Source organism: Serratia sp. HNCC26DJ244, assembly GCF_057180565.1.
Genome location: NZ_JBXUGO010000004.1, coordinates 1 through 57,671 on the forward strand (window position 1 = coordinate 1; position 57,671 = coordinate 57,671).

The 57,671-nt window shown below is 50.1% G+C and carries 48 protein-coding genes (1 of these 48 running past the window's edge); 21 read left to right on the forward strand and 27 right to left on the reverse strand.

Translation table 11 applies throughout. From position 1 onward, the window contains the following. The 5 genes from AC2A06_RS04445 to AC2A06_RS04465 form a co-directional block, all read left to right on the forward strand. Positions 1 to 417, forward strand: a 417-nt coding sequence (locus AC2A06_RS04445) for a type VI secretion system baseplate subunit TssG (RefSeq protein ID WP_484379492.1), incomplete at its 5' end; no start/stop codon positions are given. Beyond that, the gene (gene tssJ / locus AC2A06_RS04450) at positions 395 to 940 is read left to right on the forward strand and encodes a type VI secretion system lipoprotein TssJ (RefSeq protein ID WP_484379493.1); all 546 of its coding nucleotides are present in this window, start codon (positions 395 to 397) and stop codon (positions 938 to 940) included. The genes AC2A06_RS04445 and tssJ, both read left to right, overlap by 23 nt. Before the next feature lie 3 nt (positions 941 to 943). After that, positions 944 to 1,387 carry a type VI secretion system baseplate subunit TssE gene (gene tssE, locus AC2A06_RS04455; protein WP_023489266.1) on the forward strand — a complete coding sequence of 148 codons (444 nt, stop codon included), beginning with the start codon at positions 944 to 946 and terminating at the stop codon, positions 1,385 to 1,387. A 206-nt stretch (positions 1,388 to 1,593) separates the two neighbouring features. Next, the gene (locus AC2A06_RS04460) at positions 1,594 to 3,018 is read left to right on the forward strand and encodes a VasL domain-containing protein (RefSeq protein WP_484379494.1); all 1,425 of its coding nucleotides are present in this window, start codon (positions 1,594 to 1,596) and stop codon (positions 3,016 to 3,018) included. Then, a complete protein-coding gene (locus AC2A06_RS04465) occupies positions 3,015 to 4,286 on the forward strand; it encodes a hypothetical protein (RefSeq protein ID WP_484379495.1) in 1,272 nt (423 codons plus the stop codon). The genes AC2A06_RS04460 and AC2A06_RS04465 overlap by 4 nt, the downstream gene beginning before the upstream one ends. 324 nt (positions 4,287 to 4,610) lie before the next feature. Here AC2A06_RS04465 and yegD read toward each other — a convergent pair whose 3' ends face one another. Further along, positions 4,611 to 5,963 carry a molecular chaperone gene (yegD, locus tag AC2A06_RS04470; protein WP_484379496.1) on the reverse strand — a complete coding sequence of 451 codons (1,353 nt, stop codon included), beginning with the start codon at positions 5,961 to 5,963 and terminating at the stop codon, positions 4,611 to 4,613. Between the two features lie 215 nt (positions 5,964 to 6,178). Here yegD and alkA point away from each other — a divergent pair, with 215 nt between their 5' ends. After that, positions 6,179 to 7,630: a DNA-3-methyladenine glycosylase 2 gene (alkA, locus tag AC2A06_RS04475; protein WP_484379497.1), complete on the forward strand. Its 1,452-nt coding sequence runs from the start codon at positions 6,179 to 6,181 to the stop codon at positions 7,628 to 7,630. 2 nt (positions 7,631 to 7,632) lie between these two features. On the opposite strand, the gene AC2A06_RS04480 is transcribed toward alkA, so the two are convergent. Both AC2A06_RS04480 and mgtE read right to left on the reverse strand, forming a co-directional pair. Continuing rightward, positions 7,633 to 10,194, reverse strand: coding sequence for a PAS domain S-box protein (locus tag AC2A06_RS04480; protein WP_484379498.1), 2,562 nt, complete (start codon positions 10,192 to 10,194; stop codon positions 7,633 to 7,635). A 337-nt stretch (positions 10,195 to 10,531) separates the two neighbouring features. Further along, on the reverse strand, positions 10,532 to 11,965 hold the full coding sequence (gene mgtE / locus AC2A06_RS04485) for a magnesium transporter (protein WP_023489272.1): 1,434 nt from the start codon (positions 11,963 to 11,965) through the stop codon (positions 10,532 to 10,534). A gap of 302 nt (positions 11,966 to 12,267) precedes the next feature. On the opposite strand from mgtE, the gene AC2A06_RS04490 reads away from it, so the two are divergent. Beyond that, on the forward strand, positions 12,268 to 14,505 hold the full coding sequence (locus tag AC2A06_RS04490) for a sensor domain-containing phosphodiesterase (RefSeq protein ID WP_484379499.1): 2,238 nt from the start codon (positions 12,268 to 12,270) through the stop codon (positions 14,503 to 14,505). 101 nt (positions 14,506 to 14,606) lie between these two features. Here AC2A06_RS04490 and ppx read toward each other — a convergent pair whose 3' ends face one another. The 6 genes from ppx to purM form a co-directional block, all read right to left on the reverse strand. Continuing rightward, a complete protein-coding gene (ppx, locus tag AC2A06_RS04495) occupies positions 14,607 to 16,160 on the reverse strand; it encodes an exopolyphosphatase (RefSeq protein WP_473197261.1) in 1,554 nt (517 codons plus the stop codon). Beyond that, a complete protein-coding gene (gene ppk1, locus AC2A06_RS04500) occupies positions 16,151 to 18,232 on the reverse strand; it encodes a polyphosphate kinase 1 (protein ID WP_484379500.1) in 2,082 nt (693 codons plus the stop codon). The genes ppx and ppk1 overlap by 10 nt, the downstream gene beginning before the upstream one ends. 171 nt (positions 18,233 to 18,403) lie before the next feature. Further along, positions 18,404 to 18,967, reverse strand: a complete 564-nt coding sequence (locus tag AC2A06_RS04505; RefSeq protein WP_473197263.1) for a bactofilin family protein — start codon at positions 18,965 to 18,967, stop codon at positions 18,404 to 18,406. Positions 18,968 to 19,398: 431 nt separating this feature from the next. After that, positions 19,399 to 19,935, reverse strand: coding sequence for a spermidine N1-acetyltransferase (gene speG, locus AC2A06_RS04510; RefSeq protein ID WP_484379501.1), 537 nt, complete (start codon positions 19,933 to 19,935; stop codon positions 19,399 to 19,401). 124 nt (positions 19,936 to 20,059) lie between these two features. After that, a complete protein-coding gene (gene purN / locus AC2A06_RS04515) occupies positions 20,060 to 20,698 on the reverse strand; it encodes a phosphoribosylglycinamide formyltransferase (protein ID WP_484379502.1) in 639 nt (212 codons plus the stop codon). Then, positions 20,698 to 21,735, reverse strand: a complete 1,038-nt coding sequence (purM, locus tag AC2A06_RS04520; RefSeq protein ID WP_484379503.1) for a phosphoribosylformylglycinamidine cyclo-ligase — start codon at positions 21,733 to 21,735, stop codon at positions 20,698 to 20,700. Before purM ends, purN begins: the two co-directional genes overlap by 1 nt. 317 nt (positions 21,736 to 22,052) lie before the next feature. Here purM and upp point away from each other — a divergent pair, with 317 nt between their 5' ends. Next, a complete protein-coding gene (upp, locus tag AC2A06_RS04525; protein ID WP_023489280.1) occupies positions 22,053 to 22,679 on the forward strand; it encodes a uracil phosphoribosyltransferase in 627 nt (208 codons plus the stop codon). Positions 22,680 to 22,833: 154 nt separating this feature from the next. Further along, complete coding sequence (uraA, locus tag AC2A06_RS04530; protein WP_484379504.1) at positions 22,834 to 24,129, forward strand: uracil permease; 1,296 nt, start codon at positions 22,834 to 22,836, stop codon at positions 24,127 to 24,129. Between the two features lie 119 nt (positions 24,130 to 24,248). On the opposite strand, the gene AC2A06_RS04535 is transcribed toward uraA, so the two are convergent. The 5 genes from AC2A06_RS04535 to AC2A06_RS04555 form a co-directional block, all read right to left on the reverse strand. Next, a complete protein-coding gene (locus tag AC2A06_RS04535) occupies positions 24,249 to 24,977 on the reverse strand; it encodes a fimbrial biogenesis chaperone (protein ID WP_484379505.1) in 729 nt (242 codons plus the stop codon). Further along, positions 24,977 to 26,362 (reverse strand): fimbrial protein, encoded by a 1,386-nt coding sequence (locus tag AC2A06_RS04540; RefSeq protein WP_484379506.1) that lies wholly within the window; start codon positions 26,360 to 26,362, stop codon positions 24,977 to 24,979. The genes AC2A06_RS04535 and AC2A06_RS04540 overlap by 1 nt, the downstream gene beginning before the upstream one ends. After that, the gene (locus tag AC2A06_RS04545) at positions 26,347 to 28,902 is read right to left on the reverse strand and encodes a fimbria/pilus outer membrane usher protein (protein WP_484379507.1); all 2,556 of its coding nucleotides are present in this window, start codon (positions 28,900 to 28,902) and stop codon (positions 26,347 to 26,349) included. The genes AC2A06_RS04540 and AC2A06_RS04545 overlap by 16 nt, the downstream gene beginning before the upstream one ends. A gap of 114 nt (positions 28,903 to 29,016) precedes the next feature. Beyond that, entirely contained in the window at positions 29,017 to 29,805 is a 789-nt protein-coding gene (locus tag AC2A06_RS04550) for a fimbrial biogenesis chaperone (RefSeq protein ID WP_484379508.1), read from the reverse strand. A 9-nt stretch (positions 29,806 to 29,814) separates the two neighbouring features. Then, positions 29,815 to 30,336: a fimbrial protein gene (locus tag AC2A06_RS04555; protein ID WP_484379509.1), complete on the reverse strand. Its 522-nt coding sequence runs from the start codon at positions 30,334 to 30,336 to the stop codon at positions 29,815 to 29,817. A gap of 482 nt (positions 30,337 to 30,818) precedes the next feature. Here AC2A06_RS04555 and hda point away from each other — a divergent pair, with 482 nt between their 5' ends. Then, on the forward strand, positions 30,819 to 31,520 hold the full coding sequence (gene hda / locus AC2A06_RS04560; RefSeq protein ID WP_037383915.1) for a DnaA inactivator Hda: 702 nt from the start codon (positions 30,819 to 30,821) through the stop codon (positions 31,518 to 31,520). A 51-nt stretch (positions 31,521 to 31,571) separates the two neighbouring features. Here hda and arsC read toward each other — a convergent pair whose 3' ends face one another. Together arsC and bepA are read right to left on the reverse strand one after the other, a co-directional pair. Next, positions 31,572 to 31,925, reverse strand: coding sequence for an arsenate reductase (glutaredoxin) (gene arsC, locus AC2A06_RS04565; protein ID WP_484379510.1), 354 nt, complete (start codon positions 31,923 to 31,925; stop codon positions 31,572 to 31,574). A 17-nt stretch (positions 31,926 to 31,942) separates the two neighbouring features. Then, complete coding sequence (bepA, locus tag AC2A06_RS04570) at positions 31,943 to 33,412, reverse strand: beta-barrel assembly-enhancing protease (RefSeq protein WP_484379511.1); 1,470 nt, start codon at positions 33,410 to 33,412, stop codon at positions 31,943 to 31,945. 437 nt (positions 33,413 to 33,849) lie between these two features. On the opposite strand from bepA, the gene AC2A06_RS04575 reads away from it, so the two are divergent. Continuing rightward, positions 33,850 to 34,926 (forward strand): AI-2E family transporter, encoded by a 1,077-nt coding sequence (locus AC2A06_RS04575; protein WP_484379512.1) that lies wholly within the window; start codon positions 33,850 to 33,852, stop codon positions 34,924 to 34,926. Between the two features lie 48 nt (positions 34,927 to 34,974). Here the strand turns inward: AC2A06_RS04575 and bcp are convergent, their stop codons facing one another. Together bcp and AC2A06_RS04585 are read right to left on the reverse strand one after the other, a co-directional pair. Next, complete coding sequence (gene bcp / locus AC2A06_RS04580; protein WP_484379513.1) at positions 34,975 to 35,439, reverse strand: thioredoxin-dependent thiol peroxidase; 465 nt, start codon at positions 35,437 to 35,439, stop codon at positions 34,975 to 34,977. 2 nt (positions 35,440 to 35,441) lie between these two features. Next, entirely contained in the window at positions 35,442 to 36,047 is a 606-nt protein-coding gene (locus AC2A06_RS04585) for a glycine cleavage system transcriptional repressor (RefSeq protein ID WP_200874148.1), read from the reverse strand. 109 nt (positions 36,048 to 36,156) lie between these two features. On the opposite strand from AC2A06_RS04585, the gene dapA reads away from it, so the two are divergent. The 3 genes from dapA (at position 36,157) to purC (ending at position 38,679) form a co-directional block, all read left to right on the forward strand. Then, the gene (gene dapA / locus AC2A06_RS04590; protein ID WP_484379514.1) at positions 36,157 to 37,038 is read left to right on the forward strand and encodes a 4-hydroxy-tetrahydrodipicolinate synthase; all 882 of its coding nucleotides are present in this window, start codon (positions 36,157 to 36,159) and stop codon (positions 37,036 to 37,038) included. Positions 37,039 to 37,055: 17 nt separating this feature from the next. Next, positions 37,056 to 37,748: an outer membrane protein assembly factor BamC gene (gene bamC, locus AC2A06_RS04595; protein WP_473197273.1), complete on the forward strand. Its 693-nt coding sequence runs from the start codon at positions 37,056 to 37,058 to the stop codon at positions 37,746 to 37,748. A gap of 217 nt (positions 37,749 to 37,965) precedes the next feature. Beyond that, positions 37,966 to 38,679, forward strand: coding sequence for a phosphoribosylaminoimidazolesuccinocarboxamide synthase (purC, locus tag AC2A06_RS04600; RefSeq protein ID WP_023489295.1), 714 nt, complete (start codon positions 37,966 to 37,968; stop codon positions 38,677 to 38,679). A 184-nt stretch (positions 38,680 to 38,863) separates the two neighbouring features. Here purC and AC2A06_RS04605 read toward each other — a convergent pair whose 3' ends face one another. Then, positions 38,864 to 39,772 (reverse strand): LysR family transcriptional regulator, encoded by a 909-nt coding sequence (locus AC2A06_RS04605; RefSeq protein WP_484379515.1) that lies wholly within the window; start codon positions 39,770 to 39,772, stop codon positions 38,864 to 38,866. Between the two features lie 87 nt (positions 39,773 to 39,859). On the opposite strand from AC2A06_RS04605, the gene AC2A06_RS04610 reads away from it, so the two are divergent. The 3 genes from AC2A06_RS04610 to ypfH all read left to right on the forward strand — a co-directional run bounded on the left by AC2A06_RS04610 (position 39,860) and on the right by ypfH (position 43,731). Continuing rightward, positions 39,860 to 40,807, forward strand: a complete 948-nt coding sequence (locus tag AC2A06_RS04610) for an NAD(P)H-binding protein (protein WP_484379516.1) — start codon at positions 39,860 to 39,862, stop codon at positions 40,805 to 40,807. A 111-nt stretch (positions 40,808 to 40,918) separates the two neighbouring features. Then, a complete protein-coding gene (locus AC2A06_RS04615) occupies positions 40,919 to 42,931 on the forward strand; it encodes a tRNA(Met) cytidine acetyltransferase TmcA (protein WP_484379517.1) in 2,013 nt (670 codons plus the stop codon). A 107-nt stretch (positions 42,932 to 43,038) separates the two neighbouring features. Then, positions 43,039 to 43,731: an esterase gene (gene ypfH, locus AC2A06_RS04620; protein ID WP_484379518.1), complete on the forward strand. Its 693-nt coding sequence runs from the start codon at positions 43,039 to 43,041 to the stop codon at positions 43,729 to 43,731. 27 nt (positions 43,732 to 43,758) lie between these two features. Here the strand turns inward: ypfH and AC2A06_RS04625 are convergent, their stop codons facing one another. From AC2A06_RS04625 to AC2A06_RS04645, 5 genes are all read right to left on the reverse strand, one after another. Then, complete coding sequence (locus AC2A06_RS04625) at positions 43,759 to 43,944, reverse strand: YpfN family protein (protein ID WP_023492618.1); 186 nt, start codon at positions 43,942 to 43,944, stop codon at positions 43,759 to 43,761. Between the two features lie 2 nt (positions 43,945 to 43,946). Further along, positions 43,947 to 44,621 (reverse strand): M15 family metallopeptidase, encoded by a 675-nt coding sequence (locus tag AC2A06_RS04630; protein ID WP_484379519.1) that lies wholly within the window; start codon positions 44,619 to 44,621, stop codon positions 43,947 to 43,949. Next, positions 44,618 to 45,745, reverse strand: coding sequence for a succinyl-diaminopimelate desuccinylase (gene dapE, locus AC2A06_RS04635; protein WP_023492620.1), 1,128 nt, complete (start codon positions 45,743 to 45,745; stop codon positions 44,618 to 44,620). Before dapE ends, AC2A06_RS04630 begins: the two co-directional genes overlap by 4 nt. After that, a complete protein-coding gene (locus AC2A06_RS04640) occupies positions 45,742 to 46,128 on the reverse strand; it encodes an ArsC family reductase (protein ID WP_484379520.1) in 387 nt (128 codons plus the stop codon). Before AC2A06_RS04640 ends, dapE begins: the two co-directional genes overlap by 4 nt. 523 nt (positions 46,129 to 46,651) lie before the next feature. Then, a complete protein-coding gene (locus AC2A06_RS04645; RefSeq protein ID WP_484379521.1) occupies positions 46,652 to 48,397 on the reverse strand; it encodes an endonuclease/exonuclease/phosphatase family protein in 1,746 nt (581 codons plus the stop codon). 552 nt (positions 48,398 to 48,949) lie between these two features. Between AC2A06_RS04645 and ypfM the strand changes: the two genes are divergently transcribed. Continuing rightward, entirely contained in the window at positions 48,950 to 49,009 is a 60-nt protein-coding gene (gene ypfM / locus AC2A06_RS04650; protein ID WP_152554893.1) for a protein YpfM, read from the forward strand. A gap of 166 nt (positions 49,010 to 49,175) precedes the next feature. Here the strand turns inward: ypfM and acrD are convergent, their stop codons facing one another. From acrD to narQ, 3 genes are all read right to left on the reverse strand, one after another. Continuing rightward, positions 49,176 to 52,334, reverse strand: a complete 3,159-nt coding sequence (gene acrD, locus AC2A06_RS04655) for a multidrug efflux RND transporter permease AcrD (RefSeq protein ID WP_484379522.1) — start codon at positions 52,332 to 52,334, stop codon at positions 49,176 to 49,178. A 206-nt stretch (positions 52,335 to 52,540) separates the two neighbouring features. Beyond that, positions 52,541 to 53,173 carry a nitrate/nitrite response regulator protein NarP gene (gene narP / locus AC2A06_RS04660; RefSeq protein ID WP_023491121.1) on the reverse strand — a complete coding sequence of 211 codons (633 nt, stop codon included), beginning with the start codon at positions 53,171 to 53,173 and terminating at the stop codon, positions 52,541 to 52,543. 114 nt (positions 53,174 to 53,287) lie between these two features. Further along, positions 53,288 to 54,970: a nitrate/nitrite two-component system sensor histidine kinase NarQ gene (narQ, locus tag AC2A06_RS04665; RefSeq protein ID WP_484379523.1), complete on the reverse strand. Its 1,683-nt coding sequence runs from the start codon at positions 54,968 to 54,970 to the stop codon at positions 53,288 to 53,290. 472 nt (positions 54,971 to 55,442) lie between these two features. Here narQ and napF point away from each other — a divergent pair, with 472 nt between their 5' ends. The 3 genes in view from napF to napA are tightly spaced (each overlapping or abutting the next) and all read left to right on the forward strand, a layout consistent with a single transcriptional unit that may run on beyond the window. Then, positions 55,443 to 55,937, forward strand: coding sequence for a ferredoxin-type protein NapF (gene napF, locus AC2A06_RS04670; protein WP_484379524.1), 495 nt, complete (start codon positions 55,443 to 55,445; stop codon positions 55,935 to 55,937). After that, positions 55,930 to 56,193, forward strand: a complete 264-nt coding sequence (gene napD / locus AC2A06_RS04675; protein ID WP_023491113.1) for a chaperone NapD — start codon at positions 55,930 to 55,932, stop codon at positions 56,191 to 56,193. Before napF ends, napD begins: the two co-directional genes overlap by 8 nt. Further along, positions 56,190 to 57,671: the 5' portion of a nitrate reductase catalytic subunit NapA gene (gene napA, locus AC2A06_RS04680; protein ID WP_484379525.1), read on the forward strand. It continues 1,005 nt past the right edge of the window; 1,482 of the gene's 2,487 nt are visible here — the first part of the coding sequence; its start codon is at positions 56,190 to 56,192; its stop codon lies beyond the right edge, outside the window. Before napD ends, napA begins: the two co-directional genes overlap by 4 nt.

Consider the following 57,671-nt stretch of genomic DNA (forward strand, 5'->3'; position numbering starts at 1 on the left):
TTGATGTTCACCGACGAAGGGGGCTTTGTGCTGGATGGCAACACCCCGTTGGGGGATGAGGTGATGGATACCAGCAGCCAACTGCTGATTGAATTGAGTACCGACGACCAGGATGAAGCCCACGGCTGGATGCCCGATGGGCAGTTGTATCAGGACTTTCTGGTGATGCTGCGTGTCTATCTGGGCTGGCGCTTCAAGGCCAAGATACGCTTGACGGTCAACACGCGCTTGCTCAGTGTGCCGCCGTTGGGGGAAGCTCCCTTCTGGCTGGGGATGAGCGGCGTATTGGGGGTAGAAGGGGAGTGTGTCCCTGAGGATATCCCCACCACTTTCACCATGGAGCTGGGTGGTTACCAAGGTTTATGCCCGGCAATAGAGACAAAAGGAAACCAACGTGTTACGTACCCGTTTGACTAAATCTGCATGCTGGCTGCTGTTGCCGGTTCTGGTGGGCACGCTGTCAGGGTGTGGCCTGACCCAGAGCGTCAGTGATGGCACCAAATCCGCCGTATCGTCGATTTTTTATAAGAAGATAAAGGTGTTGCGCCTGGACTTCACGGCGCGTGAAGCACTCAATACCGATGCCCATGAAAATAACTCCCTGTCAGAGTCGGTGGTCATCCGGGTCTATCAGCTTAAAGACCGTAAGGCATTCGATAAGCTGGTTTACCAACAGTTATTGAAGGACGGGGAGACGTTGCTGGCGGCGGAGTTGATTGCCAGCCGTGAGGTGGTGCTGAAGCCGGGGGGCGATGCCTCGCTGGATGCACCGATGGACCCCGATACCCAGTTTGTGGCGGTGGTGGGGATGTTCCGTCACCCGGATATGGCCAAAAACAACTGGAAGCTGGTGCTGCAGCGTGAAGAGCTCGACCCGGACAAGCCACGGGTGATTGAAGCGGGCAGTAACCACCTGGCGTTGATACCGGTCAAGGAGTAACCCATGCCCCGTCCCTCATTATATGAAACCCTCTACGGCAACTTTGCCGGGGGGCTGGATTTACACCAAATTAGTGAAGAGAACCAGCTGATTATGTCGGTGCTGGACAATATGCAGCGTATACTCAACTGCCGTGCGGGGACCTTGTCGCATTTACCGGACTACGGTCTGCCGGATATGAGCAAAATCCTGCAGGGGATGCCGGGTACCGCTCACCAGTTAATCACTACCCTGTCTGACGTGTTGCTGAAATATGAGCCGCGCCTGAAGAGGATTGATGTGCTGATGCTGGAACAGAGCACCCCCGGTGAGTTACGCTATGCCATTGATGCCGAGCTGAAGGGTGTGGGTCTGGTGCGCTATGGCACCGAATTTACCCCACAGGGCAAAGTGTTGCTGCGCCACCTGCGTCAGCAACAGTTTATGGATAGCCAGTCACTTTATTGATTAATGTTCTTTGGGAACAGATGGTTGTCATCGTATTACAGGTGTGAGTGATGCACCTTAGCCGATCACCCCTCGCTGGGACGCGTGATACGCGCCCTCAAGGATGGGTTCACGACGTGTCGGCGTTGCGCTTCACTTTCACCACCCTGATGCTTAGTGTGAAGTGATAGTAAGTGTAGTTATTGAGAACAGAGGGAGCTTGTCACATGAATACACGCAAACAACTTAAAAACGGCGGTGACCCGCGCGCCCTGGCGGATTATGCTGCGCTACGGGATGAGATGATGAAGCTTTCCCATCCGGCTCGGCCGGATGTGAACTGGAAGCAGGCGGAAACCCTGTGCCTGCGGCTGTTTGAACAAAATGGCGTCGAGCTGCAGACCGCTGCCTGGTATACCCTGGCACGTACCCATATAGCTGGGGTGGTGGGGTTTAACGAAGGGCTGGCGCTGCTTGATGCGCTGGTGAGTTATCAATGGGCGGTGATGTGGCCGGGGCATAGCCATGCGCGGATAGAAATCATCGCCGGGCTTAGCCCTCGTTTACAGGCGGTGTTGCGCACCTTTCCCCTGGATACCCGTGATGAATTGCCGGCGTTGTATCAGGCGGAGAAAGGGCTGAACAGCTTTTGTGAGGCGCTGGCGCGCCATGAACTGAAACAGGCCAGCCGCATGGACGGGTTGTTGAATCAGGTCAAGCAGGCCATTACCCGGTTGGAAAATTCCCCCCATGAAGAGCAATCTGAGCCGACGGTGGCTCTGCCGCCACAAGCCGTCACGGCAGAGCCGGAGACTGAACTGAGCGGTCATCAACCGCTGGTGTATGTTGCCCAATCGCTGCCGGAACCGCCGCCAACATCATCACTACCCCCATCAACACCCTTACCTCCATCACCGCTACCTCAATCATCGCTACCCCCATCACCACCGCCACCAGCGGATAAACGGGGTTATGTGTGGTCGTTTATCGGCGGGGCCAGTAGTGCCTTACTGGTGGGGGGCCTGCTGCTCTGGGGTTGGCAGTACCAGTATTCGCCTATGGCGGTGGAGCAACAACTGGTGGCATCAATAACGCCGTTGCCGGAACTCCCGCGTCAGGCGGGTCAACTCAATGCATTACGTGAGCCCGGTTCACTGGCCCAGCGGCAGGCGGAGAGTCTGGTACAGCAACAGGGGGCGCAGCTTAACTGGTTGATGGCACTGCCCCCGGGTTGGTCGCAGCAGTATGGACAGCAACTGATTACGCAGTCTCAGACCCTGTGGCCGGGTAACCCGGAGGCAGAACAGATGCATACAGCCTGGCAACAACAGCTGGAAGCCAATGCCTTGCCGTTGACGGCACTGGACAACTGGCATCAGGGGATGGTGAAACTCCAGCAATTGACTGACAGCCTGAATGCGCTGGATGAACGCAAGGGTAAATACCTGACGGGAAGTGAACTGAAAACCATGGTGTTTGCCATTACCCAGGAATTTGGCAAAACAGTGCCGATGGAAGAGCAACTGCGCCAACTGGCGGCGGTCTCAACAGATAACAGCTTATCGGCCAATGCGCAGTCTCAGGCAGAGCAGCGACTGGCGCAATTGCTTAACCGTTATGTGCTGATAAAACAACAGGTAAAAGCGCCATGATACCACTCCCCGTCTGGTTCTTTGATGCCTTTGAACATCTGGCAAAACAAGATATCGATGCATTGAAACAGTTATGGGGAGCGGAGCCCGTGCTGCGAGCAGCAGTGGTACGCCTGGATAAAGATAACCCCGCATTGCATCCCCACAAATACTGTCCTCATTGTGGCAGTGATCACTATGTGCCTAATTCCCGCGAATGGGAATACCGTTGTCTGGACTGTCTTAAACAGAGTTCCCCTGCTACCGAAACCCCCTTTGCAGGCTTGCACCGTCGGAAATATTATATTTTGTATGCAGTCCTGATGACACACTGGGTTAATGACTATATCGAAGATGTGGTCTGGCTTTCAGGGTGCCATAACAAAATCTACTGGAAAGAGTATGCCAGCCGTCTTGAGCCCATATTGGCTGAGTTAGAGACACCTGTTACCCCTTTTCCTCGCTATCTGCATGGGTTCACACCCGAGCAGCAGGGGATGACCTGCCCGTCTTGCCACTCTCACCAGGTGAGGTATAAAGACCTGATGCCTGCGGCTAACCCGGATTTATCCTGCCAAGTCTGTCAGCACCACTTTGTGATGCATGCGAATATGCCCAGGGGGATGCTGCGTGATGGTACTCAACCAGAGGTGCCTGACTGGTTTGAAAAGGAGTTTGATCATACGTCAAATGCTGAGTATGAACACCTGGTAACAGTCTGGCACCGGGAACCGGTACTGCGTGAATTGGTGGATCGTCTGGATGAGCAGAACCCGGATCTGAATCGCGTACAGGAATGCCCATATTGCCATAATCACCGTATTATCCAGCCTGCAAGCGGCTCGGAAAGCTATGCCTGCCCCGCCTGTGGTGCAACCTTTGTCGCTGCGACAGGAACAGTTTTTTATAGAATGCCCAAAGACCGTTATTGGGGGCTCTATCGTGTGCTGGTGTTATTGTGGGGGCAGTGGTACCTGACAAAAGCGCTGCCGATATGCCGATCATCTTCGGTTAATCAATTTCGAATCTATGAAAAACGACTTCAACCGTTATTTGAAGAACTGAAGGGAAGGCCGCTCACCCCACGGCCCCGCTGGTTGCTGGGTTTTACACCAGGGGAGCAGGGGGTAAGATGTTTGCATTGCCATTCGTTGAATTTAACGACGGAGGGGCGCACGGTGTCGCCATTGGATGACCCGAAAATAATCTGTGAGGAATGTGGTCATGAGTTTATGTTGCGGGAATGGTTCAAAGAGCGTGCAAGGAGCAACATGCAGCAAAAATCATGAGTCTGCTGGAAACCGCGAACCTGGCTGATGGGTGTTCTGCGGCGTCTACAGGTTGGCCGGAAACACGTCTGTAGGCGTTGCTGCCGCTGCAGGGGGCACCTTGTCGACTGGAGAGTGCAGACTGTCGTTTCGCCAGTTCCACACTAAGGACTGGCGCTACTGAGAGGGTAAATATCGGAACCCTAGGCAAGGCGTGGCTTCAATGCCATGCACAACTGACTCAGCGCCTGCACCAGAACTCCTCCAACATCCCACTCAGTACATCACCACCTGACCAACGCCTTACCAGGAAAGCTGTCAATATGAGTTAACCGTAACCAGCCATTAACTAAACAGGGTTTGTGCCCAGCGTGCTAAACCTGCAGTGACCGAACCAAAATCGTTACCACTGATGATGGGAATACCGGGTAATTGCTGTTGCAGTGCGCTACGCAGTAATGGCGAACGGGCACTGCCCCCGGTCAGGTAAATCACTTGTGGGTTACACTGACTGGTGGCCAGTGTTGCTCTCACTTGCTCCAGAATGCGTTCCAAAGGTTGCTCAATCGCGCTGGCCAGTTGCTCCTGAGTGATGGTTTTCTCCAGTCCCGAGTGCACAAACGCCAACTGAGTACAGTTGCTCTTCTGCTCAGACAGGGCGATTTTGCTCTCCTCCGCACTTCTTACCAGCCGGTAACTTAAATGTTGCTGGTGTATTTTTAACAGGTATTTCACTTTCTCTGGTTCAGCGGCATCACGGATTAAATCACGTAGCAGGCGACCGGTGGTGGTACTGTAAAAATCAATTTGTGCCGGAACATCGTTAGTTGCCACGGCGTTCCAGTAAGGCAATGCGGGTAGGGCGATACCTTTTTCGGTTTTGCCACCCAAGCCAAACAGTGGCATCAACTGCTTAAAGGCCAGCATGATATCGAGGTCATTACCCCCTACACGGCAACCGCTATGCCCGAGGAGACTCTGCTGACGCTCCACGCGATTTCGCCATTGCGGGCCCATCAATAGCATTGAGCAGTCCGTTGTTCCCCCACCGATATCGACCACCAGCACGGTTTTCTCTTCGCTCAGTGTGGCTTCAAAATCCAGCCCGGCAGCCACCGGTTCGAATTGGAATTCAATCTGCTTGAAGCCCACTCGCTCGGCGGCACGTAGTAAAATGCCTACCGCCTGACGATTAGCCTCTTCACCGCCACTTCCCTGGAAGTTGATGGGGCGGCCAATCACCGTTTGCTCAATATTCTGTTGTAAAACGCTTTCTGCCTGGCGCTTAATGTGCCACATCATGGCGCACACCAGATCCTCAAACAGGGCAATTTGCTGCGGTTTCAACCCATTGGCACCCAGGAAGGATTTCGGTGAGCGGACAAAGTAGGTCTCTTCAGGCTCAGCAAAATAGTGTGCCAGTGCCTGCTGACCAAACGACACGCAGTCACTGCTGACCAGGATATCTTCGTGGCGATTAAAGGTGATGGCACGTTGCAACAGTTGCTGATTATCATCACTGCCGGTAGGTACCTGAGCATAACGATACAGCCACTCACTGACCGCCTCGCGTGTTGGCGCACACAGCATAGAAGGTAAATAAGGGCTGTTGTTTTCTAGCGACAATAATTCCGGGTGATTATTGTGCATGATGGCAACAGAACAGTTGGCGGTGCCATAGTCAAAACCAATAAACATTTTCTTTCCCCATGCCCATTTTCTTTCCCCATGCCAATGAAGGGGGGCGACTTTACATTAGAGTGTTACGCTGGGCAATATGCATACCGTCAATGAATAAATATTTAGCCAAGGTCGCGTCTACCTGTTTATCTTGATCAGGTTGATGTCCGGTTCCCGCACGTCAATGCTGGGTTTAAGTTTCATAATCCAGAAAAGTCGATTGAAGTGATGCCATGAAAAACCAACAACACGCGCTGTATCGTGCATTAAGTGCACGAGACCCTAAATTTGATGGCCGTTTTTTTGTCGGCGTCTCTTCCACCGGTATCTATTGCCGCCCAGTGTGCAGTGCTCGCACGCCAAAAATCGAAAACTGTACCTTTTACCCGAGTGCTGCCGCTGCTGAGTTAGCGGGGTTTCGTCCTTGCCTGAAATGCCGCCCGGAGCTGGCACCAGGATTGGCACTGATCGATTTGGGCAATCGTTATGCGCAGGTAGCGGTGCAATTGATTGAACAAGGCTATTTGGTGGAACATAGTTGCCAACAACTGGCGGCTCGATTGGGTATTTCTGATCGCCACCTGCGGCGTATTTTTGCCGAACAGTTTGGTGTATCGCCGATTGATTATGCGCAGTCATTTCGTTTATTACAGGCTAAACGACTACTGATGGACACCGACTTACCGCTGGGTGAGGTGGCGTTTGCCGCTGGGTTTGGTAGCCTACGGCGTTTCAATGAGCTGTTTAAAAGCCGTTATCGGTTGATTCCTTCGCAATTGCGCAGTAATGCCGGTCAGCATCGGCAGACCACCCAGGCGGGGTTGGTGTTTCATCTGGGTTATCGTCCCCCCTATGATTGGCAACGTATGCTGGATTTTCTGCAGGCGCGTGCCGTCAGTGGGGTAGAGAGTGTAGTCGGAAAACACTATCTGCGTTCAATCACTATCCGCCAAGGGGGGGCTGATTATTCTGGTTGGGTGAGTGTCAGCCCGGAAACGTCACGTCACCGGGTACGAGTGGAAATTGCCCCTTCACTCAGTCGCGTGACCACAGAGGTTTTGCAGCGGATCCGGCAACTGTTTGATTTGGATGCCTCACCAGACTCTATTGTTGATGTCTTGGGGGAACTGGCGATGGATAAGCCAGGGATGCGCTTACCCGGTTGTGTTAATAGTTTTGAACAGGCAACGCGGGCGATATTGGGGCAACTGGTGAGTGTCAAAATGGCGGCCACCTTTGCCAGCAGGATGGCAAAACAGTGGGGGGAACCCTTGCCACAACTTTATGGCGAGATCACCCATTTGTTTCCCGATGCGACACGGATAGCGCAGTTGCAACCGGAAGAACTGCGTCCATTAGGGGTTCAATTGAAACGCGCTGCGGCGTTGATCGGTGTTGCGCGTGCGGTGAGCGAAGGGCGGTTGCAACTGGATAATGTGCTGGATATTGAGCAGGGCATCAAGGCGTTGACGGCATTACCGGGAATTGGCAGTTGGACGGCCAGTTATATCGCCATGCGTGCCTGGTCGTGGCCGGATGTTTTTCTGGCAGGGGACTATCTGATTAAACAGCGTTTCCCCGGCATGACGCCGCGCCAGATTGAACGCTATGCCGAACGTTGGCGGCCTTGGCGCTCTTATGCCACGTTACATCTTTGGCATAATGACGTGTTATACGTTAATTGAGTTTAGTCGCTGCTTTCATCGGCTTGATAGCGGTAAACCTGCCCACGCCCGCCATTTTTGGCTTTGTAGCACGCAGCATCGGCCTCGGCGAGCAACGCTTCACTGGTGCCACTCTGGGCATCAATGCTGGTGATGCCGGCGCAGGCACCGACATGGTGTATTTTGCCTTGCCAATAGAATGGATACTCTTTTATCTGGGTAATCATCTGTTGCATCAGAGTCTGGGCATTTTCTAGCGCGCAACCAAATAAAATCATGCCAAATTCGTCACCACCCAGTCGTGCCAGACAGTCGTTATTACGCAGTTGGCGTTGCATCAACTGGCTAATCTCTTTCAACAGAGCATCACCTGCCGCATGCCCAGCACTGTCATTAACCGCCTTGAATTTATCAAGATCGAGGAAGACCAAAACATGGCGTTGGTCGTTATCTCTGGCATTGGCAATAGCATATTTCAACTGTTGTTCGAAGCTGGTGCGGTTTTTCAAATTGGTCAGGGCATCGTGTGAGGCGTTGTAGCTGAGTTTATTCATCAATTCCCGAGCGGCACTCACATCTTGCAGTACGATTACTGTACCTACCACGTCGCCATCAATGGTTTTCAATGGTGATATTGACTCTTGTACATCAAAACAATGACCATGTTGGTTATGGAGCACCAGTGAATTATCTGAGGGTAGGGCTTTGCCTGCCTGCAGAGTGTATTGCAGCGGGTTTTCCACCTTGGGGCCATCGATACCATCAGTTAAGTGTACGATGTTGTTGATGGGCATGCCCAGTGCCTGGGCTAACGGCCAACCACACATCTGCTCAGCCACGGGGTTCATAAAGGTGATGCGCATTTCGCTATCAGTAGAAATAACCCCTTCACCGATGGCGTCCAGGGTAATGTGTAAACGCTCTTTTTCTTGGTGCAGAGCCTCGGTCAGTGACTTTACTTCCGTCATATCGATATGCGTGCCGATGATCCGCTGTTGATTACCCTGTTTATCCAGAATCACGTTACCTTGGCTGCGCATATGGCGGATCTCGCCTGAAGGTTTTTTGATACGAAATTCCATGACAAATGCTTGGGCATGCTCGGTTATCGCCATCATTTGCTGTTTAATACGTTCTCGATCTTCCTGTAGCAGCATTGATTGCCAAAGTTTGAGTGTTGGGGTCTGGTCTGCCGTCAAACCATACAGTTCGAACATCCGTTTATCCCAATTGAGTTTCTTCTCACTGGGTACCCATTCCCAAATACCAATCCCACCTGCCTGATTGGCCAAGGTAATACGCTCCACCAAGCGGCGATTCTCTGCCTCGGTACGTTTCAATTCGCTGATATCTTCCACCTGGAAGATAAAATAGAGGGGGTGGTTTTTCGCATTACGCACCAGTGATACCGCTTGTAAGGTCCAGATGCTATCCCCTCCCTTACGAAGGTAGCGTTTTTCCATGGTGTAGCTACTGATACGGTTCGCCAGCAGATCTTGCCGTTGTGCCAGGTCACTCTCCAAATCGCTTGGGTGGGTGAGTTCTTGGTATGTCAGGTGGTGTAGTGCCTCAGCAGGGTAGTTCAGCAGTTTGCATAAAGCCTGATTAACCTGTAGCCATTTTCCTTCCGGTGACACTAACGCCATACCGATGGCTGAATACTCCAATGCATTACGGAAACGGGTCTCACTTTCTACAATATGCCGCTTTTCTACCCGCAGGGTATGCATGACCATCGCCATGGCATGGGCTGGGATCAAAATCAGCAACAGTGGCATATAGACCTCTAAGTCACTCAAAAAGGGCAGCCGACCCTGAAGATCTAGCACCCCGAGGGAGGTCATAATGGTAATCATTAAGGTGGCCGCAAAGCCGGTGATAAAGGTTTCCAGCCGGGGGAGGCTGAGTGCGGCCAACAGCAGTGGAGGAATAATAAAAGTAAAGGGAAAGGGCAGATTGAGCAGGGCCAGATAGGTCAGCACCAAGGTGCCCACCAATACCAATAACAACTTGAACAGATTATCTATCTTTAACATTGAGCGGCGATAGACCAGCCCGATCGGTGCCAGAGCCAATACCCCGATGGCCTCCGAAATAAACCAGGTACCGACGGGGCGCCAAAATGAGACTTCGGGTTTAGCTACCACGGTTGCTGCCAGCAGGGCGGTGATCAAAGGGGTAAAAATGACGGCACAACCGACAAACTTCAGCCAATTTACCAGACTGTTAAGGGGATCGTTTGCTGGCAGTATCTGCTGTAACAGCATGGTGCTGAGGGAAGCCCCCAGCAGGTTAATCAACATCAATTTGACGGGTAACCAGCCTAGACCGAACAACAGGAAATTGGCAGCACAGATAGCGGTGCCACTGAAGAGTAATGATAACCCCCAGCTATGCCTTGGGCGGCGGTAGAGCTGCATAATGATGGCTGCCGTGGGGAACCAGAGTGGGGTAAATGCCTTGGCTTCAAAGGAAAGCGTCAGGCAAATATAGGCCAACAGGAAAACAATAATTGCTGTTAGCAAGGCGTGAGTGAAGACAGAACCTTGTTTTTTGCTTGGCGGGGTAACGGTACTGATATCCATGGAGAACCTTACTGTTCTGTCGGCTACTGCACTATCCCCATGGCTCTTCTGGCTATTGGGGCTGGTTATTATTGCGCCTTTCCATGGCTTTCCCCTTTCGGAGGTGTTGCGAACAACTGTACAACAGGATAAGAAGTCGCATTCCGGCGATTTTTCTTCAGGTTGCTTTTCTTAATATTTTTAGGTTACGGCATGCAAATCAATTTCTGACTGATTTTCCTCAATTTTCTCGTTAGCAAGCAACTTGAAAGCTAACACGTATAGTATAATAAGGTCACAAACGATTATGTAATTATATTGTTTCTAATTGGTATTGAAATGAACATATTTATTCTATTTACAATAGGAAAATAGTCGCCAAACCGAGGAAAATAAAGAAACCACCGGTATCGGTCAGCGCGGTAATCAGTACGCTGGAACCCACCGCAGGATCACGGCCCAGTTTAAGCATGGTCATCGGTATGACAACGCCCATCAAGGCGGCGACCAGTAGGTTGAGAAGCATCGCCAGTGCCATCACGCTCCCCATTGCTGGGTCGTCATACAGCAAATAGGTGACCAGCCCCATAATGCCCCCCCAAACGATGCCGTTAATCATTGCCACCCCAAGTTCCCGGAGTAACAGCCGGGGGATATTACCGGCTTCGATCTGGTGTAATGCCAATGCGCGTACAATCATGGTAATGGTTTGGTTACCGGTATTTCCACCGATCCCGGCAACAATAGGCATTAAGGCCGCTAACGCCACTAACTGTGAAATGGTGTTTTCAAACAGCCCAATAACCCGTGAAGCGATAAACGCGGTGCACAGGTTGATAGCTAACCAGGTCCAACGGTTTTTTACTGCTTTATAGACCGGCGCAAACACATCTTCTTCCGGACTTAATCCCCCCATGCGGCGCAGGGTGCTATCACTCTCTTCGGTAACGGCATCCACCACTTCCTCAATACTGAGACGGCCCATGAGTTTGCCTTTGCCATCGACGACGGGGGCGCTGATCAGGTCATAGCGCTCGAAGGCACTGGCTGCAGCTTCCGCTTTGTCTTCAGGTTGAAAGGTCGTCGGGTCATTATCCATCACTTGTGATACTGGCGTTTGCGGATCATTAAGTAAGATAGCGGTCAAAGGCAGTTCACCGAGCAGCGTATTTTTACGGTCAGTCACAAACAGTTTATCGGTCGCTTGGGGGATGGTTTTACGTTGGCGCAAGAAACGGTGCACGGTGCCGAGAGAGACTTCTGGACGTACAGCAATCAATTCAAAGTCCATCATCCAACCCACCGTATCCTTACCGTATTGAATCACTTCACGGACTTGGGCACGTTTATCGGGTTGCAGTGATGTCAGCAGGCGCCCCATCAGATTTCGCGGTAGATACTGCGCCAGATAGGCTTGCTCATCGACATCCAATGTTTTGATCGCTTTGAGCAGGTCTTTATCGCTCATGGTTTCGATCAGGCTATCCCAGACCGGTTCTGCGACCTCCACCAGTGTTTGACCACGTTTGGTATTGTCCACCAGACGCCATAGCGCAAGACGTTCATCCTGTGGCAAGGCTTCCAGTAGGTCTGCCAGGTCGGCAGCGTGCATCTCATCCAGCAGATGAGTGATTTCGGCAGTATCGCTCAGCAGGCTCCTTTTGCGAAACTGTTTTCCTACTGTGGGGCGGCCAAGTATATCATCGACCAAGGGTTTGTTGTTTAATAGCAGCCCGAGAATGCGTTGACGATGTTCGGCGACTTTCTTAACGTTATGTGTAGTATTGGACATGCTATGCCCTAGTCTATTCAAAGTGCAGTCAATATACCCGCAGCTTGAATAGCTACGAGAGTATTGGGACTATAGATAAGGAATATTCTAGGGTTTTTTATTGGTTTTTGCTCTATATAATTGATTATGGCTCAATGTTAAGCTATGCCTATGAGTAGAATTTACAGCCGTTCTTGATGTGAGCCGAATGTATTAGTCAACTCTTCGAATGGACTGGCGGCTGGATAGGACCCTGCCTTATCTGCGGTTTAAATACCCTTAAGTACCAAAGTGAATCATGTCTTGGCGGATACAGTATCTTGATGGTTATTTTAAAGTTTTGGGATAAATTACGTGACCATTGGTGGGGGCAACCGATAGTGTTGAGCCTGCTATTGTTACCTATTGCTGGCTGGCTTTCACCGCGCTTGATGTTGCCCGGTGGTAAAATTTACCTGGTTTATTTGCCACTAGCCGCCTGCCTTTCTTTGCTGATGGTGTATAACTGGCGTGCGCTGCCAGGCATCGCGCTGGCGATACTTATCCGTTATTCCAACCGTGGAAGCTGGCAAATTGACCTGATCATGATGTTGGTCTATGTTGGCTGCTTGAGCGCGTGCTGGTGGGGATATCGTTGTCAGACCCAGCGCCAATGGTGTTTGGGGTTTACTGAGCTGAAGCTGGGTAAACATCGGCTAATCTGGCTGGTGGTGTTGCCACCGATAGTCATGATTTTCACATTACAGATAATTATCAATTTGGGTCTGCTGCCTGACGAATTGGGTATGTTGTCTAATAAAGACAATAATCTGTATGCACTCATTAACCTCCAGGCGATGGTGCTTGGTTGCCTCTCTTCCATGCAACTGTTCTATTGTGTGCTACGGGTGCTTAAAACCCCTAGATTTGCTGGCGTTCTGTTGGGGCGTGTTCGCCGGGAGATGGCACCTTCAGTAAAAAATAGCGAGTTACAGCTGTGGTTTGCGGTACTGGCTATTCTCTTGCTAGTCCTGTCTTATCACACCGCCGAAATTGGCTTTTTGCAGGTTCCTGATTACACCCTAACACTGTTATTACCGGTGATGCTGTATAGTGCAATGCGCTTTGGCTACCAGTTTAACGGTATTGTCTGGGCGGCAAGCCTGCTGGTACTGTTCTTCAACTATCAGGGCTTTGTGCAATGGAATAATGTGCTGCATAACCTGACCATGATCTCTGCAATGATGCTGGCCTTCACCCTCAGTATTTTATTGACCTCTGCGGTGCACACCCGGCAACGGATTGATCATGCCAAGGCACAGAGTGCTTCATTGAAGGATCCAGTCATTGGTTTGCCCAACCTGCGTGCGTTAAAACTCGATCTGGCTAAAGCGTCACGTTCAACACTCTGTTTTTTGCGTATCTCCGAGCTGGATCTGCTCAGCCGTAACTATGGTATGCAACTGCGTATTCACTTTAAACAGGCGTTGGCGACGGAATTGCGCACCAAGGTATTGGAAGAGGGGGAAGAAGTTTACCATATGCCGGGTTATGAACTGTTGATTCGTCTAAATAGTTTCGATGCAGAAGCCCGGTTGGTTAATATCCAAGAGGTACTGGATAAGTTCCGTTTGGTGTGGAACGGTCTGTTAATTCATCCGCCATTAGGCATGAGCTATTGCACCGTCTATTCAGAGGTTGAGCATTTGCATGTGCTGCTGGGGGAAATGAGCTCATTGGCTGAGTTATCCTTGACCACGGGTCAGCCGGAAAATATGCAAGGTACTCAGCATATCGTACAAAATGAGATCAAGCGTAAAGTCTCTTTGTTACATTCGGTGCAAAGCTCATTGGATAACGACAGTTTTATTTTGATGGCTCAACCCATCGTCGGTATCCGTGGTGATGTTTACCATGAAATTCTATTGCGTATGCTCGATGCTCAGGGCAACTGCCTGCTACCTGATCAATTTCTACCGGTGGTCCATGAGTTCGGCCTGGCCTATAAATTGGATATGTGGGTGTTAAACCAAACGCTGAAATTTATGGATAGCAACCGCGATACGCTACCCAGTGTACGGTTGTCGGTAAATTTGTCACCCTTTTCGCTGTGCCGACCCGGTTTGGGGCAGGATGTACGGCACGCGTTGCGGCAATATAACATTGAGCCTTATCAGCTTATTCTGGAGATCACCGAGTCCCATTTGATGGGGGATATTAAATATGCACAAAATTCGTTAAGAGAATTGCGCAAATTAGGTTGTCGCATTGCTCTGGACGATTTTGGTACTGGCTATGCCACTTACAACCGTCTTAAAGCACTGGATGTGGATACGGTGAAGATCGATGGGAGTTTTGTGCAGAATATGTTGACCAACAGGGTGGATTACCAGATTGTTTCCTCAATCTGTAAAGTGGCACTGATGCGCAGGTTATCCATTGTGGCGGAGTATGTGGAGTCGGCAGAACAGCGTGATGCCCTGCGAGGTTTGGGGGTAGATTACATGCAAGGGTTCTTTATTGGCCGGCCTCAGCCGTTGAAATCCTTGCTGGTAAAGCCGCCAAAGGCAAACCAGGTGTAAGCCAGCGTGCTTGATTCTCCGCCTCTCTTTGTTATAGAGGCGGAGTTATAGAGGCGGAGGGGTTACCAATAACCACCAGCCAATGATCCTCGACGACGATATTAGTCTGACTGAACTTTGTCTGCCTCACCCTCTTCTTCAATAATCAACCTCCAGCCTACCACATCATTCCAGTAGGTTTGTTCCCGCTCAAAGTCCAACTGGACCAGGTTATTCTGAGTGAGATAGCCAGCGGGAAAACGTAGCGTCCAGTGGTTATCATCGGTCGTCAGGCGGAGTGTTTCTGGTGTGGTGGTGGATTGACGCTGGTTGTTGAGCAGGGTGCTCAGACGTAATAGCTGTATTAATGGCAGGTAATATTTTTTCTTGAACAGATTTAGCCGGGGTAATTCGTCAAGCTTGATTGCCTTACGTTGAAAACGTACCAGTGCTGCCAGCAGCAGTTGTTGCTCTTGATTGAAGCCGGGCAGATTGGTGTTTTGCAGAATATAGGCAGAATGGCGGTGCATACCGCTGTGGTTGATACTCAATCCGACCTCATGCAGCATGGCGGCCCATCTTAACAACGCTTCGAGCTGCGGTTGTACTAGCTTGGTATTTTGAGCCATCCATTGGGCGTACAGCAGTTCGGTGGTTTCCAGCACTCGCTTGGCTTGTTCTCGGTCGATATTGTAGTGTTCAGCCAGGCTGGCTGCAGTACGGCTGCGAATATCTTGATGGCGGAAACGACCTTCCATTTCATAGAGCACGCCCTCGCGCAGTGCACCGTCGGAAAGACGGAGTTCGCGCACCGCCAGCGCATCAAAGACGCCACAAAGGATGGCTAAGCCGGGAACAAACACAAATTGACGGTCTTCCGACAGCCCAGGTAAGTTCAGGGTGCTGAAGTCTTTAAACTGCAAGACTTGTTCCACCAGCATTTCGAGCCTTTCAGGGGTAATCAGGCCCTCTTTTTCGCCGATGGCAACCAACACCTCATAAGCCGCCTTAATGGTACCTGACGCCCCCAAGGCATATTGCCAGCCTTGAATACGGTATTGCCAGGCCAGCGTTTCCAGCTTCTGTGCGGCGGCCAGTCGGGCCCGCTTGAAGTTGGTTTTGCTTATCTCACCGGCGGGGAAAAATTGTTGAGCAAAGCTCACACACCCCATACGGCGACTCTCTGCCAGCAAGGGTTCGAAGCCTTCACCAATCACCAGTTCAGTGGAGCCACCGCCAATATCAATCACCAGCTTACGGCCTTTTTCTGGTTGGGTATGTTCTACCCCCATAAAGATAAGACGCGCTTCTTCCTGGCCCGAGATAATTTCGATGGGATAAGGGATCACTTTAGCAGCACGTTTCAAGAAAACTTCGGCGTTGACCGCCTCGCGCAAGCTATGAGTGCCGACAATTGTCACGTTGTCAGCGGGGAAACCCTGCAACCGTTCAGCAAACAGTGCCAGACAGGCCAGCCCTCTTTCTATGGCTTCCTCGCTGAGCACATTATTGCTGTCCAAGCCATCAGCGAGGTGCACTCGTTGTTTTAAACGGCCTAATATCTGTAAGGCACCATTGACGACGCGGGCAATGACCATATGAAAGCTGTTCGAACCCAGGTCGATAGCCGCGATTTCTTGTGGTTTATTGGTCGTGGAACTGGTGGTTAGTGGCATAGGATGACCTGATTTTCCGGTTGTTCCTGAGCTTTTAAGTACTCATAAATCGCCATCTGGGCACGTACTTTACGGCGATTACCACGAGGGACGTACTGGTTGCTCAGTTCTTTATCAAGATAACGGGCTTTAACGGTATCGCTGAACAGGATCTCCAGGATATCCAGAACACGTTGTTTCAGTGTGGGATCCAGTACCGATACCGCGACTTCAATACGGTAATCGATGTTGCGTGTCATCCAGTCGGCAGATGAGAGATAAACCCGTTTATCGCCTTTATTTTCAAAAACATAAACCCGATCATGCTCAAGAAAACGGTCTACTATACTGATTACCTGAATATTTTCACTGATTTTCGCCAGGTTGGGGATCAACGAGCACATACCACGAACCAGTAGACGGATCTTCACGCCAGCGGCGGAAGCGGTATATAAACGATCAACCAGCCCCTTATCCACCAGGTTATTTATTTTTAGCATAATGCCGGCATTTTCCCCAGCCAGTGCATTGGCAATTTCCTGGTCGATCAGGTCATATAACATCCGGCGCGAGTTCTGAGGCGAAACCATCAAGTTATCGAAGGTCACTGGCCGATAGGGATGTTGAATGAAATTGAATACTCTGCGTACTTCATTGGTGATGCGAGCATCAGCCGTTAGCAATGAGTAGTCGGTGTAGAGCCGAGCGGTTTTCTCATTAAAGTTGCCAGTACCAATATGAGCATAGCGCACAATGTCTTCGCCTTCACGGCGTGAAATCAAGAATAGTTTGGCGTGGATCTTCAAGCCAGGTGCGGAGAAAATGACATGCACTCCCGCTTCCGTTAGCCGTTTGGCCCAGTGAATATTGGCTTCTTCATCAAAACGAGCTTGCAACTCCACCACCACCGTCACTTTCTTGCCGTTATGTGCGGCGTGGATCATCGATTCGATAATGCGCGAATTTTTGGCTACCCGGTAGATATTGATTTTGATCGCTAAGACGCTCGGGTCGAAGGATGCTTGACGCAACAGTTCTAACACATGCTCAAAGGTATGGTAGGGGTAGTACAGCAGCACGTCTTTTTCGCGGATGGCATCAAAGCCGTTGCGGAATTTATCAAACCAGATATGGCGCAGGCGTGGCAGCGGCGGGTTGACCAGATTGGCCTTGCCGACATTTGGAAAGCTGATGAAATCTTTGAAATTGTGATAGCGGCCACTGGCAATCACCGAGTCATAATTCGAAATCCCTAGCTTGAGACGTAACATTTCTACCATTTCACTTGGCATATCACGCTGATAAACAAAGCGTACCGGTTCTGCTGTCAGGCGCTGTTTGAGGCTGGATGACATTAATTCCAACAGGCTGGATTCCATTTCGGTCACCAGGTCGTATTCCGCATCACGGGTCATCTTCATTGAATAGGCATTGAGTGCGTCATAATCGAAGAACCCCTTGAAGATGTCATCCAGGCAATAGCGTAGAATATTATCCAACAGGATCATCGGCTTGCGGCGCCTTGGTGCTTCAGGTGGCAGATTAACGAAGCGGGGAACCTTGTCAGCAGGGATTTCCAGTAACGCATACTCGATATGTGTGCCACGAATAATCTCCACCGCCAGGTAGGTGTAATCGTCTTTTAGGAATTCCACCAGATTGGTATCGCGGTTGAGCAGTATCGGTGTGATATGTTGGCGTAGGTTGTGCTTAAAATACTGGCGCAGCCAGATTTGCTGGTTTTCTGATACTTGGCGTTCGTTAATCAAGAAGATTTGGTTGCGCGCCATTTCCAACAAGAGTTCGTTGTACAAAGTGTCGAATTCTTGATCCGTTTTTAATACTTTGGCCTGAATTTTTTTCAGTAAATGACGGGAAGTGCCTACTGAACCTTGCTCTTCACTGATTAATAGGCGCCGCTTCAGATCGGCAAAACGGACTTTATAGAATTCATCAAGATTGTTGGAGTAAATGCCCAGAAAGCGCATACGCTCAATCAAGGGATTGCTCTTATCTGCCGCTTCCTGTAATACGCGTTCATTAAAGGATAACCAGCTTAATTCTTTATCGATGTAGAGCTTTTCCTGACTCATGGTCACTCCAGTTCAATGTTAGAAAAGGATCTGCGATACCGCTTTGTCTCCTACGCTATTATCGCGAGAGATTGACAGGAATGTCCAACTTATCTGCGGGGTTGCCCCCGCCGTTATGTCGTGTCAGTAATCTTTCGCGAGAATAAAGGAGAGATTACTGACCAAGGGGGCTTAGGTTTTACTGACCTGGTCGAATATGTTGGCCTGTTCATCCTTTTCTGACTTGGCCGAGTTGCTGCCTATTTTCAGCGGAGCGGCCTTTTCTTTCCCTGGTTGTATCTGCGGCGGCGTTTTTTGCATCAGATGAGATTGACCAATAAACAAGCCGCCTTTCTCAATAGAAATTTCATCGGCATAAATATCACCCTGCATACTCCCTTTGGTCAGAATTGACAGTGAGTCCGCATAGCAACGCCCTTCGACTGACCCATTGATCATGATCTGCTGGGCACGGACCTCACCTTTCACTTGACCACTGTGTTCAATACGAACGCTTTGTGTACAGGTAATATTACCCTCGATTCTCCCTTCAACGATGATACTCCCCTCCGCTTCGAACATGCCGGTAAACTGGGTACCTGTGGAGATAAAGGTATCTTTTTTAGCCCGGACAGGCTTGATGGCATCGATGGCGTCGGCCATTACGGCTGATTCAGTGGGCGGTGAAGGCTGTTCGGGCAGCTCATCGGGGGTTGGTTCGTTGTTGGTTTTTTTTTGTTTGTTGAATGACAGCATTTTATTCACCTTTGTTATTTTGCAGATAAAAACCAGTGTCGCTAATGACGCTAATATCAAAACGGTCAGTAGCCCACGTTTAAAGTAGACACCTGCAAGGCTGAACCCTGTTAGCCAGAGTATGATAAATAGAACCCATAATGCCCAGATACACCATAACAAGTTGTAATTACGCATATTTTTAGGTCAGTTAACGTTCATTTTGCAACGGAGCGTGGTGTGTCCGGCACAACCTGCCCACAGTAAGATCACTGTTCCTGTGAGCGTTATCCGCTTTGGTGTGGGGGATAATACTCAATACTTCAATTGTGGTTCAAGTTATCTGGTAGAGACTTGCCATATTCATTTTTTATGGATGCTGGCAGAACCCTTTGTTTAGCTGATTTATTCATCTGTTATCGGGGAGGTGAGTCCCCCCCAATTTATTGCCATTATGCTTGTGGCTTTTTGAACATCGCCAGATATTGGGGCTGGAATATGCACATACGCAACACCGTCCGGTATTCACCATTAACAAAGAACTCGTCAATCAGCTCCCCCTCAACTTCAAAACCCAGTTTACGGTAGATATGGATCGCTTTGGGATTCTCTTTGTCGACGATCAGATACAATTTATAGAGGTTAAGTACCGAGAAACCGTAATCCATCGCCAGTTTGGCAGCGGTGCTGGCATAGCCTTGACCTTGATGGGCGGGGTCGATAATTATCTGAAATTCCGCACGACGATGGATATGGTCGATCTCCACCAGCTCTACCACGCCAACCTTGGCGCCTTGATGCTCGATGATAAAACGCCGCTCACTTTGGTCGTGAATATGTTTATCGTAGAGATCGGCAAGCTCGACAAAGGCTTCATAGGGTTCTTCGAACCAGTAACGCATCACACTGGCGTTGTTATCCATCTGATGAACAAAGACCAAATCGTCTCGTTCTAATGGACGCAGTTTAACGTTGGTGGCGCTCGGCATATTTTCTCCTCACAGTTTTCATCTGTGGAGAGTATAAGGTATAACGCCTGAGCCTGATTAAAAATATAGAGCCTGGATAGTGCGTATCCAGGCCATCTCGTCAGCGTTATTTCAAGGGTAGATATTAGTCTGCTGCGTATCCTTGCGCGGATAAACGTTGCCCATCCAGCCAGGCGGCGTTATCACGCATCTCCAGTCGCCCTTCGATAAACCAGTTCACCACCAGCGGATAGAGGGTATGTTCCTGAGCCTGCACCCGCTCAATCACCTCATCTTCCGCATCACCGGGGAAGATCGGCACTTTAGCTTGCAGGATCACCGGGCCACCATCGAGTTGCTCAGTGACAAAGTGTACCGAGGTGCCGTGTTCATTATCACCGTTATCAATAGCCTGGCGGTGAGTATGTAACCCGGGGTATTTGGGCAGCAGGGAAGGGTGGATGTTTAACATACGCCCAGCATAATGTTGCACCAAGGGGTTACTGAGGATGCGCATATAACCCGCCAACACGATGAGATCCGGTTGATATTGGTCGATGGTTTGTTGCAGTGCACTATCAAAGGCTTCACGGTCAACAAAGTTTTTGGCCTCGAGCACATCAGTGGCAATACCCGCTTCTTTGGCCCGTTGCAGGCCATAGGCTTGGGGAACGTTGCTGATCACCGCCACAATATTGGCGGTGATCCGGCCCTGTTGGCAGGCATCGATCAGTGCCTGGAGGTTACTTCCTTGGCCTGAAATCAACACCACAATCTTTTTCATTACTGAATAACCACTTGTTGTTGGTCAGAAGAGGCCATCAGTTTACCGATTGTCCAGGCTTTTTCACCTGCGGCGGTGAGTAAAGCGAGCGCTTTTTCTGCTGATTCTGCTGGCAATGCAATCACCATACCCACACCACAGTTAAAGGTACGGTACATTTCATGGTGGCTGACATTACCGGTTTGCTGTAACCAACTGAAGATAGCGGGCCATTGCCAACTCGATTCATCAATCACTGCTTGCACACCAGCGGGTAACACCCGTGGAATATTTTCCCAGAAGCCGCCACCGGTTAAGTGAGCGATGGCATGCACATCGACCTGCTCAATCAACGCCAGGACCGATTTTACGTAAATCCGGGTTGGGGCGAGTAGGTGGTCAGCTAGGGGTTGGCCAGCCAGTAACGTGGTGGAGGGGTCGGTCTGACTGACTTCCAGAATTTTGCGTACCAGCGAGTAACCATTGGAGTGCGGGCCTGAAGCGCCTAGCGCGATCAAAACATCCCCTGACTGTACCTTACTGCCGTCGATGATCGCTGATTTCTCGACCACACCCACGCAAAAACCGGCGACATCGTAATCCTCACCGTGGTACATACCTGGCATTTCGGCGGTTTCGCCGCCTACCAGCGCGCAACCCGATTGTTTACAGCCTTCGGCAATGCCGCTGATCACACTGGCAGCGGTATCGACATCCAATTTGCCGGTGGCATAGTAATCAAGGAAGAAGAGGGGTTCTGCCCCCTGAACCACCAGATCGTTAACACACATCGCTACCAGGTCGATACCAATGGTGTCATGGCGTTTAAGATCCATAGCCAGGCGCAGTTTGGTGCCAACACCATCGGTGCCGGAAACCAGTATCGGCTCACGATATTTTTGTGGTAATGCGCATAGGGCACCAAACCCCCCTAAGCCACCCATGACCTCTGGGCGACGGGTCTGTTTTACTACACCTTTGATGCGGTCCACCAATGCATTACCTGCATCAATATCGACACCTGCGTCTTTATAGCTGAGAGAGGTTTTATCGGTCACTGCGCGATCCCCACGACGGTTTGCGGTTTGAAATGGTGCTGCCGGTGTTGATTCCGGAACAAGGCGCGCCAATTCTAACAGCGTAAGCAAACGTTTGCGAGAGGCTTTGTGACACACACTGGGATTTTCGTCTATAACTTATCATTTGAACTGATAGCTCACCGGTGATCATTTGCCTTACCCAGAGCCTATGGTGATTATTACGCTTTTATTGATCTTGATCGGGCTCTGGGTAGTGGCGTGCTCAGGAAAAGGCGGTATAATCCGGCGATTTTTTTGGCCGCACCGCCTTAAACCGCCTTAATAGGAGAAGAACAATGAAGATCGTTGAGGTGAAACACCCGCTAGTTAAACACAAGCTCGGACTGATGCGTGAACATGATATCAGCACCAAACGTTTTCGTGAGTTGGCTTCTGAAGTGGGTAGTTTACTGACCTATGAGGCGACGGCCGATCTGGCGACAGAAACCGTCACCATCGAAGGTTGGTGCGGGTCAGTAGAAGTGGAACGAATCAAAGGGAAAAAAATTACCGTCGTACCCATTTTGCGTGCCGGTCTTGGCATGATGGAAGGGGTATTAGAACATGTGCCAAGCGCGCGTATTAGCGTGGTAGGGGTTTATCGTGACGAAGAAACCCTGGAGCCAGTGCCTTATTTTCAAAAGCTGGTTTCTAATATCGCCGAGCGTATGGCCTTGGTGGTCGACCCAATGCTGGCTACCGGCGGCTCGATGATTGCAACCATCGACCTGCTGAAAAAAGCCGGTTGTAGCAGCATCAAGGTATTGGTGCTGGTGGCGGCCCCTGAAGGATTGGCGGCGTTGGAAAAAGCCCACCCAGATGTTGAAGTGTATACCGCTTCTATTGACCAGTGTCTGAACGAGAAGGGGTATATCGTGCCCGGCTTGGGGGATGCAGGCGACAAGATATTCGGTACCAAATAAATGATCAGCCGACCAGAGAGTCGGCTTTTTAATGCTCCTTGTCTTTCAGGCGTCAACGTTGTTGCTGTTAACACGTCGGCGAGCAATGAGCAGAGCAGAGATAAAGTAGCTACTAGATTGAAACTATTGACTTAACACAGAGGAAAGCCACCCCATGACCCGTCGCGCCATTGGCGTTAATGAACGTCCACCGCTGTTACAGACCATCCCACTGAGTTTCCAACATTTGTTTGCGATGTTTGGTGCCACCGTGGTGGTGCCGATCATGTTCAATATTAACCCAGCTACCGTACTGCTGTTTAATGGCCTCGGCACGCTGTTGTATCTGTTTATCTGTAAGGGCAAAATTCCCGCTTATCTGGGCTCCAGCTTTGCTTTTATCTCCCCGGTCATGCTGTTATTACCCTTGGGATATGAAGTGGCCCTGGGTGGCTTTATCATGTGTGGTCTACTCTTTTGCCTGGTGGCCTTGATTGTGAAAAAGGCCGGCACCGGCTGGCTGGATGTGATGTTCCCGCCAGCAGCAATGGGGGCGATTGTTGCGGTTATCGGTTTGGAATTGGCCGGTGTAGCAGCCAATATGGCCGGGTTATTGCCAACGGAAGGTAGCCCCGCGAATAGCACCACTATCATTATCTCGGTGGTAACCTTGGGTGTGACGGTGTTAGGTTCAGTGCTGTTCCGTGGGTTTCTGGCGATTATCCCCATCTTGATTGGAGTGTTGGTAGGGTACGCATTGTCGTTCTTTATGGGTGTGGTCGATTTAACCCCTATTCGTGAAGCTCCCTGGTTTGCTCTGCCCACTTTTTATACTCCACGTTTTGAGTGGTTTGCCATCTTTACCATTCTGCCTGCGGCGCTGGTGGTGATTGCTGAGCACGTTGGTCATCTGGTGGTGACGGCGAACATCGTTAAAAAAGATTTGATGCGTGACCCGGGCTTACACCGTTCGATGTTTGCCAATGGGATTTCAACCGTGTTCTCCGGTTTCTTCGGTTCAACACCGAACACCACCTACGGGGAAAATATTGGCGTCATGGCCATCACCAAGGTGTACAGCACCTGGGTTATCGGTGGTGCGGCAATTTTAGCCATTCTGCTTTCGTGCATCGGTAAATTGGCAGCGGCGATTCAGGCAATTCCAGTACCGGTGATGGGCGGTGTTTCTCTGTTACTTTACGGGGTGATTGCCGCTTCCGGTATTCGCGTATTGATTGAATCCAAAGTGGACTACAACAAGGCGAAAAACCTGATCCTGACTTCGGTGATCCTGATTATTGGTGTCAGTGGTGCCAAGGTGCATATTGGTGCGGCAGAATTGAAAGGGATGGCACTGGCGACGGTGGTGGGGGTTGGCCTAAGCCTGTTATTCAAACTGATCAGCCTGTATCGCAAAGATGAAGACGTGATTGATGTGCTGGAAGTCCCAGTCCCTTCCAAGGATCAATAACCTTCCAAGGATCAATAAAAAAATAGCAACCTGAAGAGTGTGATTCAGGTTGCTTTTGCCACGCCTGAAGAACAAGGCGCACCAGTGCGCCCTTATCAGCCAAGAGCTGTTGCAACTCATTATTTATTGATGGTTTTTTTGTTGGCGATGCCATTACCATCATCGTTAATCAAACTGTAACTGATACTGTCCGGTTGCCAGGCTATCGCACCACTGATATCCAACGTTTTGCTGGAGAAAGGGGGTAACATGCCAATATCTACCGGGTATGATTGCGTTTTCCCCATTATCTTGGCGGCATTGAAGGTCGCATAATAAGGTGAACTATTTTCCACCTTAAGTTTTAGCGCCCCCGGCAAGCGGATTAGACTAAATTGTTGCAGTTCCAATAGTTTATCAACGCTGGGTTGCAGGTTTTTGGGCCGGTAAAACATCTTCAATTGCAGGCGTATCGCCACTTTCACCCTGGGAACCCCAGGGGGTAATTGGCTGTCGGTAGGTGGGATTTCGTAAATATTGAGCCAGTACAAAGACTCACGATCCTGTGGTTGCTCAGTCTGGGTTGCCAATAGACGAAGGTTCTTTTTCTCCCCTTGCTCCAGGCGAAACTGCCCTGGCAAGGGTATTACGGGAACCTCTCCCGCTGTTTCTGGGGTTCCTTCCGGTGCCCCATCGTCAATCCAGGTTTGTACTATCACCGGATAGGGGTTTCCGTTTGACAACAGCAGCGAGCGTTCACGATCGGTGGCCGAGAAAACCACCCGTGATGATTCAATAATCACCCCGGCTTGTACCCAACTGCTGATAAATAATCCACCCGCCATACAGAGTTTGATTAATTTCCGCATTATTGCACCTGAATAATGACTTGTGCTGTGGCAGACACTCTACCCGCAGTGACTGGTTTAGCGGGTAACGCTTTCAAGGTGGCATTCAGGGTTTTGGTATAGGTGGTGACACCATTGGCCACAGCCCCTGGGGTCGCATCATCCAACACCGGGTACCAACCTGCATTGTTACCGCCCAGTACTGAACCACTGAGGGTACTGAGCAGATTTAATGCGGTACCATTGGGGCGTGAAATCTGAATGCCGACCCCGGTAGCCACATTGGGGTCCTTACCATAACCATCAGATAACAGGTATTTGACCCCGGAGCCTGCGGTTCCAAAACCCGCATCGATAGCCGCCGCTGCATTGGCTGGCTTGACCAGAATCCCCATGGCGGTCTGGTTAGCAGCAATACCGCTGGCTATTGCTGCTACACCGCTATTGGCCGGCGTCCCGGTTTGGCAGTTAAACTGAATGGTAATTGGCATCTGGCGTGTGACACCGGCTTTTAATTCTGGCACCGAAATTATCGGGAAGGTGACGGTGGGGGTGACATTGGTGACTGAGCAAGTGGCCGAACGGCGGATATAAAGACGGTTATACAGGTTTATTGCGCCAGGCCAATAGGCATACCAACCGTAATAGATGGATGCGGAGTCTGCCCCTACGGTTAAGCCTGCGGAGAGGCTCCCGCCCTGGAAGGCAATATAGGTAGCGGGTTGCCATCGTGGATAAGCGCCAGTTTCCGTCCCTCCAACAGCACTGCTTAATCTGAATAATTCCACTTTAGCATCACTGAAGTTTTTGGCTTTAACCAGTATCCACCCCAGCGAGTCGGTATCCAGATTGGTCAATCGGCGCGCTTTCCAGTAACGGGAATAATATTCTCCGGTTGCTAGATTGGTGGCGCGCAGCCCCATGCCAGTAGTGTAAGTTTGGTAGGTCTCGGGTAGGCCATAAGGCGTGCCGATTTCCAAGTAACCCGAGTAGAGGTCGTCACCATTGGTGGCATAGTATTCATATAGTTTACCCGCTTCAGTGGCGGTACAACGGAACAGCACCTGATCGGGGGTGTAAGGTTGCTCTCCAGATTGTAAAAAACTCACCGTCCCACTGGCGATCAAGGTACCATCTGGCTGAAAAGTCGTATTATTGATATTGACGACGGTTGGCAAAGTACCAGTGGATCCCGCTGTATCAAGGGAACCTTGCCAGTTAGCGACGGTTCCTCTACCAGGCTCGATATAGGTGGCGGAATTTTTATCGGTGCTGGTGGTATTCCAGGCCTCCATTTTGTAACATTCTGCCCAGCCTGGCATGCTTGGGGCCAAACCTGCCGTTACCAGCAACAGGCTAGTGAAGCGTTGACGCCAGGTTTTTTTAATTGTCAGTGGTTGTTGCATGATAACTCCAGACGATAGAGAGACTGATTCATCTTCTGATCACGTAAATCATAATTCAGCGTACATTGTTCACTGGGCGAATCGCCCAATTTCACTCGTAATACACCTTGTTTGTCTGCGGGACGGGCATAAATTTGATTACTCTGCCCCACCAGGCCGACGATGGTATTTTGTTTGTCATAAACATTGCTGCCCAGAATTAAATTGTTAACCTGTGGGCCACGTACTTTGATCAGCAATGGATAACCTTCCCGGGTTTTGAAGTGGATTTTGACCACGGAGCCAGCATAGGGCGCGACACGTTGTTGGTTTTCCGACAGTTCAGCATTGGCATTCTCAATCCCCTTGGCATCAAGACCAATATCGTTATAACGGTAAGGGATCAACGAGGGGGCAATGGCATAACCGAAACTATTTATTTTTGCTCCCATCCCGTTAATCACGTCAGCGCCTTTTACCCCTTCTGCTTTAACCAACGCGAAGGTATCACCCAGATAGGGTCCTAGAGTGATACCATCACGGTGCAATACTGCAGCGCCACGAACACTGGCTCCACCCTGGGTATAGTTTTGGCCTTGCGAGAAGTTGGCCCCTAATGTGGCCAGAGACGCCTGCTTGGTCAGATTACCGCCCATACTGGTTCCCGTACCGCTGGAATTAAAGGCACCATTCACCGCATAACTGAGGCTTTGATCTTCCCCCAGCGTTCCTGCTAATGAGGTTTGATAACTGGTATTACTGTTCTCGCCGGAAGAATGACTGACGCTGGAAGAGAGGGTTGGAGAATGTGAACTCGCACCTAACGGGATTGAAACCGATAACATAACGATGTTCTGCACCGTACCGCTGGCAACCTGATCGGTTGATTGCATCCCATAGCGGGTGCTGCCGGTTTTTTGGCGACCAATTGACAAGTTATAGCTGATATTATTGAAATGATTCGAATAGGCCATCTGATACTGGGTATCACGTCCACGACCACCGCGATAAGTGCTGGTTGAACCAGAAAAGTATAACTGACCGTACTCACCTAAACTTTGGCTGATGCTAGTGACGAATTGATTACTCTGTTGATAGGTACTGGATGACCAAACGTTATCGCTTTTATCGGCATCACGGGTTCCCAGAACATCAACCAAGTCACGATAGCCTTGAGTAGAATGGTGATAGCCTGCCAGCGTGAGGGTGGTGGCAGTGGGCGTAAAGGTACGGCTGTAAGTGGTGCCGAGTCGCCAACCATCAACAGTCTGCTCCCGTATATCTGCCCGTGAATAAGCGGTGTTAAAGCCTAATGCGCCAAACCGACTGGTGAAGACGGCACCACCGAGTAGTGACTGGTAGCCATCAGAAACACGAATCCCTGAATTGGCGGTAATGGCGTTGGTTATCCCTCTCTGATAGGTTAAATCAGCAAATTTGGCCTTGCTGTCAGCGATATTGCGCACCTGTCCGGCCACCAGGCTGAAGTTTCCGTGGCCGGGGCGCATCGAGTCAGGTACGGCAGCAAATGGCACGGTAAATGAGGAAACGCGTCCATCGGCCTCTTGAATCTCTACCGCCAGATCCCCCTGGAAGCTGGTGGGATACAAGTCATCAATAACGAAGGCACCCGGTGCCACCGTGGTTTGATAAATCAGTACACCGGATTGGCGCACGCTGACTTTGGCAGTGGTGGCGGCGACACCACGAATACTCGGCGCATAACCTTGCTGTGATTGTGGCAACATACGCTCATCGGTCTGGAGCATCACTCCACGGAACCCCACACTGCTGAATAAGTTACCGGAGGTGAAACTGTCTCCTACGGTTAACTGGCTACCGAGGGAAGGTAATGGTCGTTGCACGTAAGTGCGTATGGAGTTCCAACGGGTATTACTTGGACTATTGTCACTGGTATAGCGGGTAAAACTGGATTGTTGACGGAACTGCCACAAGCCGAGGTTGATACCTGAATTTAACCCTAAAAAGGCCGAATCCACCGTATTACCCGATGCTTTGGCGCGATAGTAGTTGGTATCGTAACTGGTAAATGCGGCAGTTTCCCCAACTGATAAATCGTTGACTGGCACGGCACCGCGGGCATCCCGCTGCATCATTATTTGTGGCACGGAAAGATCGAGACGCAGCCGCGCAAAATCGAAACGGCTAGTGGCACCATCAACTTGCTGCTCCAGGCTAAGGCAGTGGGGGCTCTGGTCAGTTTGTTTTTGTATGGCAGCAGGTAAAACACCGGCATCAAGTAGCATCTCTGCTGTTAAACAAGCAGAGGTCTTCCCGGGCGTAGCAGCGCTGAATAGCAGGGACTTACGGGCAAAAAAAACGCCATTGACGAAGATATCAACCTGATAACTACCAGGTTCCACATGGTTAGCCTCGGTGAATTGAGCAAGACTGTTTTCCCCTGTGGTTTCGCCGACCAGCATACTGGCGTCGAATTCAAACTGTTTATGCTCTGTGGCGGCAAAGGCGTGTGGTATCAACAGCCCCAGTAAAATGACCAATGGCTTGATACGGGGGGCATTGACACGACAATGACCCAAGGCGACTCTCCTAAGAGGAGCATTGATGCAGTGCGAGGAATTGGTTATTTTTATGTGCATTCCTTTGGTTCCTTAAACGCAAAGATCCTGATGATGACTCAATACGGTTGTTGATCAGTTCAATCTGCTCTCAAGGTTGGTATGGCCACCATAGTCATTGACTAAGGTAAATTTCACTTTCTGTGCTCCGGCAGGGGATTGGGCACCTTTTTCTAATACCCAGCTTGCTTGCGATTTAGGTGCGACCATATCGACTTTAAAGGGCACTTCTTTATTGCCGATAACTGCGACTGCTTTAATAAAAGAGGCGTAATAACCAGAGTCATTATGTACGGTCATTATCCATTGGCTGTCTTTTTGATTAAGCGAAAAACGCAACTGCTGAGCGACGGTATCTGAACTTCCGCTAATGTTTTTCGGACGGTAGAATATTTTTACCCGGTTCCGTAGTACTACCAACATCTGATTTTCTGCCTGGTTTGCCATATTTTTTGGAGGGATCTGTACACTGTTGAAGTAAAAAACCGATTCACGGTCTTGAGGTAAATCTTTACCGGTAAATATCAAGCGCACCGATTGACCGGTTTGTGGTTCAATACGGAAAAGTGCAGGAACCACGACAAACGGCCCATCAGCGTTCTCCGGTGTTGATGCCGGATTGTTAATGTCCGACCACATCTGCATCACATACGGAATGTTGTCTTTGTTAGTCAGCTGTATAGTTTGCGATTGTGAATCAGCCGGGTAAATGACCCTGGTATTGAGCATCACTACGCTGGCACTCACAGGGGCAGGGAGCAACACAGACAGCGCCAATAAAGCACTAAATACCATTGGTGGATATTTGATTGCCACGGGAATTATCCTCTTGGTAAGCCCCTTCCATTCACCTGGAAGGAGCATACTGGTTAGTTACTGATAAGAGACAGCGTACTGAACGCTACCGAAGACTGAGCCCGGTGCTGCGGTACCTTCAGCATAATATTGCACTGCGAAATCATGGCTGGCTGTAGTGGCACCGCTGGCCAGAGACAGGCCAGGAGCCCCAGTTTGCCCAGTCAGGTCCAGGGCAACAGTGGGTGTTACTGGGTCAACCAGTCGCAGGGCAACGTTACTGGCATCGCCGGTATTACCCATATTGTTAGCTGCTGTCAGGTTGTTACCGACAAACACCGTTTTGATTGCCGTAGTGCTGCCAGATGCGGTGCAACCCGTCAGGCTGATGGTGAAGGGAGTTAGACCAGCCGTTTTTCCGCTGCTGTCAAGGTCTGCGGCTGACACTGTGGGCAGCAGGATGAGCGGTGTAGATGCATTGCCGTTGATGCTGATCGCACAAGTCTGGTCGGCAACTTCACCCTGGAAATTAATCGTGTTGTTGGCCAGTGCAGATGCGGATAAAGCCAGGCCTGCAGCAATAATTGCAAGTTTGTTCATTTTCATAGTTACTATTTCCTTTTAGTTCAAATTATCGGTGACGTCTTAATGTCACCATTTCGGGGGTTACAACGTTGTGTTTTTATTATTCTTAGGTTACGACTTAATTAAATTCAAACAACAATATATTTCAATAATCCATTGTTTTAGGAATAATCTTATTAATCATTAATAATAATCATCCTATTGGTAATATATTGTATAATGGTTTTAATTTTCTTTATTTATTTTATGTTTTTTATTAACTAATTTTTATTTTAAGTGTTATTTTGTTAGAGGTGATCATGTTATTTGTTATCATTTTAATACTCATTGGTGACGTAATTTCAAATAGAGCTGCTTGACTTGATTAACCTGATGCGATTTGCTCCAACTGCCTGTGATTTTCCCCTTGGTTGAAAATCAGTGCTGAAGTTCAACAGCGTCACGGTTTTGTGCTAGACTGAGGGCGTTTTCTTGCCAGTCTTGGTTGGGGTGCTTTTCTGAATACGTCGGCACAGCTTTCACTGCCACTTTTCCTTCCCGATGATGAAACTTTTACCAGTTTTTATCCGGGTGAGAACTCGTCTCTATTAGCGGCGATCCAGTCTGCACTCCATATGGAGCATGGTAGCTATATCTACTTCTGGTCACGTGAAGGTGGTGGGCGTAGCCATTTGTTACATGCGGCTTGCGCGCAACTTTCTCAGTGTGGCCAGGCGGTGGGCTATGTGCCACTGGATAAACGGGCCTACTTTGTGCCAGAGGTGCTTGATGGCATGGAACAGTTGGCCTTGGTGTGCATTGATAACATTGAATGCATTGCTGGCGACCCTGCGTGGGAAATGGCGATTTTCAATCTTTATAATCGTATTCTGGAAACCGGCTGTACACGTCTATTGATTACTGGGGACCGCCCCCCACGCCAACTGAATCTGAGTTTACCGGACCTGGCTTCTCGCCTCGACTGGGGGCAAATTTATAAGCTACAACCCTTGTCTGATGAGGAAAAACTGCTGGCGCTGCAATTGCGTGCCAAACTGAGAGGTTTTGAACTGCCAGAGGATGTGGGGCGTTTTCTGCTCAAACGTCTTGATCGTGAGATACGTGCGCTGTTTATGACCCTTGATCAGCTTGATCAGGCATCAATCACCGCACAACGTAAACTGACCATCCCTTTTGTGAAAGAAATTTTCAGTTTGTGATGGCGCGGTTGAACACGCAAACACAAGAGAGTTTGCCGAGTGGCATAGAGGTTAAATAATTTCCAACACCTGCTCTGGTGGGCGGCCGATGCGGGCCTGGTTACCTTTTACCACAATCGGACGTTCAATTAATTTAGGGTTTGCCACCATCGCGGCGAGTAGTTGCTCTTCACTCAACGTTTCATCGGAGAGTTTCAGTTCCTGATAGGTATCCTCTTTTTTGCGCATCAGTTCACGGGCAGAGCTAAATCCGAGCTGTTGCAACAGGGTTTTCAGCTCAGCCACTGAAGGGGGCGTTTCCAGGTAGAGAATCACTTCCGGTTCAACACCCTGTTGTTCCAGCAGTGTCAAGGTTTCTCGGCTCTTGGAACAACGCGGGTTGTGATAGAGAGTGATGTTTTTCATTTCAATGATTCCTTAAATCAAGAGCGCTGGAACTGGCGGAAAGTTTGCTGCAATTGGCGCAATTGGTCGATACGTGCGTCATAGCGTGCCTGTTTCAAACTCCCAAGCTTTTGCAATGCACTGGCGTCACTGAGCAACTTGATCGCCTGGTCCAACTGGCCTGCCAGTGCCAGACTCTCAGCCCGGGCAGCCAGTTCTTCATCGCGTAGCCCTTGTGCCACACTGGCCTGAGCCAACAGATCCCAACCGTTTTGGTCATTTGGATGGGCAAAGGTATAGCGGTTTAGAATTTGTGAGGCCTTCGCCGGTTGCTTGCCTTCAACGTAAGCATTAGCCAGGTTCAGTAATAACACCGGGTTTTTACTTTGGGCAGCATTGATGGCTTCCAGGCGTGCGATGGCTTGAGGGGCTTTATTCTGCCCCAGATCGATATCGGTGATCAGATCCAGCAGCCAGGGGTTTTTCGGGTCAGCAGCCAGCAGGGGCTGGAGGATATTGCGGGCTTCATCGTACTTTTTCGCTTGGTAGTACAAAATAGCTCTGCCGTATTTTGCCGCCAGCTGTTCCCGTACATTGCCCTGACTGTAGCTCATCAGGATATTTTCGTTCAAACCATAGCCTTCTGCACTGTACATACCCAAGGTTCGCACTCTAGCCAACAGATAGTCCTGGCTGGATTGCACCACAATACGCGGCATTTGGTTGGCGCGGTTACGGGAATCAGCAAGGCGACTGTCCGGCAGCGGGTGGGTTAATAGCATTTCCGGTGGTTTGGAGGAATAACGCGAGAGGTCTGACAGCTTTTGCAGAAAATCGGGCATTGCTTCTGGATCGAATCCAGAACGCTGCAGTAACTGAATGCCGATGCGGTCAGCTTCTTGTTCATTTGATTGTGTAAAACTGATAATTCCTTGCTGCGTCCCCGCCATCGTACCGCTGAGTGCCGCCATGCCCATGGCCGGGTTGGCCATTGCCAGTAAAACCGAACCTAATGCACCTGCCCAGGTGAGTGGTGCATTACGCCGTTGGTCTTCCATGGCTCGTGCCAGATGACGTTGCGTGACGTGAGAGATTTCATGCGCCAGCACTGAAGCCAATTGATTCTCGTTGTCGGTTTCACGAAACAGCGCAGAGTGCAAGACTACGTTACCACCGAAGAAGGCGAAGGCGTTTATTGAGTCATTACGTACCAAAAAAAAGTGGAACGGCGTGAGCACCGAAGACGCATTGGCCACCAGTCGGTTACCCAGTTGGTTAATATATTGGGTCAGTAAGGGATCATTGATTAATGGCGCGCTGGCGCGCAATTGGCGTACATAAAAATCGCCCATGATCAGTTCCTGACCAATAGTCAGTGTTCCCCCAGCGGCGACACCCATATCAGGTAGTTGGTCTTGGGTTTCAGCTTTTACCGGCGTTGGTGTAGCGGTAAAAAGTGAACTGAGCAACAATACAGCTAATGCTGTTTTGGTAAACCGAGTGGTCATTGTCAGCAATTTCCTCAAAACATAAGTCATTAACTAAGACGCTTACATTAGATAAGAGTTCTTTAGATAAGAGTTCTTTTTCCGGGCCACACTCTCCAGTACAATCAATCCGAAATTGTGTTGGCTCACAAAAATGCCCTTTCTGCGGATGAACAGTTTGACTCGTGTTGTTCATCACACCATAGCCAGCCGCAATCAGCAATCAAACGTTTATAAGATGTAACCTAGTGCTATATACCCAAGTTCAATGGAGTTGCAGGTAGGCGGCAACTGAGCGAAGCCCAGAAGCTTACACAAGTAAGTGACTGGGGTGAGTAAACGCAGCCAACACCGCTGCAGCTTCATTGGTGACGGGTATAGCCATGGTCCTATCTGCTGGGGTGTAGAGTAACAAGTTACGCTCCCCCATTATTAATGAAATTAAGGAGCAATCTCTGATGTTGGAGATGTTACTACAGTGGTACCGTCGTCGCTTCACTGATCCGCAAGCCATTGCGTTATTGGTTATCTTGCTAGTCGGGTTTTGCATCCTTTACTTTCTGCACGATATTTTGACGCCACTGTTTGTGGCCATCGCGCTGGCCTACCTGTTGGAGTGGCCCACGGCGCATTTACAGCATTTGGGCGCATCGCGAACTTGGGCGGCGAGTATGGTGTTGTTCCTGTTTGGCGGTATCACCCTGCTAATGGCGTTTGTTGTGGCCCCCACAGCTTGGCAGCAGGGGATCAATCTGGTGAAGGATTTGCCGAACATGCTCAACCAGTTTTACAACTATGGAGTAACCTTGCCACAGCGTTATCCAGCTTTGGTGGACGTGGGTATCATCGATATGATGGCGGACAATATACGTGGCCGCTTGTCGGGTATGGGCGATTCGGTGGTGAAATATTCGCTGGCTTCATTAGTTGGGTTGGTGACCCTGGCTATCTACCTGATCCTGGTTCCCCTGATTGTGTTTTTCTTGTTGAAGGATAAAGAACAGATGCTCAATGCGGTACGCCAGGTGTTACCGCGTAACCGTGGGCTGGCCGGGCAGGTATGGATTGAGATGAACCAGCAGATCACCAATTATATTCGCGGCAAGGTACTGGAAATGGTGATTGTAGGGGTAGTGACATATCTGGTGTTCTTTACTCTGGATATGCGTTATTCATTGTTATTGGCTGTGCTGGTGGGGGTATCGGTGTTGGTCCCTTATATTGGAGCCGTGCTGGTCACCATTCCGGTGGTGTTGGTGGCGCTGTTCCAGTGGGGTATCGGTGCAGACTTCTGGACGTTGATCATCGCTTATTTAGTGGTGCAGGGGTTGGATGGCAACGTGTTAGTACCCATTCTGTTCTCGGAAGCGGTGAATTTGCATCCACTGGTGATCATTCTTTCGATCATTATTTTTGGCGGTTTGTGGGGGTTCTGGGGGGTATTCTTCGCCATCCCATTGGCCACGCTGATCAAGGCAGTGATCAACGCTTGGCCGGACGATACGGTGGCTGGTATGGATGAAAACGCTAATTAAAACGGTTAATCAAGCGCAGCAGTCGTTAAACTGCTGCGCAGGGTTGGGTTACTGCTTGAGATAGTTTAAAACAATGTCGTGATGATTGGTGGTCTTGAAATCATCAAACACTTTTTCAATTTTGCCGTTGGCATCAATCAGGAAACTGATACGGTGGATGCCATCATAGGTTTTCCCCATAAAGGTTTTCTCACCCCAAACGCCAAACTGTTGCGCGACTTGGTGGTCCTCGTCAGATAACAGCGTGAAATTAAGTAACTCTTTCTCAGCAAAACGTGACAGCTTTTCTGGCTTATCAGTGCTGATGCCGAAGATTTCGACACCGACTTTTTTCAGTTCCTCCATGTTATCCCGTAAACCACAGGCTTGCACGGTACAACCTGGGGTCATAGCTTTAGGGTAAAAGTAAACAAGGACTCGCTGTCCCTGGAGGTCGGCCAAATTAATAACCTCCCCATCCTGGTCGGTTAAACTAAATTTTGGCGCTATATCACCGGCTTTCAATGGGTTCATCACTAATCTCCCTCTTTCTCATCATGCTGCGGATAATTCACAATGCTAATACTGCCTTGTGCATTCAGTTCTGTACATAGGCGATAAAACACTTGCTCAATATTTGATGCATCTTGTACACCGGTACTGTGAGCGGTGATCTGAATATAGAGCTGGGCAGGGAGGCCCCCCTCGGTGACTTGCGTGCGTGATACCAGCTCAGCGATGTTCATTTGCCAGGCGCTGAACAGGCCGGTAAAACGCTCAATAATATGCGGGGAGTCTTTGACTTCCACCTGTACCCACACGGTGGTTGGCATCGGTGGTCTTTCTTGCGAGTTTGTGCGCTTCATCACAATCAATAAATCCAGCTCAGCGCCTTTTTGCGGCAAAGTGGACTCGATCAAGGTGATTGCGTTCCAACTGCCTGAAAGCAGCATGATAAAGGTGAACTCTTCACCCAGCATGGCCAGACGGCTATCTTCAATATTGCACCCGCAGCTACTGACGTGGCGGGTGATGGTGTTGACGATACCGGGGCGGTCAGCACCCAGTGCGGTAATCACAAGATAGTGTTCATCTGGCTTAGGCAAAATGCAGCTTCCTGTCGTGTTCAATGGAGTTACCATGGTACACATAAAAAAAACTGCCTGCCAAGCGCTTACCGCACGTTGTTTGCTTGCTTTTACATAGTCGTCAAAAGTACCATGGGGAACTTGTTTGTAGAGGGGACGGCCAATGTTTACGGGAAGTATTGTTGCACTGGTGACGCCGATGAACGACAAAGGTGCTGTCGATCGTGCGAGCCTAAAAAAACTGATTGATTATCATGTATCCAGTGGGACTGCGGCGATCGTTTCCGTAGGAACAACGGGTGAGTCTGCCACACTGGCTCATGACGAGCACATTGAGGTGGTGCTGCAGACGCTGGAACTGGCTGCAGGGCGTATTCCGGTGATTGCCGGAACCGGTGCCAATGCCACCAGCGAGGCGATTTCGTTAACGCAACGCTTGAGCAACACTGGCATCGTGGGGTGTTTGACGGTCACGCCGTATTACAACAAACCGAGTCAGGAAGGTTTGTACCAGCACTTTAAAGCGATAGCCGAAAGTACTGATTTACCTCAAATCCTCTATAACGTGCCCTCACGTACCGGCTGTGACATGCTGCCGCCGACGATCGCGCGTTTAGCCAAAATCAAAAATATTGTGGCGGTAAAAGAGGCAACCGGGAACTTAAGTCGAGTGAGTCAGATCCAAGTATTGCTTGATGATGAAGACTTTATTCTGCTCAGTGGCGACGATTCCAGTTCTTTGGACTTTATGCAACTCGGGGGGAGAGGCGTTATTTCCGTGACCGCCAACGTGGCTGCGCGGGAAATGGCACAACTTTGTCATTTGGCGGCACAGGGCAATTTTGCTGAGGCTCGTCGCTTGAATCAGCGCTTGATGCCATTACATCAGGACCTGTTTGTGGAGCCAAGTCCGACTCCGGTGAAATGGGCCTGTAAAGCATTGGGGTTGATCTCAACAGATACTATGCGCCTGCCGATGCTTCCGTTGACTGATGCTGCTCGTCCTGTGGTAGAGCGTGCGTTGAAAAGCGCCGGTTTGCTGTAACCTATTAGGGATATTTGATGGCTTATTCATTACAGAAGTCGACGGTAGCAACAGTTGTAGGGTTGGCGTTGATGATGACACTGGCGGCTTGTTCTTCCGATCAGCGTGATAATCGCCAGGTCAGTGGCGATGAGTCCTATCTTAACACCGCCCCGCTCAGTCCGTTGAATGCACCGTCTGGTTTGATTTTACCGGTGCAAACCGGTACCTATGACGTGCCAGTCATTACCCGCAAAGGTGATGTTGGTAAGCAACTGGATATTCGTCCACCATCGCAGAGAGTGGCTCCGACGACTGGTGGAGTAGAAAGACCGAGTGTGGTTGCTCCTACTGCTACTGGTGCGCTGGATGTGCAAAGTGGTACCGATGATACCGGTTTGCCGGTGGTGATTGTTCGCGCCCCTTATGTTGTCGTGTGGGAGCGCTTGCCGCCTGCATTGACCAAATTGGGGATGACAGTGAATGATCGCAGCCGTTCGAAAGGCGCTGTAGAGGTTACTTATAAACCACTGAGTAGCAGTGACTGGCGCGCCTTGGGCGTAACAGACCCGGGGCTATCAAGTGGGGATTACAAGTTGCAGGTGGGTGATTTGGATAACCGTACCAGCTTGCAGTTTATTGATGCCAAAGGTAAGCCGTTGGCACAGCCGCAGAATGATGCCTTGGTGGCGGCATTCCAGGCTGCTTTCAGTCAAACCAATAGCAAATAATCATCATTAAGGGGCTACGGCCCCTTTTTGTTTTGTTGCTACGGTATCGTTTGCGTCACGAATTTGGCACAATATACCCAGTTAAAGCAAGCTCGGTATGGCTATTGGTAGCCACGGTATTTATCTGTTCAATTTTATGTTCAGCCAGTTGTCACCTACAGCGCTATATCTCTGTGGTTTACAGGCTGGAAGCTATAACCCTATTGGAGTCACTAAGATGCAAAAGCTAGCTGAGTTGTATCGCGGAAAGGCAAAAACTGTCTATGCCACTGAAAACCCGGATCTGTTAGTGCTGGAATTTCGCAATGATACATCAGCACTGGATGGTCAGCGCATTGAGCAGTTCGATCGCAAAGGAATGATTAACAACAAGTTTAATCATTTCATCATGAGTAAGTTAGAAGAAGCCGGTATTCCAACCCAGATGGAGCGCCTGCTTTCCGATACTGAGGTCTTGGTGCAGAAACTGGACATGATCCCGGTTGAGTGTGTGATCCGTAACCGTGCCGCAGGTTCATTGGTGAAACGTCTGGGCATCGAAGAGGGGCTGTTGCTGGATCCGCCACTGTTTGATCTGTTCCTGAAAAATGATGCGATGCACGACCCTATGGTCAATGAATCCTATTGCGAAACGTTTGGTTGGGCGAGCAAAGCTCATCTGGCTCGGATGCGGGAGTTGAGTTACAAGGCCAATGAAGTGTTGAGTAAGCTGTTTGATGATGCCGGGCTGATCCTGGTGGATTTCAAGCTGGAGTTTGGCTTGTTCAAAGGTGAAGTGGTGCTGGGGGATGAGTTTTCACCAGACGGTAGCCGCCTGTGGGACAAAAAAACGTTGGATAAAATGGATAAAGATCGTTTCCGCCAGAGCTTGGGGGGGCTGATCGAAGCCTATGAAGATGTTGCCCGCCGTATTGGTGTGAAATTAGACTAACGGCTTGTCGCCATTCAAGCACCAGGTAACAACGCTGCAGCTTGAATGGCGATGGTTATACAGTATGTGCTCAATCAAGTTGCAGTTAAAAAGCCATAGCGACATCGTGTTTATCAGCTATTAAGCGCCTCAACCCGCTGGGGAGTTGCCTGACTTATCCTGTCTATAACTGCGCATAACGGATTCAGAGCATGATCTGCAGCCCAGCCTGTAGTGCATCAAAGACCAGCCGAATACGCGTATTGTGGCGTAATTCACGATGTGTTGTTAGCCACAATGGCATGGTATATTTTTTGTCTACTGGCATGACCGAGAGCATTTCCGGCCAGCGTGAGGCAATACAGTAAGGTGCAAAGCTGATGCCGAGTCCGGCCAGTGCAGCCTGCCAACAAACAATGTGATTATCACAGCGAAAAGCAAAGAACTCACGTGTGACAGGGACTCCGGACTGATTAAATGCGCGCAATAATCTATCGGAAGTATCCAGACCAATCCAGTCGTAACGCTCGGGGTACTGCCAATCAACAATACCCCCAACGCGCTCAAGATAGCTTGAATGAGCGAATGCCCCGACATTAACGTCACCAAGTTTTTTTGCCACCAGTCCCCCTTGCTGTGGACGGACATGACGGATGGCAATATCTGCCTGACGCTCAAGTAGGTTTTCCACATTATCTGAAGCTAATAGCTCAATCTGAATCTGCGGATAGTTCTGCCGAAAGCGTTGCAGAATTGGCGGCAGAATATAGGCGGAGGTCATTTCGCTGGCAGTTAGACGAACACAGCCATCCAATTGCTGGTTTTGTCCCAACGCACTGAGTGAAATAGCCTGTGCAGCCGATTCCATTTTGCGTGCTAGAGCAACCAGCGACAAACCACTCACTGTCAGGCGCAAGCCACGTGCAGCCCTTTCAAATAATGTAATACCGAGCAGCGATTCTAGTTCGGCAATCTGCCGACTCAGTGTTGGCTGGCTACTGTGAAGCAGACGACTGGCACCAGTGAGGGAACCCGCATCAACCACGGCGAGGAATACGCGTAGTAGATTCCAGTCTGGCAATGTCGTTCCGATCGTCAATGTTGAGTCATTCATTTTTGAATAGTTCGTATTTAATTATGCGTATTGTTCACTTTATAACAATGTTCAACAATAAAACACGGTTATCAGTTTGAGGTGTTCATGGATTCTTCTTCGGTGCTTATTCTTGGGGCTAATGGGCGTTTTGGTCATGCAGTTTGTCAGGCTTTTTCTGCTGCTGGTTGGCGCGTGCTGGCACAATACCGTCGTCCGCCGCAATACCTGCCTGCCACTGCGAAGGCACTTATTATTGATGCTCTGGACACGCCAGCTCTCTGTCGAGCGGCAAAAGGCGTTGATGTGGTGGTAAATGCTCTGAGCCCGCAATATACACAATGGCAGCAATTGGCATTACCACTGGCAACCAGTGCGTTAACGGTGGCAAAAACCAGTGGTGCTTTGTTGATGATGCCGGGTAATGTCTACAACTTTGGCGATGACTTGCCCTCTGAGTTATATGTGAAAACACCTCAGATCGGCAGTCATAGCAAGGCGCGCATACGCATAGCAATGGAACAACAGCTACACGCCGCCACGGAGGATGGTATCGATAGCATCATTGTCCGTGCTGGTGATTTCTTCGGTGGCCCGATAGGGGGGGCATGGTTTGATCTGGCTATCAGCCAATATCTGCCGCAGGGAAAGTTTGTTTATCCAGGTAGATACGATATTCCCCATGCATGGGCCTATTTGCCCGATCTGGCAGCCTGTTTTGTTAAGCTGGCGGAAAAAAGGCAGCGTTCGCTGGGGGTACAGGTTTTCCACTTTCCTGGTCACACAGTGACGGGGGATGAGTTGTATCAGGCGCTGCAGATTGTCTATGGGCGGCCTTTACGCCAGCGGGCTTTCCCATGGTATTTGTTGTATCTGGCAGCGCCGTTTTCACCGATGATACGCGCCACAGTGCGGATGCGCTATCTGTGGCAGAAACCGCATAGGTTATGTGACGACGCATTACTTGAATACCTAGGGTCGGTGCCACAAACTCCGTTGCAGCAGGCTTTGGCTGATGCACTTACTGCACTTGGTCTCCCGGTTCCTGAATCGTAGGGCAGACTTGAATACTTACTCCTTTTGCTACCTAACTGCATCTTAATTTCACTTGGGTATATAATATTCGTCACTCTTCCGACGATAGCGCTATTTTCAGGTTGAATTTGAATGTTACAGGCAATGCAACAATGCATGCAGCGGCAAGGGATCCGGCGGCTCTTGGTGATTAGTGGCGAGCCGCTCTGGTGTCGGGAGCAGGCTCAACAACTTGCCACATCGCTTCTGGGAGATGTGCTGTGGGTGAGTGATGATGCTCCGTTGGGTGTTGAAGCACTGACTGGCAACACCGTCAAAACCTTGTTGGGGCAAGAGCGACGGCATGCCGTTTTTGATGCAACAGCAGGGCTGGACGTAGAAGCACTGGCGCAACTTTGCGGAGCCTTATGTGCCGGTAGTTGGTTACTATTATTGGTGCCACCTTGGCAGCATTGGGCGCAACAGCAAGATAGTGACAGCCTGCGTTGGGCTGATTGTTTACAGCCTATAGCCACCCCAAATTTTATCCATCACTTACAGCAACAGCTATTGGCTGACAGTGAAGTGTCGATTTGGCGTCAAGGTGAGCCATTGCATTTGGCCCCTTTACCACCGCGCCAAGATTGGCAACCACCACAAGGGCACCCTAGCGCGGAACAGCAGGCAATTCTCACGCGCTTATTGGCGGCAGAGTCCGGTATCTGGGTATTAACTGCCGCCCGTGGACGGGGGAAGTCCACGTTGGCAGGGATGCTAGTCACCCAGAGTCCGTTAAGTTGCTGGGTCACCGGGCCAAGCCGTGCCGCCACCGAAGTTGCCAGTCAATGGGCTCAGAGGCGGGCTCAATTTTGGTCCCCGGATGCTTTACTGCAACATTGCCGTCAAAATCCAGCCATTGATGCCGGTTGGCTGCTGGTGGATGAAGCGGCGGCGATCCCGGGCCCGTTGTTGCAGCAATTGATCAGTTATTTTCCTCGTGTACTGCTGACCACCACGGTACAGGGCTATGAAGGGACCGGCCGAGGGTTCCTGTTGAAGTTCTGTGCTGCATTACCGCAATGGCAGCCATTAAGCTTGCAGCAACCAATGCGTTGGGCAATGGGGGATGGGCTAGAGCGAATCATCGACCATGCCTTACTGTTTAATGAAGAGCCGTTCTGGCAAGCAACCCCGCAACCGCCGGTGATTGAACCGATTGAACAGACAGAACTCTGTGCCGAGCCAGTTCGGTTACGGCGCTTCTATGCATTACTGTGCAGCGCACATTACCGCACCTCACCGTTGGATTTACGACGTCTGATGGATGCACCGGGGATGCATTTCAGTGCCGCCACTCTGCAAGATGAAGTGGTTGGCGCGTTGTGGCTGGTGGATGAAGGGGGGCTGGAGAGTGAACTGGCCCATGATGTTTGGGCGGGGCGGAGAAGGCCACGGGGCAACCTGGTGGCGCAATCTTTGGCGGCACACAGTGGGCAATGGTGGGCACCGATGTTACGCTCACGCCGTATCAGCCGTATTGCGATATTACCCGAACTACGTCAGCAAGGGATTGGCACCCGGTTGATTGAGCAACAGCAGCAATGCACACAAGGGCTGGATTTTCTTTCTGTCAGTTTTGGTTATACCGAATCGTTATGGCGTTTTTGGCACTCGTGCGGTTTTATTCTGGTCCGTATTGGTAATAAAGCGGAGGCCAGCAGTGGCTGCCATACCGCTATGGCGCTGTTACCCATCAGTGAGCAAGGGAAAGCCCTGTGCGATGCGGCACATAGGCAACTCACCCGGGATTGGCGCTGGTTACGGCAGCGCAACCCGCTGCCACTTGATATTGCCGATGATGATAGCGAACCATTATTAAATCAGGCAGATTGGCGAGAACTGGCGGGGTTTGCTTTTGCGCATCGGCCATTGGAAGCCAGCTTGGCGGCATTGCAGCGTTTATTGTTGACCTCAGAACACCCTTGTTTGGCATTACGCCGCCATTTACAACAACAGCAAACCACCGAGCAATGCATCGCCGAACAGCGGCTGACTGGACAAAAAGCGCTACTACGTTGTTTTCGGCAAGAGACTGCGCAGGCCCTGGAACAGCTGGATAAACAGCGCTGCCATGACTGGTATCAGTGGTCACAATCGTTGCAATAAATGGAACGAGTTATTCAATAAAACCCGATTTTCTCGATGGTTCAGCAGAGTATATTGAGCGACAGTTGCCGCTAAGTAGGGGCATTGATTGAATCTGAGGAGCCACCATGAAACATGAGCATTTTGTTGTCCAGAGTCCTGCTACACCGGCGGAGCAACTGATTTTGTTGTTTCATGGTGTGGGGGATAACCCCAGGGCAATGGGGGAGATCGGCAGTTACTTTACCAAAGAGTTCCCACAAGCCTTAGTGGTGAGTATCGGTGGCCCCTTTGCCAGTGGCAATGGCCATGGTCGCCAGTGGTTTTCGGTACAAGGGATTACGGAAGAAAACCGTCCGCAGCGTATTGCTGAGGTTATGCCACAGTTTATTGAAGTGGTGCGTTATTGGCAATTACACAGCGGTGTGAGTAATGCGGCAACCGCTTTGGTCGGTTTCTCCCAGGGGGCGATTATGTCGCTGGAAGCGATGAAAGCTGAACCCAAACTGGCTGGCCGAGTGGTTGCTTTTAGTGGCCGTTTTGCCCAATTGCCCGATGCCCATTTTGGGGAAAGCGTGGTTCATCTTGTTCATGGCGAAATGGATAGCGTGATTGCCCTGGCGCATGCACAAGCAGCGGAAGCCCGTTTAAAGGCGCTGGGCAGTGATGTGACTTTGGATATCGAGCCTGGTGTTGGGCATGGCATCAACCAGGGGATGATGGACAATGCTTTGTCACGTTTACATTACTACGTGCCACAGCATTACTGGCAAGAAGCGATGTCAGGCAAAAAAGGTGATTTGATTGCCTTTAAATATTAAGGGTTGGGCGCATTATGCGCCCATCATTTAGGGCTTTTTCGGCCAGTCTTCGTCATCATCCCATTGGGCATTATTATCCCGATGAGGAGGTACCTCCGGCTTGTGGGCCAGAAATTGCTTATGATCAAGACGGCGTAATTCTTTGATCCCATTAAGGATCATGCCAAACAGTAGGATCAGGATAATCCACCAGTAATCCGCTAACCAATGCATATTTATCCCTCACTCGGTGGGTGTATAAAACGTGCGAATATCAAGGGTAGATGGCTTTCAAGCCAGGATGCCCCTGCAACCTCTTTACCTTGCCAGGCCGCCAGTAGCAACTCGGGGGTCAATAGCTGTTCAGCCTGTTGTGCCAGCGGTTGATAACTCAAATGCCACGGTTCCATGGCAACCCCGCCGCCATTTCCACTAAATGGGCGGTAAAAACCAAATTCAGCCATATGTGCGGTTATCCACTGATTGAGTGGAAAGAAATAACCACCTTGTTGATATTCCCATGGCTCCAAGCGCAGTTTTTGTCCTGTGGGCAGCAGTGATGGATCGTAAATATCCAGATCCGTGCCCCAGTGGTGGCGACTGGCCCCCGGCAGGGCAGACCAGTGTAAAATGGCTTGGCAACGTTCAGCGGTGGAAAGTGGCGAGAGATCCAGCGGCTGGCTTTGTTGATCCACGACCGGCCGCTCACCACAGAACTTGCCGTTCCAGATAGCCAGCTGCCGATCGAAGTCACGAAAGGTACTGGCAGGTTGCAGATCAAAACCCGCTGATTTTGCGGCCAGTTGCATGGCTTGAAATGCCACCACCACAGCCGGTTGCAAGCGATGATGACCACTGAGTACTGCCAGATGTTCTGTCGAGCGCCCGGTGATCATCTCTGCGCTAATCATGCGACTAACTGCTCCATAATCCGCTGATACATACGGCTGAGTAATTGAAGGTCCGCCGCATTAACACACTCATTCACTTTGTGGATGGTGGCATTAACCGGCCCCAGTTCCACCACTTGGGCCCCCATTCGGGCAATAAAGCGGCCATCGGAGGTCCCGCCGGTGGTCAATAACTCGGGGGTTATCTCTGCGTAATGTTCCACCGCCTTGACCACCGCATCCACCAACGCGCCACGTTGGGTTAAAAATGGCTGACCAGACAGCCACCAGTCGAGGCTGTAGTTCAATTGATGACGATCCAGCAGCTCGTGTACGCGCTGTTTGATGATGGTGTCGGTGATTTCAGTGCTGAACCGGAAGTTAAATTGTACCGACATTTCGCCTGGGATCACGTTGTTGCTGCCCGTACCTGCTTGTATGTTGGCAATCTGCATACTGGTGGGGGGGAAGAATTCATTGCCCTGATCCCACTCTATGGCAATCAACTCATTGAGGGCGGGTAACGCGCGATGAACCGGGTTATCTGCCAGATGTGGATAGGCGACATGGCCTTGAATACCATGGATCTGTAGATTAGCGGTAATGGAGCCTCGGCGACCATTTTTTACAACATCCCCAACCTGTTTATTACTGGAGGGTTCGCCCACCAGACAATAATCAAGACGTTCATCACGGTCCATCAAGGCTTGCACCACTTTGACGGTACCATCGATGGCGCTGGCTTCCTCATCCGAGGTGATCAGGAATGCCAGGCGGCCTTGATGATCAGGATTTGCCGCCACAAAGCGCTCGGCCGCCACCACCATGGCAGCCAATGAGCCTTTCATATCAGCGGCACCACGGCCATAGAGCATGCCATTACGAATAACCGGTTCAAAAGGGGGATTATCCCACTGCTTTTCATCACCGCAGGGCACCACATCAGTATGACCGGCAAATGCCAGCGTAGTGCCTTGACCACGCCAGGCCCAAAAATTTTGCGTATCACCGAAGTTCATCGGTTCAATGGTAAAACCGCTGGCTTTGAGGCGGGAAATCATGATTTCCTGGCAGCCTTCATCATGTGGGCTGAGAGATCGGCGCTTAATAAGTTGTTGCGCTAATTCAATAACAGGGCAAATCATGCATTAACCTCGGAAATAAATTGTTGATAACTTTCGCTACTGAACCCCAGCAGGGCATGGCCTTGACCATCATCCAGCAGGGGGCGTTTAATGATGGCGGGCTGTTCCAGCATTATGGCAATCGCGCTATCCGCGTTATCGCAGCCGTTGCGCTGTGCTTCATCCAGCTTGCGCCAGGTGGTGCCACGGGTATTCAAGAGCGCTTGCCACCCCAACCGAGCGACAAAATCCCGCAGCAGAGGCTCATTCAGCCCATCTGCACGGTAGTCGTGAAATTGATAGGCAACCCCCTGTTCTTCCAGCCAGCGGCGTGCTTTTTTTATGGTGTCACAATTTTTGATGCCATAGAGCGTAAACAAACTTTTTGAGTCCATATCTACCATGCGAAAGTGCTACCTATCTCTTTGAATCAGTAAGGAAAAGCTAGCTGATAGTGACGGCATATCCCGTCAAGAAGCTATGCTATTGAGTTATACGAAAGATAATGCGGTAAAACGGGGCTGAGATCCAGATAACTATGAGCTGATTGTAGACAAGGGGAGGTCGGCATTTAAAGGCCAGCATAGGGAAGATACCTCTGGCTTGGGGAAGTTTTTTACTCGTTTGGTTGAGGGAATGATAAAGCTGGCTCATTGCTTATAGGGGTGCTCCCGCTCACGCAGCGCTGCACTGGAATTATTAAATAACCATTTGATTTTAAATAATATTAAAACACTGGGAAGCTGGGGTAAGCAAATAATTTCAGTTTAATGAAGAATTTTTTGCTGTTGCAACAATTTTGCTGTTGCAACAATTTTGCTGTTGCAACAATCATGTGAATAGACGATAGGGTAGCGCACGCAAGAGATACGTGCGCTACTGGCAGGCTGGGTGTTATGCCTGAAATCACCCGTTAAACTCAGGTTTTTAATCGAGCTGACTAACGGTAAGCGTTTTGGCGTCGTAATCTAGATCGAATTGAAACAACCCCGCCTGTTCGCTTTCAAACATAAAACCTTCACTACTGTTCTCAACCAACGTCACTGGTGTGAGTAATTCGAGCCGGTTTCCAGCTTGAGGACTCCCTAGGCTTAATAAATGCCCTGTCTGATCTGTCAGATATAGCCGATGAGCTTTAAACTCCGCTTGAGGATCTTCCTGAGCGGCACCCAACCGTGTTACTAGCCGGTATTTTCCGCCCTCCAGGTGCTCAAAGCGATTTCCTCTATAAGCTTGCTTACCTGTATGGCTACCCACCAGATAGAGCTGGTATGGTGCACTGCCTTCAGTCAGTTCTGGCTTTCGGTCCGCTAAGCCAAACTGCGCATAGACACCGGTATGATCAGATACACGCCCAAAAGAACCCTGTGTAAAAATGCGCTGACTCTGTTTGACTTCAAAGGGGCTGTCATCATTGATCACCAGAAAGTCAATCCGTTTGCCGACGTCACCGCTCCAGCCATCTATCGTGCCCCCAATGGTTGGGTCAAGCAAGCCATCAGGGTTTGCCAGTGCATACTGTTCAGAATACCCCGTTCCATTTGTAATAAACTGCTGCTCTTTGGTGGCGGCTACCTGATTAAAATCTCCGCAAAAAAGCGTATTTACATTCTGCGCTTTGAGTTCTTTATCCCAGGCAGTTAGACGATTGAACTGGCCTTGAAAAGGTTCTTCATTATCATTCCACCAGCCAGCGTGAATTGAAAAAACATTCAACTGACCTAAACGACCACCAAGATCAATCTGAGCCATCGGAATATTACGTGACTTCCAGAAAGTACGCGTACCATTATTAACATCGCTGATATAGCGGGAATCTTTTTTAACAATAGGGTGTCTGGAAAGTACCGCGGAACCTTCCATCCAGACATCCCACCCAAAATGGGACCAGTCCATCACATAGTCATACTGTTTATTGTCGAGCCTGGAGAGGATCTGCTTGACCATATTGCTATCCGTCGCACCGAATTGCACAGTGTCCAGATCGTCTCTCTGCTTACCATGCCACTCCCCGACTTCCTGTAGGCACACCACATCTGGGTTAAGTTGATTAATCGCTGCCGCTACACGGTCGAACAACACTCCGTGCTGGTTCACACGTTCCATCGCCTGGCTGTCGGTCAGATCAGACTCTTTAACACCGGGTGTCTTGAACTCCTGATAGGTATGCAGATTGACACTCAGTACCGTAAACGTATTCTCAGCGTTATTACTCGCGGGATTAGCAGTAAAAAGCAGACCATTCTTCACCCATACTTGCTCCGCACTGCTACGAAAATTTTCTGCCGGGTCTCCTTCATTATTTTCACACTTATAATGAGAGCCTGAATAACACCCCTGAGTCGCGCCAAGGTTAATCATTCCGCTGTCGCCTTCAAACGCGAATTCCAGCTTGTCCGCCGTAACCACTGCCGACCACCAGCCTTCTTCATTCTTTGTCATGGCAAGGCGCTGAAACTCTGCCTCGGCTAGATTGCTGCGATAAACTAATTCCCCATGGCTCCAATCGGGCATATAAAAATGTACCGTCATAACATGAGAAGCTTGCGATAATTCCTTAGAGTCATCTTTCTTGGCTTCCGAATCAGCGTTATCAGCATTGTTACATCCAAAGAGCGATAAACTCATTAGTACAACCAGCGTTAAGTTTTTTATTGCTTTTATAATAAGCATTGTGACTTCTTCCCCATTTTTATTTTACTGGCAAAATCTTCAATGAATTTGCCGAAAGCAAGGTCAATCATACAGGCTGTTAGTTTCAGGTTTATGACTCTGCGTCCTGTACTTGGTGGCAAAATCCCTGAGCTAAACTGTCAGGCGTTGCTACAAACAGATCTTTCAGGGCCTCCATCACCTAATGAAGATGTCCAGAATAGGCGCCAATGATAAAAGATAGTTGAGTTTAAACCTGTTGCTGACAATAGTGCTGTGATCAACAGCATAAGAAAAACCTTCTGTGCACAAGATGCCGATCATGACCGGTATTAAACCGTGCGGAGCATAAAATGGAAAACCCCCCGGCCTGCTGAAAATGGTGATGAGTTCCACATTGAGTTTGTCCTCGACTCAATTCATTCCTGTCATTGGCGGCAGTACACGGGCAAGGATTGGGATTAATCTTAAAATGCCTATTTTACGTGCTTTTAACGGCACATATTCTTCACTTGGTTAAAAAAACAGCGTAAAATATTAGCTTCACAGTTGTACATGAGGATGTGAAGTATCATGGTAGATCGTGAGTTAAAAAACTGGAAAGACTTCATCGACGAGATGTTAGCTAAGTAATATCTTGCTGGAGTATCCAAAGAACGATTGTTTTTTTTGTTAAAACACCGTGGGTAAAAAATTACCATTGCAGTAAAGCAACAAGGTAATCAGGCAGCATCAGAACATCGGTGCTGCCTTTTCTTTTTTACGTCAATAAGTGGCTGTATCCATTCTAGTAATCCTGTTAGTGGTCACGGGCTTCCACTGATGACGCTTTCTTATCACTTGGCCCCGCAAGCCTCTGTTTGCCAGGGAAACGGCGGCGTACCAGCACAAAGAACAGCGGTACAAAGAATATCGCCAGAACCGTGGCGGAAATCATCCCCCCCATCACGCCGGTGCCTACCGCATGTTGGCTGCCAGAGCCAGCCCCAGAACTGATGGTCATGGGCAGTACGCCGAAGATAAAGGCCAGAGAGGTCATGAGGATAGGGCGCAAACGCATACGTGAAGCTTCCAGTGTGGCTTCCACCAGCCCCTTTCCTTTCTGATGCAGCTCATTGGCGAATTCAACGATCAGAATGGCGTTTTTGGCGGACAAACCGATAATCGTCAATAAACCCACCTGGAAATAAACATCATTTTCCAGCCCGCGTAGCCAGGTTGCTGTTACGGCGCCAATAACGCCCAATGGCACCACCAACATCACCGAGAATGGAATTGACCAGCTTTCATACAAGGCTGCCAAGCACAGGAACACCACCAAGAGTGAGATTGCATACAGCGCCGGGGCTTGGGAGCCTGACAAGCGTTCCTGGTACGACATGGCCGTCCATTCTAGCCCGAAACCTCTCGGCAACTGATTGACCAGTTTTGTCATCTCGTCCATTGCGGTACCGGTACTGACCCCGGAAGCCGCCTCACCAACAATCTCCACCGAAGAGCTGCCATTGTAACGCTCTAGCCGTGGTGAGCCATATTCCCAATGGGTAGTGGCAAAGGCAGAGAAGGGGACCATTCCGCCACTGTTGTTGCGTACGTACCACTTGTTGATATCCTCCGGCAGCATACGAAACGGCGCGGCGGATTGGACATAAACCTTCTTGACCCGACCACGGTCAACAAAATCGTTAACATAGGTCGACCCCCAGGCGGTGGACAGCGTACTGTTAATCTCGCTGATGGAAACACCCAGTGCTTGTGCCTTACGTTGGTCGATATCAATCTTTAACTGCGGGGTATCATCAAGGCCGTTGTGGCGCACCCGTGATAACAGCGGGTTCTGCCCTGTCAACTGTAGCAATTGATCACGTGCCGCCATCAGTTTGCCATGACCTTGACCTGCGTGGTCTTCCAGTTGCATAGCAAAACCGGCAGCGTTACCTAACCCGGTAATGGCCGGTGGGCTACTGGCAATGACGCGAGCTTCGTTGATCTGTTTAAAAGCCTGGGTGGCACGCTCAATAATATCGAACGAGCTATTGGCACCCGAACTACGCAACGACCAATCTTTCAGGCGGATAAACATCCGGGCAACGTTCTGGCCGTTGCCGCCGGGCCCGGAACCGATAGTCGCGAATACCGACAACACATCTTGTTTCTCCTTGGTCAGAAAGTATTCTTCAACTTTTTCTACCACTTTGGTGGTTTGTTGCAGGGTAGAACCTGCTGGCAGTTGTATTTGAACCGTAAACACACCACGGTCTTCCTGCGGTAGAAATGAGGTGGGCAGTTTGATAAACAGTAGCGCCATGCCCCCCAGTAGCAGCAAATAAATCACCATATAACGGGCGCTGTGGTGCAGGACTCTGCTGACTCCTCGCTCATAGCGTGCACTATTGCGGTTGAACATGCGGTTAAACCAGCCAAAGAAACCGCGCTTTTCATGATGCTGCCCTTTGGCTATTGGCTTAAGGATCGTGGCACATAATGCCGGGGTGAGGATCATCGCCACTAGGACGGAAAGCACCATGGCAGAAACGATAGTGATTGAGAACTGACGATAGATGGCACCGGTGGTACCACTAAAGAAGGCCATGGGGACAAAAACGGCAGAAAGCACCAGAGCAATACCGACTAATGCCCCCTGGATCTGCCCCATGGATTTGCGGGTAGCATCGCGTGGCGAGAGGCCTTCTTCACTCATCACCCGTTCAACGTTCTCTACCACCACAATCGCATCATCTACCAACAGACCAATCGCCAACACCATGGCAAACATGGTCAGGGTGTTAATACTGTATCCGAAGGCGGAAAGGATAGTGAACGTACCCAATAGCACCACCGGGACGGCGATGGTCGGAATCAGCGTCGCGCGGAAATTCTGCAAAAACAGGTACATCACCAGAAACACCAGCAGCACGGCCTCGAACAGGGTTTTTACCACATCTCTGATTGAAGCCTGGACAAATGGCGTGGTCTCATAGGCGACCTTGGCTTCCAACCCAGCAGGAAAGTAGTGTGAAAGTTCATTAATTTTGGCTTTTACTAATTGGTCGGTTTCCAATTCATTGGCACCAGACGCCAGTTTAATGTTCACCCCGGCGGCTTGCAGGCCGTTATAGCGGCTCTGGAAGTTGTAATTCTCACTCCCCATTTCAACCGTTGCTACATTTCCCAAGGTGACCAGTGAACCATCCTGGTTGACACGCAGTGTGATTTGGCGGAACTGTTCCGGTGTTTGTAATTGCGATTGGGCGTTGATAGTGGCATTCAACGCCTGTTTATCCACGGAAGGGGACCCACCTAATTGACCGACGGCGACTTGAGCGTTCTGTGCGGTGATGGCGTTAATCACATCCTGAGTGGTGAGCTGATAACCTGTGAGTTTAGTGGGGTCGAGCCAGATTCGCATGGCATATTGCGAACCATAAATATCTATACTGCCTACACCGCTGATACGACTAAGGGGGTCTTGCAGATTTGAAACGATATAATCGGCAATATCCTGTTTATCCATACTCCCATCATTAGAGACAAAGGCCACCATCATTAGCGTGGTATCGCCGGATTTGGACACCGTCACGCCTTGTTGCTGCACGGCTTGTGGCAGCCGTTTGATGGCCGATTGCAACTGGTTTTGTACCTGCTGCATGGCTTGATTGGGGTCGGTGCCTGCTTCAAAAGTTAGCGTTACCGAGGCTTGGCCAGTATTGGTACTTTGCGACGACATATACATCATATTGTCGAGGCCAGTCATGCTTTGCTCAATGATCTGGGTGACGGTATTTTCCAGGGTTTGTGCTGAAGCCCCGGGATAGTTCGCACTAATACGCACGTTGGGGGGGGCGAGGTTTGGGTATTGCTCGACGGGTGAAGAAAAAATCGCCAAGGTGCCAGTCAGGCAAAGAATAATCGCCAGAACCCAGGCAAAAATCGGGCGATCGATAAAAAAATTAGCCATCCAGCATCAACCTCGTTATACCTAATAAGAGATATTATCATTTCAAGTAGTGCACTTTACTCGGCATAAGGCGGGAAAGCGTGGAGAAAAAATGGAGATCATGTAAATAAACTTGATGTCAACCAAATTCTGTTTACGCCCATTAGCTCCTTATCCCTGAGTTTTTTCTTCAGCGTGTTAACGCCGAGCCAGAGATTCCACGCCGGTTATTGGCCTTTAGAACTCAAGTACAGAACGGTGGCCGCCACGCGCGAACGGACATTGAGTTTACGCAACATATTACGTATATGAACTTTCACAGTCTCTTCGGAAATATGCAACTGTGCCGCCACTTGCTTATTGGACATCCCTTGGGCCACTTCCTGCAGGACATCCAGTTCACGTTCGGTCAAGTCTGCAAAGGGATCATGCTGCTCGCGACGTGAGGCAAGATAATCTGCCACGGCGGCACTGATAACATTCTTGCCTGCGGCAGCTTCGCGAATATCAGCCAGCAATTGTTCCGGCTCGCTGTCTTTCAGTAGATAGCCATCAGCGCCAGCATCGATTAGCGCGTAGACATCGCTGCGTGAGTCGGAAACCGTGAGGACGATGATCCGTGCATCAACACCGTCATGACGTAATGCTTTCAGGGTATCAAGCCCGGAAAGCCCCTTCATATTGAGATCAAGGACGATGACATCCGGTGTCAATTGTGCCGCCAAGGCGATGGCTTCATTACCACTGCTGGCTTCGCCCACCACATTGAAAGCGGGGTCCAGCCCGAGTAATTGTTTAATACCACGTCGCATCAAGGGGTGATCATCAACGATCATTACTCTGTAATTTTTTATTATCATGGGATAGCTCCAGTAGCGAGTAACATTACCGCATGGTACCAGATAACACACATCTGGCCCTTTAAAAGCGTCGTCATCAACGACAATCCACCGGCTAATCAGGGAGCGGTTCCCTTATGGCGGGAAAGTCAGGCAAACCTCCGTGCCCCCCAGCTTGCCACGTCGGATAGCTAATGTGCCGCCCAGGCGCGCCGCGCGCTCGCTCATAATGGTTAATCCGTAATGGCCTTCCGGTTCATCCAGGCTGTCTATACCGGAACCGTCATCGCAGATGATGATCTGGTTATTGCCTTCCGCTGTCAGCTCACAACGGACCACAATTTCCTGCGCATTGGCGTGCTTGATCGCATTAAGCACCGCTTCACGCACAATTTGCAAGGCATGGACCTGTTGCTGGGCATTTAACGCCTGTGAGGCAAGCAGACAGTGTAACTGAATCTGCGTGCTGGTTAGAAGACGTAATGGCTCCAATACCTGCCGGAGTGCGGCATTGAGATCGGCATCCTGAATGCTCAGGCGGAAGGTAGCGAGTAATTCGCGTAGTTGCTGATAAGCATCCGCCAAGGCACGATCAAAATCATCAATAATCTCGTTTGATTGTGAAGAACTCCCCGCCAGTGTGCGTTTGAGCAACGTCAGTTGGATGCGCAGAAAGGTGAGTGCTTGTGCTAGCGAATCGTGCAGCTCACGGGCAATGGTGGCACGTTCTTCCATCAGCAGAAATTGCATATGTTGCTTTTGTGCCCGGTTAAAATAGACCCCGCGGCTGAGCATATTGGTCACACTTTGCATCAACTGTGGGTGGGGGGCTTGGTGATGATATTGCCAACTCAGGCTCCCCAGCGGTTTATGGTCTTGCATAATCATCAATGAATGCCAGGGGAGTGTGGGCTGAGGCTCGCCACTAGCAACCTGCCATTGAGTGAGGCTGTCTTGTACATTGAGTTGGATACATTGTAATTGCTCACTTAACCGTACAATATTCAACAGATTCTCAAATGCGCGCTGATCGAGCTGTTCGGCGTTAAGCGCCTGGGAACAGTTGTAGAGCACTTCCAGTGTGCGGTTGGCTTGTTGTAAACGTTCGGTTTTTTCCCGTACTTTTTGTTCTAACGATTGATACAGTTTGGCTAATTCGCCGGACATGGTGGTGAAGGTTTGTGACAACACGCCTAATTCGTTCGGCAGTGAAACATCCAGGGGGGGATGATTAAAGTTACGCTGCTGCATACTCAGGCTGGCATCCATCAGATGTTTAAGGGGGGTCACCACTTGCCGGCGCATAAAACGGATGCAAAATAGTACCAACCCAATTACCACGATATAGCCCATCACGCTGATGGCGGCCACGATGGCCAATTTCCGTTCAGAATAGCGCTGCAATGCCAGAACAAAATGGTCTATCTGATTGACATAACTGGCGACGTTAGACTGATAGTTTCCCGCTGGACCCATCAGGACCTGTTTTTCCAGATCCTGCCAGGATTGAAGTAACGCCAGATATTTCTGCCGGACATCGCCAGGAACATAAAACCGCTCAAGATTGCGTAGCGCCGGGGCTTGCAGAGACTGTTGGTACTGCAACAGATGTTCACCAAGTCGCTCGGAACCGTTGGTGAGTTCATAAGCCAGGCGGTAGCTCTGCATCCGTAAAGAGCCAGCGATATTCATCGCTTCAGCATCCCGCAGGCTGCCAGCGACAGTGATCAACGCCAGGCCAGTCGCTAGCACTGAGAGAATCACGATGCTCACCAGAATCTTGGCGAGTGTTGCCGTTACCGAACGTTTTACCAGCAAGTTCCTCTCCTTTTTTCACCAATTTGAGTAAGCCGGGCCTAGGGTCATGACTAAGGGCTCTTTTACCCAATGAGCGTTGGATTGTCACCAACAGCCAAGCGCTATATAAAAACATAAATAACGATTTAACAGATTCATATCAGTAAAGTCGCTTTGTGCCGGGCCAGAGATTGATCTAGCGCAATCAACCCCAGGATTTACCCCTAAAGAGGGATTATTTACCCCTTGTGTTCCGCCTATGTTACCCATGCCCATCCTCTGGTGGGAGATAAAAATAATAAAACGCAATAACGATTATTTGCATGTATACCCTAAATAATTCGAGTTGTAGGAAGGCGGCAACGCAGAGAATCCCCAGGAGCTTACACGGGTAAGTGACTGGGGTGAGCGAGGAAAGCCAACACACATGCAACTTGAAGTATGACGAGTATAGGCATGTAGGTGTGTTTTCAACTGATTGGGGAATGACTTTATGGCCGAATTGTCGCGGCGCAGATTGCTTAGCGGACAATGGCATCATCACGCTGACGCGATCCGTCCCCCGTGGTCGCGGGCAGCTTCACTGTTTGTTGCTGGCTGTACCCGCTGTCAGGCATGTATTGAGGCCTGTGAGACCGGGGTGTTGATCAAAGGCAGTGGCGGTTTTCCCGAGATTGATTTCCAGCGTGCAGAATGTACTTTTTGTCGGCAATGCGCAGAAGCCTGTGAAGCTCCGCTGTTCTATCCACCACAGCATTTACCTTGGCAACAAGTGGCAACCATTGCAGCGCATTGTCTGGCGTTACGTGGGGTTGAATGCCGCAGTTGCCAGGATAATTGTGAAGTACAGGCCATTCGCTTTGTTCCCCAATCAGGGGGGATTGCCCATCCCAAGCTTGATGTGCAGGCATGTACCGGTTGCGGTGCCTGTGTCGCGGGTTGTCCTGTTACGGCAATCGCCATAATTCGGAGTGAAAATAATGAATAACGAGTGGCATGTCAGCGGGCTAATGGTGCAGGCTCGGCCGGAAAAGTTCCCGTCACTGATCCCGGCATTGCTGGCAATTCCAGAGACAGAAATTCCCACCCAAGATCAACAGCAGGGGAAATTAGTAGTGGTGATGCAAGCAGCATGCTCCCAGAGATTGCTGGAAAATATTGAGTCGGTACGTAATTTGGATGGCGTGCTGGCAGTGTCGCTGGTTTATCACCAGCAGGATGAGCAAGGTGAGGTAATAGCATGAAACTCAGTCGTCGAGACTTCATGAAAGCTAACGCTGCAGCAGCGGCCGCGGCGGCTGCCGGGCTGACGATCCCAACGGTCGCCAAAGCTGTGGTTGGTGGTGGTGACGAAATAAAATGGGACAAAGCACCTTGCCGTTTCTGCGGCACGGGTTGTGGCGTACTGGTGGGCACACAAAATGGTCGTATTGTGGCTTCTCAGGGGGATCCGGATGCTCCCGTCAACCGTGGCCTTAACTGCATCAAAGGTTATTTTCTGCCAAAAATCATGTATGGCAAAGACCGTTTGACGCAACCACTGTTGCGGATGAGAGACGGCCAATATGATAAACAAGGCGAGTTTACCCCGATTAGCTGGGATCAAGCCTTTGATATTATGGCTGAGAAATTTAAAGGTGCCATGAAGGAAAAGGGGCCAGAAGCGGTAGGTATGTTTGGTTCTGGTCAGTGGACCGTATGGGAAGGTTATGCAGCGGCCAAACTGTTCAAAGCAGGCCTGCGTACCAATAACCTTGATCCCAATGCACGTCACTGCATGGCTTCTGCTGTGGTGGGCTTTATGCGTACCTTTGGTATGGATGAACCGATGGGCTGCTATGATGATATCGAGCAGGCTGACGCCTTCGTGCTTTGGGGCTCTAATATGGCGGAGATGCACCCGATCCTCTGGTCGCGCATCACCAACCGCCGTTTGGGCAACGATAAGGTCAATGTCTCGGTTCTCTCTACTTTTGAACACCGCAGTTTTGAACTGGCGGATAATGCCATGGTGTTCAAACCCCAGACTGACCTGGTGATCCTGAACTACATCGCTAACTATATTATTCAAAATAACGCCGTCGATCAGGAATTCCTTAAACAGCACGTCAATATCCGCAAAGGGGCCACCGATATCGGTTACGGCTTGCGGCCAAACGACCCGTTGGAAAAGGCAGCGAAAAACCCGGGTAGTGATGCCTCTGATCCCATCAATTTTGAAGAGTACAAAGCCTTTGTGGCGGAGTACACCCTGGATAAAACGGCGCAGATGAGTGGTGTGCCGAAAGACCAGTTGGAAGCCTTGGCCAAACTGTATGCCGACCCCAATGTGAAAGTGGTTTCTTACTGGACCATGGGTTTTAACCAGCATACCCGTGGCGTTTGGGCTAATAACCTGTGTTACAACCTGCACCTGTTAACTGGCAAGATCTCTAAACCGGGGAGTGGGCCGTTCTCGCTTACTGGGCAACCTTCTGCTTGTGGTACCGCGCGGGAAGTGGGGACCTTTGCCCACCGCTTGCCAGCAGATATGGTGGTGACCAACGAAAAACACCGCCAGATTGCCGAGAAACAGTGGCAATTACCCGCCGGGACGATACCCGAGAAGGTCGGCCTGCATGCGGTGGCACAAGACCGCGCCCTGAAAGATGGCAAACTGAATGCCTATTGGGTGATGTGTAATAACAATATGCAGGCGGGGCCGAATATCGATGCTGACCGT

Coding starts and splice junctions, on each gene's coding strand:
- purC (WP_023489295.1), top strand. CDS start 37,966: ATGCAAAAGCTAGCTGAGTTGTATCGCGGAAAGGCAAAAACTGTCTAT.
- ppx (WP_473197261.1), bottom strand. CDS start 16,160: ATGCCACTAACCACCAGTTCCACGACCAATAAACCACAAGAAATCGCG.
- AC2A06_RS04630 (WP_484379519.1), bottom strand. CDS start 44,621: ATGATTAGCGCAGAGATGATCACCGGGCGCTCGACAGAACATCTGGCA.
- alkA (WP_484379497.1), top strand. CDS start 6,179: ATGAAAAACCAACAACACGCGCTGTATCGTGCATTAAGTGCACGAGAC.
- speG (WP_484379501.1), bottom strand. CDS start 19,935: ATGCCGAGCGCCACCAACGTTAAACTGCGTCCATTAGAACGAGACGAT.
- AC2A06_RS04615 (WP_484379517.1), top strand. CDS start 40,919: ATGTTACAGGCAATGCAACAATGCATGCAGCGGCAAGGGATCCGGCGG.
- acrD (WP_484379522.1), bottom strand. CDS start 52,334: ATGGCTAATTTTTTTATCGATCGCCCGATTTTTGCCTGGGTTCTGGCG.
- purN (WP_484379502.1), bottom strand. CDS start 20,698: ATGAAAAAGATTGTGGTGTTGATTTCAGGCCAAGGAAGTAACCTCCAG.
- AC2A06_RS04640 (WP_484379520.1), bottom strand. CDS start 46,128: ATGGTAGATATGGACTCAAAAAGTTTGTTTACGCTCTATGGCATCAAA.
- AC2A06_RS04465 (WP_484379495.1), top strand. CDS start 3,015: ATGATACCACTCCCCGTCTGGTTCTTTGATGCCTTTGAACATCTGGCA.
- upp (WP_023489280.1), top strand. CDS start 22,053: ATGAAGATCGTTGAGGTGAAACACCCGCTAGTTAAACACAAGCTCGGA.
- AC2A06_RS04540 (WP_484379506.1), bottom strand. CDS start 26,362: ATGCAACAACCACTGACAATTAAAAAAACCTGGCGTCAACGCTTCACT.
- AC2A06_RS04645 (WP_484379521.1), bottom strand. CDS start 48,397: ATGCTTATTATAAAAGCAATAAAAAACTTAACGCTGGTTGTACTAATG.
- AC2A06_RS04610 (WP_484379516.1), top strand. CDS start 39,860: ATGGATTCTTCTTCGGTGCTTATTCTTGGGGCTAATGGGCGTTTTGGT.
- napF (WP_484379524.1), top strand. CDS start 55,443: ATGGCCGAATTGTCGCGGCGCAGATTGCTTAGCGGACAATGGCATCAT.
- ypfH (WP_484379518.1), top strand. CDS start 43,039: ATGAAACATGAGCATTTTGTTGTCCAGAGTCCTGCTACACCGGCGGAG.
- AC2A06_RS04555 (WP_484379509.1), bottom strand. CDS start 30,336: ATGAACAAACTTGCAATTATTGCTGCAGGCCTGGCTTTATCCGCATCT.
- bamC (WP_473197273.1), top strand. CDS start 37,056: ATGGCTTATTCATTACAGAAGTCGACGGTAGCAACAGTTGTAGGGTTG.
- AC2A06_RS04575 (WP_484379512.1), top strand. CDS start 33,850: ATGTTGGAGATGTTACTACAGTGGTACCGTCGTCGCTTCACTGATCCG.
- AC2A06_RS04550 (WP_484379508.1), bottom strand. CDS start 29,805: ATGCTCCTTCCAGGTGAATGGAAGGGGCTTACCAAGAGGATAATTCCC.
- tssE (WP_023489266.1), top strand. CDS start 944: ATGCCCCGTCCCTCATTATATGAAACCCTCTACGGCAACTTTGCCGGG.
- dapE (WP_023492620.1), bottom strand. CDS start 45,745: ATGATTTGCCCTGTTATTGAATTAGCGCAACAACTTATTAAGCGCCGA.
- AC2A06_RS04535 (WP_484379505.1), bottom strand. CDS start 24,977: ATGCGGAAATTAATCAAACTCTGTATGGCGGGTGGATTATTTATCAGC.
- dapA (WP_484379514.1), top strand. CDS start 36,157: ATGTTTACGGGAAGTATTGTTGCACTGGTGACGCCGATGAACGACAAA.
- mgtE (WP_023489272.1), bottom strand. CDS start 11,965: ATGTCCAATACTACACATAACGTTAAGAAAGTCGCCGAACATCGTCAA.
- AC2A06_RS04490 (WP_484379499.1), top strand. CDS start 12,268: ATGGTTATTTTAAAGTTTTGGGATAAATTACGTGACCATTGGTGGGGG.
- arsC (WP_484379510.1), bottom strand. CDS start 31,925: ATGAAAAACATCACTCTCTATCACAACCCGCGTTGTTCCAAGAGCCGA.
- ppk1 (WP_484379500.1), bottom strand. CDS start 18,232: ATGAGTCAGGAAAAGCTCTACATCGATAAAGAATTAAGCTGGTTATCC.
- AC2A06_RS04605 (WP_484379515.1), bottom strand. CDS start 39,772: ATGAATGACTCAACATTGACGATCGGAACGACATTGCCAGACTGGAAT.
- AC2A06_RS04585 (WP_200874148.1), bottom strand. CDS start 36,047: ATGGTAACTCCATTGAACACGACAGGAAGCTGCATTTTGCCTAAGCCA.
- uraA (WP_484379504.1), top strand. CDS start 22,834: ATGACCCGTCGCGCCATTGGCGTTAATGAACGTCCACCGCTGTTACAG.
- AC2A06_RS04625 (WP_023492618.1), bottom strand. CDS start 43,944: ATGCATTGGTTAGCGGATTACTGGTGGATTATCCTGATCCTACTGTTT.
- AC2A06_RS04505 (WP_473197263.1), bottom strand. CDS start 18,967: ATGCTGTCATTCAACAAACAAAAAAAAACCAACAACGAACCAACCCCC.
- yegD (WP_484379496.1), bottom strand. CDS start 5,963: ATGTTTATTGGTTTTGACTATGGCACCGCCAACTGTTCTGTTGCCATC.
- bcp (WP_484379513.1), bottom strand. CDS start 35,439: ATGAACCCATTGAAAGCCGGTGATATAGCGCCAAAATTTAGTTTAACC.
- bepA (WP_484379511.1), bottom strand. CDS start 33,412: ATGACCACTCGGTTTACCAAAACAGCATTAGCTGTATTGTTGCTCAGT.
- AC2A06_RS04480 (WP_484379498.1), bottom strand. CDS start 10,194: ATGGATATCAGTACCGTTACCCCGCCAAGCAAAAAACAAGGTTCTGTC.
- AC2A06_RS04460 (WP_484379494.1), top strand. CDS start 1,594: ATGAATACACGCAAACAACTTAAAAACGGCGGTGACCCGCGCGCCCTG.
- narP (WP_023491121.1), bottom strand. CDS start 53,173: ATGATAATAAAAAATTACAGAGTAATGATCGTTGATGATCACCCCTTG.
- napD (WP_023491113.1), top strand. CDS start 55,930: ATGAATAACGAGTGGCATGTCAGCGGGCTAATGGTGCAGGCTCGGCCG.